Raw genomic sequence first — 56,125 nt, 5'->3', positions numbered from 1 at the left:
AGAACATTCCCGACAGTGATCCGCTGTTCGTGACCCTGAACGCCGCATCAGACATTCCTGCGGACAAAATCTATGACGAGGTCGAATTCGCCCACCCGGTATTCGACAAAGCCGCCTTGCGTGCTCAAGGGCAGATTCGTCAGATGCAGGGACAGAACCGAACCTGGTTTGCTGGTGCCTATAACCGGCATGGCTTTCACGAAGACGGGATCGCCAGTGCCATGCACGTGGTTGAGCGCATAACTGGCACCCCGCAGATAATCGGAGCTGACAATGATATCTCTGAAAAAGAACTCGCCGTTCCTGCCTCAGCCTAAACTCGCCGCGACACTGGTGTCGCTGGTGCTTCTGGCCCCCGGAGCACCGGCAGCGTCACCCGTTTTTGGTGCCCTAAACGATGCTGAGTTACGCGGCTCAGCGACGTTCCGCTATTTGGGTTTCCCAATCTATGATGCGCAGCTGTTCACCCCAGGCGGCACGCCTCTGAATTGGAGCCAGGATTTCGGGCTTGAACTGCGCTATCGCCGAAACCTGTCCAAAAAGGCTCTGGTGAACTCCACATTGGACGAGATGAAGCGGATCGGACGTGCCGCCCCCGTGCGCAGCCAACTTGATGTCTGTTTCGACGCCGTCAGCAAAGGCGATCGCTATCTTGCGATCTCGCAAGGGCCAAACAAGGTTGGGTTCTGGCTGAACGGGCGCAAAGTTTGCACCATATCCTATCCGGGCATCAAACGCAGCTTCATGTCGATCTTTTTGGGCGACAACACCCGGTCGGCATCATTCACCCGGACATTGCGAGGCAACTGATGCTGTATCCGCGGGTCAGTCTCTATGCGTTGATGCTGGCTGCGGCGGGTATCCCGCTATACATCCATTTGCCTCGGTTTGCGGCCGTGAACCTCGGTATTGGGCTAGGAGTGATCGGCACCGTTCTGCTGGTCATCCGGCTAGTTGATCTGGTGCAGGATCCACTAATCGGCTGGGCGATTGATCACTGGCCAAGCAGGCAGATCCTGTTCGCCACCGCCGCAGCGCTGGGCCTGGCGGTCGGATTTCCGTTGCTTTTCGGACTGCCGGAAGGGGCCAGTATCCCCGTATTAGTATCTATTTTGATCCTTTTGTTTTCAGCCTACAGCCTCGGAACCATCCTGCTCTACGGACGCAGCGCGACTCTTGCAAAACAGGCCAACCCGAAAGAGTTAATGACGCTGGCTGCCTTCCGAGAGGGCGGGCAACTGACCGGCGTGATAATCGCCGCCGCTGCACCCGCCCTGTTCGTAGCCGTTGGTGCTGGTGCACAAGGATATCCGGCCTTTGGTCTGTTCCTGGGAATTCTGGCGGTCGTGACATTGGCCGTGACATTGCCAATGTGGCGACGCACGCCAATCACTGGGCACGGGCTGTCTTTCGCGGTCCTTGGACGGTCCGGTGCTTTGCGTCTACTCGCTCTTGCGTTGGTGAATAGCCTGCCCGTCGCGATCACCTCAACCCTGTTCCTGTTCTTTGTTGAAGACCGGCTGCAACTGCCTGGCAAAGCGGGGCCTTTGCTGATCTTGTTCTTTCTCAGCGCGGGGCTCAGCGTGCCGTTCTGGGCAAAGCTCAGCAACAGGATTGGCCCGAAACAGACTCTGATGATTGCCATGCCGCTGGCCATTGTCGGTTTTGTCGGGGCTGCGCTTCTGGCCCCCGGTAATCTAGCCGGATTCGCGATCATCTGCCTGGCATCCGGCGCCGCTTTGGGGGCGGACATGGTGGTGCTGCCCGCCATGTTCTCGGTCGTTTTAACCCGCGCTGGGTTGAACGCATCTGCCGCGTTCGGCATCTGGTCCTTCGCAGGCAAGCTTGGACTCGCGCTGGCTGCCTTTTTCACTCTGCCGCTACTGGAACGCAGCGGCTTTACACCCGGACAGGCCAATTCGGCTGAGGCTTTGAACACACTCACCCTCGCCTATGCTGTCCTGCCTTGCATTCTTAAACTTGGAGCGTTTGGCTTGGTCCTGACGCTCCCGACAGAGGTCTCTGCCAAATGAAAACGCTCCTGTTCTGTCTTCTCGCCATATTTGCGGTGTTCGCTGTGAAGAACCGTTTCCTCAGCTTCCGGTCGCAATCACCGTCCGACTACAGCGGGACCGGGCCTGAGTTTTCGCTGAAGAAGAACCTGAATGGAGAGATCCTGTCGGAGGGGCTGATCTATGGCCCGAACGGCAAGATGTCGAACAGCTTTGTCGCGCGAATGGTCGGCGAATGGGAGGGCAACACCGGCACGTTGTCCGAGTATTTCACTTATTCCAATGGCAAACATATGGCCCGCAAATGGCATCTGACGCTGGGCACCGGAAACACCTTCACCGCAACGGCGGATGATATTGTGGGCGAAGGCAAAGGTGTGATCTCGGGCGCGACCGTAAAACTGACCTATCGCATCATCCTGCCCGACGATGCGGGCGGGCACACACTGGATGTGACGGACTGGATGTACCTCACCGAAAATGGGGTGATCATGAACCGTTCCGAGATGCGCAAATTCGGGATCAAAGTTGCCGAGTTGGTCGCCACAATGCGCCCGGCCCCCGAGGTCAAGTCGACCCATCTGCATGGTGCAAATGGGCATGATTCAGACTCTGATATGCGGGTTTTGCAATGATCACTCGCCGCACGCTTGTTGCGATCGTCGCCCTCGCGGGGCTGGCGACGCTCACCGCCTGCTCGGGCAAACCCCGCGTCCCTAACACGTTCCTGTCAGACCGTCAGTTGAACCTTGAGGAATTCTTTGAAGGTAAGACCGTCGCCTACGGCCAGTTTCAGGATTTGCTTGGCAACGTCCCTCGTCGCTTCACGGTCGATATCGACGGCAAGTGGGACGGTGAGACCCTGACGCTTGTTGAGGATTTCGTCTACGACGATGGCGCCACCGAGCAACGGATTTGGACTCTGACCAAAACCGGCGAAGACACTTGGACCGGCACCGCGCCCGGTGTGCTGGGCACTGCCAGCGGGGTTGAGCGAGGCGATACGTTTAACTGGAAATACAAAATCGATCTGCCGGTTAAAGACGGCACCATGCGGGTCAATTTCGATGACTGGATGTGGCTCTTGTCCGATGACCGGCTACTGAACCGAGCCTATGTCTCACGATATGGCGTGAGGTTGGGTGAGGTCATTTTGTTCTTTGAGAAAAAGTAGCCACCCCGCCAGTACAGCCAGCGGGGTGTAATAAGCTCAAACAGTTCCGCCCAAGCTGCCTTCCAACTCGACCATTTCCTGACCACCGGCCATCAGGTCCTGCAGCTCTTCCGGGGTGATCTGGCCACGCTGCGCTGTGCCTAGCGTCTGGCCACGGTTTAGAACCGTGAATCGGTCACCCACTGCCAATGCATGACGAACGTTATGGGTGATGAAGACAACGGCAATGCCCTGCTTGCGCACTTTGTCGATCGTCGCCAGCACGTTGGCCGTTTGGCGCACACCAAGGGCCGAAGTCGGTTCGTCCAAGATCAACACCTTAGCCCCGAAATGCACAGCACGCGCAATGGCAACAGTTTGGCGTTCACCACCCGATAACGTGCCAACCGCTTGATCGGGTCCACGCAGGTTGATGCCCATCTTCTTCATTTCTTCCATCGTGACCTTGTTGGCATAGTCATGATCGAAAAGCTGGATAGGACCGACCTTCTTGACCGGCTCGTTGCCCATGAAGAAGTTGCGAGAAACCGACATCAGAGGGATCATCGCCAGATGCTGGTGGACTGTCGCGATCCCGGCTTCGATCGCATCGCGCGGGTCCGCGAAATGCATGGGATGGCCTTCAAACAGAATCTCGCCATGCGTGGGCTGGTGTACCCCGGACATAGTCTTGATGAAGGTCGACTTACCCGCGCCGTTATCGCCAAGAAGACAATGACATTCACCGGGGAACACATCCACCGAGACACCTGCCAGTGCGATCACGCTGCCAAAGTGCTTTTCGATGTTCTTCATCTGGATGATGGGTGCATGTTCGGGATTCATATCAACGCTCCCCTGTGATGATGCGGCGAATATAGGTGTTAAGGATCACGGCCCCCAGAAGGATCACACCCAGGAACACCCGGAACAGTGAGCTTTCGACCCCGGCAAAGAACAAGCCCTGCTGCACGACGCCAAAGATCAACGCGCCAAGCGCAGCACCCAGAACCGAACCGTAGCCTCCGGTCAGAAGCGCGCCACCGATGACAACGGCAATGATCGCTTCGAACTCTTTCAGCAGACCCCGATCGGCACCAGCGGATCCGAACTCCATGACCTGACAGACGGCGAAGATCGTGGCGCAGAAGGCGGTGAACATGAACATCAGAATTTTGACCCGGTTCACGGGAACACCCGAGTTACGGGCCGCCTCAGCATCACCACCCGACGCGAAAATCCAGTTTCCGAATTTGGTTTTGGTCAGCAACACATGGCCAAAGATGATCAACACGATCGCCCAGACAATCAGCATCGGAACCCCATCCACGACGGGCTGACCTTGACGCGTGCCGCGTTCGAACACGGCGATGATCCCGGCGTCCCCCATCCACTGAAAGAAACCTTGCAGGATTTTGCCGCCAAAGATTGGCGCCAGCCAATCACCCTCGGCCGCGTCCTTTACACCACCAATGATGGTTTTGCGTTCGATCACCTGCGGCAGGAAGATTGTGAAACCACGCAGGATAAACAAGAAGGCCAGGGTGACAATGAAGCTGGGAAGCCCTGTACGGATCACGATCCAACCATTCAGCGCGCCAATTGCCAATGCCATGGCGAAGGTAACGATGATGGCCATCCAGACCGGCCAGGCCAGTGTGACCGAAAAGATTGCGATCATCATCCCTGAAAAGCCGATCATCGAACCGACTGACAGGTCAAACTCACCGGCGATCATCAGAAGACAAGCACCCACGGCAATGATCATGAACTGCGCTGATACAACCGACCAGTTCATCATGCCCTGTGCGTTAAACATCCCGCTGTCGAAAGCAAAGAGCAGGAAAAAGGTGAACACAGCGACCGTGCCGACCATTCCGCCAAGTTCCGGCCGGATCAGCGCCTTGCGCAGCGGAGAAATCTCTTTGATCCGTTCGTCGGTTACAGCCGTATTTTGAGCAGACTCGCTCATAAGAACGCCCCTCCGAGTTATGCAGTGATTTTGCGTCTGAAAGTCAAAACGGGCACCCCATGCTCAGGGTGCCCGCGTTTAAAGAATTAGCGGTACTCGCCAGCGAATTCTTCGATTTTGCTCAGACCGTCTGCAGTTACGAAACCGGGGCCCGAGTTGATGTTGTTGCCTGGTAGAACACCGTAGCGGTGGTAGTTTGCCATAACAACAACCGGCAGATATGCCTGCAGGAAGGGTTGCTGGTCGATACCCCACTGGATCACGCCGGACTTGATGCCTTTGACGATTTCACCACCCAGATCGAAGGTGCCGAAATAGATGTCACCAGCCATGCCGTTTTCTTCCAGGGCCAGGATAGTCGGATCAGCCGAGGTCGGGCCAAGCGTCAGCACGGCATCCGTATCCGGATTCGCCGACAGATAGGCCAGCACACGGTTCTTAATTTCGGCAGGGTCCTGACCGGCGTCAATCATCTGATCGCCCAGTTCGATCCCCAGACCGTCTGCAAAACCCTGGCAGCGTTCCTGGCTGGAGGGTTGCACGATATAGTGGTTCACGCACAGGAACGAGCCGATTCCGTCGCCTTTGGCCCGCTGGCCTGCGGCGAAGCCGGCGTCATATTCGGGCTGACCAACATACATCAGAGCGCCAACTTCACGCGCTTGATCCGGGGTGCCGGTATTCATGATGATCACGTCTACACCCGAATCCACGGCCGATTTGATTGGACCACTCAACACGTCATAGTCCGCCAGCGTGGTAATGATCCCATTCGGTCCCGAGGCCGCGGCCTGATCGATGATCCGCGCCATATCGGCAAGGTCGCCGGTAGGCGGGTTGCGATATTCAACCTCGACACCCATCTGGTCGCCCGCAAGCGCGATACCATTCTTGATGGTATTCCACCAGCTGTCGCTGTCAGGGGCGTGGCTAACCAGAATGTATTTCTCACCCTCAGCCGCAGCGCTCGTGGCTGCGATCAAAGGCGTCGCTGCGACGACAGCGGCCAGTGCCAGCTTCTTCGTCAGTGAAGTCATAATGTCCTCCCAAAACATATCGTTTTCCCGGAATGAGGTTTTTTCTCCGAACCTCTCCGACTCGATTTAGAACATATCTGATATCTTTTTGCAACCGGTTGCAAAACATAATAGAAGTGTTTCATACTGTATCTGCCAGAGAATACGGGTAAAAGGGCTGCTAAAAACTTAGAAAGGTCAGGCGGAATATGGCTGTCACATTGAAAGAGGTTGCAGAACGCGCGGGGGTTTCCCGGTCCGCTGTGTCGCGCACTTTCACCGATGGAGCCTCGGTTTCCGACAAAATGCGTCGCAAGGTTGAGAAGGCCGCGCGAGAGCTGGGATACAGCCCAAACGCCCTGGCGTCCTCGCTGACAACAGGACGTACAAAACTGATCGGGCTGGTCTCGAACAACTTTCACAACCCTATTTTTCTTGAAGTCTTCGACCTTTTTACCCGCGGTCTACAGGACCGCGGCCTGCGCCCGTTGCTGGTGAACCTAACCGATGAGGTAGATCCGGCAAACTCGGTTCGTATGTTACGGCAGTATTCGGTTGATGGCGTCGTGGTGGCATCCTCGACGTTGCCACCTGGTTTTGCCAAAGCGTTTCGCGATGCAGGTGTACCGGTGGTTCACAGTTTCGGCAGGTCCTCTTCGTCACCCCAGGTTCATGTTGTGGGCATCGACAACGTGGAATGCGGGCGCATGGCGGCGCGCGAACTTGTTGCACGCGGATATGGAAAGGTGGCCTTCCTTGGCGGACCCGAAGCCGCAACTTCTACACAAGATCGCCATGCGGGCTTCATGTCAGAAATGGCGCTGCACCCTCAGATCACTGTGACCTGCTCATTTGCCGAGGCCTACTCATTCGACGCAGGTCGTCAGGAAATGCTGAGCCTTTTGAAGTCTGAACGGGCTGATGCCTATTTCTGCGGTGATGACGTATTGTCCATCGGAGTGTTGTCCGCGATTTTGGATAGTGGCCTAAACGTGCCCGAGGATATTGGCATCATTGGCCTGAACGACATGGAAATGGCGCGGTGGGAGAATATCGACCTCACCACGATCCATCAGCCAATCCGCCAGATCGTCAGTTCCTCGATCGAGTTGATGGTGGCGACCCTGAACGAGCCTGACCGATACCCTGAAGCGCGCATCTTTCCCTGCTCGGTGGTGGAACGGGGCACGTTGCGCCCCGTCCCTTAAATTTATCGGAACATCGGTGGGCGCGCATCCATCCACACGCTGCCCTGTTTTGCCGACTCGACCGCAGTATGCACCGCTGCCATCGACCGCACGCCGTCTGCAGCATTCGGCAGACCGTCACGGGTATCTCCGGATATGGCATCCGCCAGATCGCAATAGATATTGGCAACCGCCAACGGGAACCCTTCAGGATGCGCAATCGCCACGCGGCTTAGGCGCTGAGCCTCTTCGTGCAAACCGCCCTCACCTTTTTCGATGATCTGCATGCGACCGCCAACAGGCGTATAGATCAACTGATTTGGCTGCTCGGACGCCCAGCGCAAGCCGCCTGTTTCCCCAAACACCTGAATGTCGAACCCGTGCTGCCGACCGATGGCGACAGACGAAGTCCACAACCTTCCAACTGCGCCTTTCTGTGTCCGGAAGTTGACCATGGCGTCATCTTCCAGCTCGCGGCTACCGATGGTTGAAGCGAAATCCGCCGACAGAGTCTCAACCTCATCATCGGCGATAAAACCAGCCATATGCATTGCATGGATTCCACAATCTGCGAACTGCCCAGACACGCCCGCCATCGCCGGATCATAGCGCCAGCGGACGCGCGGATTGTCGGCATCAGTGGCATCCCCATGATGGCCATGGCTGAAATTGGTGACGACAAGACGGACCTTGCCGATCTCACCGGCGCGCACCATCGCACGGGCCTGACGCACCATCGGATAGGCCGAATAGCAATAGTTTACCGCGCAAATCTTGCCGGATTTCTCGGCAACTTTGACGATCTCTTCGCCCTCCTCCACGGTCATGGTCATGGGTTTTTCGCAAAGCACATTGAACCCGGCCTCAAGGAATGCCTTGGTGATCTCAAAATGCGTGGCATTGGGCGTGGCCACGGTGACCAGATCGATCCGGTCTTCGCGTCCGCGCTCACCTGCCAACATCTCGGTCCAATCGCCATAGGCACGATCTGCCGCGATGCCCAGCCTTTGCGCGTATTCGCGACCAACATCGGGCCGGTGATCCAGCGCCCCAGCAGCGAATTCGAAATGCCCGTCCGCCAGCGCGCCCAAGCGGTGCGCCGGTCCGATCTGGCTGCCTTCGCCGCCGCCAATCATGCCCCATTTCAGCTTGGTCATGGTCTTGGCCTCCTCAATTGAAACCAATGGATTCGAGGTATTCGCGGTTCTTCCGCGCGTCGCCGACTGGATCAGGATCGAGTGTAGGATCGCAGTCCTGTTCAACCGTGCACCACCCGGTGAAGCCTGCATCCAGCAGCACCTGACGGACCGACGGGAAGTCTACGTCGCCTTCACCCAGATTGCAGAAAATCCCCTGCCCGCAGGCATGGTAGAAGCCCGTCCGGTTGGCAATGACATCCGCCTTCACGGTTGGCGAAATATCCTTGAAGTGCATATACGAGATCCGATCAACGTAGCGCTGCATGAAACCAACCGGATCAAACCCGGCATAAGAATGATGCCCGGTGTCGAAGCAGATTTTCAGAAGGTTTTCATCGACTTCATCCAGCAATCGAATGAGTTCCGGCTCAAAGTCCATGAAACCTGCCGCATGGGCGTGCATGCCCACCGTCAGCCCGTATTCTTCCGCGCCAATGCGTGCGCTTTCGGCGATCCGGTCGCGATATGCCGTCCACTCGGCCTTATCCATCTGCTCGGCTTCATCGGCGCGACCTGCGGTTGGTGCGCGACGGGGTGAGATCGCATCGATCAACACCAGATGCTGTGCCCCATGCGCCTTCAACGCGCGGGCGGTACGATGAGTGGCATCCAGCACATCCTCCCACGCGTTGGGGTCATGATAGTTGCGGAACACCACGCCCCCGATCAATTCCAGATCATGCTCGGCAAGCGCATCGGCCAGAACTGCTGGGTCTTCAGGCATAAAGCCCACTGGGCCCAGTTCGATGCCCTTGTACCCAGCCTGGGCACAGTCGCTGAGAACGGTTTTCCAATGCGGATTGCGCGGGTCCAGCGCGAATTCCACGCCCCAGGAACAGGGCGCATTACCAATTCTGATGCTCATCTTGTCTTGTCTCCGATGCTCAGAAATCTTCGATGTTTTTCCAGTTTTCATCCGCCGACGACGCCAGCGCCGCAGCAACGATCCGGTTGACCTCATGCCCGTCACGGAAGGTCGGCCAAACCGGCTTGCCTGTCTCGATCGCGCGCAGGAAATCACGCGCTTCGATGATGATCTGATCCTGATAGCCCGTGCCATGGCCAGGGCCCTGACAGAACGGCTCATAGTCCGGATGGGCGGGTCCGGTCAGGATTTTGCGGAAGCCGCGTTCGGACTCGGGGCCTTCCATGCGGTAGAGCCACAATGCGTTCTGATCCTCCTGATCAAACCGGATCGCACCCTTGGTGCCGCTGATCTCGTAGGCGTATCCCATCTTGCGTCCGGTCGCGATGCGGCTGAAATACATCGATCCCATCGCCCCGTTCGCGAAGCGCACCATCATCTGGGCGTGATCGTCGTTATCCACTTCACCACCCGGGCGGGTTTTATGAACCGTTTCAACCTCGGCCATCACGCGCTCGATTGGCCCAATTAGGGCTAGCGCCGCGTTTATCATGTGTGGCGCTAGATCGCCCATCGTCCCGTTGGACATTCCAGATGTACGCCAGGTCGCCGGTGCCTGCGGGTCGGCATAAAAATCTTCGGTATGCTCGCCGCGAAACCATGTGATGTCACCGATCTCACCATTGGCGATCAACTGACGAGCATGTTGGCTGGCGGGTGTGCGGATATAGTTGAATCCGACCATGTTGGTCAAACCTGAGGCCTCTGCCGCAGCCACCATGGCATCGCCATCTTCCATCGATGCGCCCAGGGGTTTCTCGCATAAAACCGGCTTACCCAGCGCAAAGGCTGCCAGAGCAATCTCGCGATGCGTTTCCTGAGGGGTGGCGATCACAACCGCCTCGACCTTCGGATCGCTCACAAGCTCGCGCCAGCTATCTGTCGAACGCGCGAATCCATAAGACTGACGATAACGCTCGGCGCTTTCTGGCGAGGATGCGCACACCATCTCAAGTCGCGGGCGCAAAGCGGTGTTGAACACTGCCCCGACCGAAGACATGGCGACCGCATGGGCCTTACCCATATACCCGCCGCCCAGAATGCCAATGCCGATATCTGCCATTCCGACGCCCTCCTCCGCTTTTTCTTGAAAACCATTTGCAACCGGTTGCAAAACTTGTATCGTGAGAATAGGACTCTCGCAAGCTGCATTCGGCATTGCACCTCAATTTTCCTAAAGGAGCCCGCAGACATGTCCGCGCAACATGACACTGTTTACCTGACAACGGCGCAGGCGATCATTCGCTGGCTGTCGAACCAATTTATCGAGATCGATGGACAGGAATATCGTTTATGTGGCGGGGGTTTCGGGATTTTCGGCCATGGCAACGTGACCTGCCTGGGAGAGGCCCTGAATACCGTGCGGGATGAGTTGCCACTCTATCGTGGGCAGAATGAACAGAGCATGGGATTCGCGGCCGCAGGATATGCCAAGCAGTGGCTGCGTCAGCGATTCATGTTCTGCACCGCCAGCGCGGGACCCGGTACCGCGAATCTGCTGACTGCCGCCGGGCTTGCCCATGCCAATCGCTTGCCGATGCTGATGCTGTGCGGGGATACATTCATCACCCGCTTGCCTGATCCGGTTCTGCAGCAGATGGAGAACTACTATGACCCGACCTTCGGCGTGAATGACGCCTTCAAGCCGGTCAGCCGCTATTGGGATCGCATCACGCATCCGGCACAGGTCATTCAATCTCTGCCCGCCGCCATTGCGACGATGCTGGACCCGGGCGATTGCGGGCCTGCTTTCCTCGGGTTGCCGCAAGACGTGCAGGGTTGGACCTATGACTACCCGGTGAAGTTCTTTGAAAAGAAAGTCCACCGCATTCGTCGCCAATCGCCTGATGCGGATGAGATCGCTGATGCGGTTGCCGCGCTGGCAGGCGCGAAACGCCCGATGATCATCGCAGGCGGCGGCGTTCAGTATTCCAAAGCTGTCACCGAACTGACTGAGTTTGCCGAGAAGCACCAGATCCCGGTCGTCGAAACCATCGCAGGCCGCGCCAACATGCTGGCAACCCATCCGCTGAATATCGGCCCGATTGGCGTGACGGGTTCAGACAGTGCCAATGCGATTGCAGAAAAGGCCGATGTGATCGTCGCAGTCGGCACGCGGCTACAGGATTTCACAACCGGATCGTGGACCGCCTTTGACAAGGACGCTCAGTTCATCTCGATCAACGCAGCGCGGCATGATGCGGGCAAGCACATGTCCTTGCCGGTTGTGGGGGATGCAAAGTTATCTTTGAAGTCTCTAACACAGGCAGTTGACTATACCGCTCCTGCTGAGTGGGTCTCGTTGGCGCAGGAAGAGCGGCACAAGTGGGATGCCTATGTGGCCGAGAATGTCTCCTACGGAAACCGTCCGAATTCCTACGCTCAAGCCATCGGCGTCGTGAATGAGCTGTGCGACACGCGCGACCGTGTGGTTGCCGCTGCTGGGGGATTGCCCGCCGAGGTTACAGCCAACTGGCGCACTCTGGATATCGGTACCGTCGATGTCGAGTTCGGCTTTTCCTGCATGGGCTATGAGATCGCAGGCGCCTGGGGTGCGCGCATTGCCCAATCCGAGCGCGAGCCTGAGAAAGACACCATCACCTTCTGCGGTGACGGCTCGTACATGATGTTGAATTCAGACATCTATTCCTCGGTCTTGAGCCGCAAGAAGATGATCGTGCTGGTGCTGGACAATGGTGGCTTTGCGGTCATCAACAAACTGCAGAACAACACCGGCAACGAAAGCTTCAACAACCTGCTGGAAGATTGCCCGACCATTCCCGAAGCCTTCGGCGTTGATTTCGTGGCCCACGCGGCTTCGATGGGAGCCACAAGCGAGAAGGTCGCGAACCCGGCAGAACTGACCGAAGCGTTCAAGCGCGCGAAGGCCAGCGACAAAACTTACGTAATTGTGATGGATGTGGATGCCTACGAAGGTTGGACGACCGAAGGACATGCCTGGTGGGAGGTTGGAACCCCTCATACCTCGGCCGATGAAAACGTGCGCAATGCCCATGTTGAATGGGAAACCACTCGTGAAAAGCAGCGTAAGGGTATCTGATGAAACGGTTTACAGCAGAGACAGCCGATCCTGACGTCATCGTTGATGAGTTGCTGAATGGCGGCGGAGCGGTTGCCATCTCAGGCCTGTTCACACCCGAGGAAATCGCCGAGGCCCGCGCGATCGTCATGGAGCATTCCGAGGCGGCGGCCGAGAAAGTGACGCATTTTCAGGGGGCCGCAGAAGAAGATGGCAAGCTGAACCTGCAACGCCGTGTGTGGAACCTTTTGGCGAAGGGTGACGTGTTTTCTCGCCTGGCCGCTCACCCGGTTTTGATGAAGATCCTCCGCAAGTTTCTGGGGACCGAGTTCATCATGGGCTCGATCGCTGCCAACCGCATCCTACCGGGCGGTCCGGGGCAAGAGCCGCATGTCGACTATCCCTATTGGGATTTTCACAGCCCCGAAACGCATCCCATGGGTCTGAATGGGTCATTTCCGATGAACGCGCAGGTCTCGGTTTTGCTGGACCCGTTCACTAAGGAAAGCGGCGCGACCGGCTATGTACCCGGATCGCAGAAAGAGCTGCGGTATCCCACACCTGAAGACAAGTTCTTCGACAAATGCGAGCAGATGACCGGTGAGCCCGGCGATGTTGCTCTTTTCTATGGCGTGACATGGCATTGCGCGATGCCAAACAATGCAGATCACGACCGCAGTGCGATCCTGATCCAGTACCTGCCCAAATGGGTCAAACCGATGGAAGATATGCCTGCTGCGCTACCGCAAGATTTCCTCAATCAAGCAAGCCCCGACATGCGGCAATTGCTGGGTCTGAACTATCCCTACCCCGAGGTGCTTGATGCTGCGCGGGCAGGCAATACCGAGGGGCGCAAGTGACACTAGTCAAAGGCATAAAAGGCAACCGCTTTGCCGTGTTCGGACGCGCGGGTATGGATTTGTTTGCTGGTCCCATCGGCACCAAAAGCGTTGATGCGGATACGTTCCATGCCGATCTGGGCGGCTCAAGCGCCAATATCTGCGCGGGGCTGGTCAAGCTTGGCGGTCAAGCCGCGTTGGTTACATCTGTATCAGATGATGCAGTCGGCCGATTCTGTGTGAACCAGCTGCAGGATTATGGCGTTGAAACGCGATATGTCCGTGCTGTGGGCGGCGAGGCGCGTACGTCCTTGGCTGTCTACGAAAGCTGCATCGAAGACTTTCAGAATGTCATCTACCGCAACGGCGCCGCCGATTTTCAGGTGACCGAAGCTGATATGGATGCGGTGGATTATACCTCGTTTTCTGCCCTGATCACGGCAGGCACAGTGTTTGCGGCAGAGCCTTCACGCTCGGCTACGTTTCGCGCGTTTGAAAACGCGCGCGCCGCTGGTTTACCAGTGATCTTCGACATTGATTATCGTCCCTATAGTTGGCCCTCGGCGCAGGTGGCCTCAGATGTTCTGACCCGCGCTGGGAACGAAAGTGATCTAATCGTCGGCAACGACGAAGAATTCGGCTTTATGGCGGGCGGCATTGAAAAGGGGCTAGACAAAGCCCGTGAACTGGCTGCCAACGGCAAGATGGTGGTCTACAAGATGGGCCATGAAGGGGCCATCACCCTGACCGACGGGCAAGAGATCCGCACCGGCATCTACCCGGTCACCGCTGTGAAACCCAATGGCGCGGGCGACAGCTTCCTGGCCGGTCTGCTGGCCTCAATCGCGGCGGGGCATGACCTGCGCGACGCAGTGCTGCGCGGCTCGGCCTGCGCGTCCATCGTCGTATCGAAACCCGGTTGCGCCGGGGCCATGCCGACCACGCCTGAACTTGACGATTTTCTGGCCCGACACCCGGGCCCCACGGATACCTGAAAGGAGACGCAGATGCATATCGCGCCCCATGACAACCAGAACAAACCTATTGTCGATGCCGACAATGATCTGGTGCCGCTGAACTATTTCAACATCGTCAAGCTAAAAAAGGGCGAAGTGTTCGAATACGCGGTACCTGGCTATGAGACTTGCATTGTGCCTGCCACTGGCACTGTAGATGTGGATGTGGACGGAGCGATTTATACCAACCTCGGCAACCGCACCATCGACGTCTGGGATGGCGACCCCGAAGGTGTCTATGTACCCGTCGGCGCTAAGGTTCGCATTACTTGCGTGACGGACGAGACCGAGACCTTCATAGCGGGCGCTAAGTTCGACCGCGTGCTTGAGCCTTTTGATGTCCGCGTGCCCGAGCTGGATCTGGTTCAATACGGTTCTGACGACACCAAAACGCACCGCAAGATCAAACACATTCTTGGCGCAAACCACCACGACAAGGTGGGCCGCCTGCTGGTGTCTGAACTTTTCACCGTGGGTCAAGGCGGTTGGTCTGGTTTTCCTAGCCACAAACACGACACCGACCGCAAAGGTGACGATGGCGAGATGATCGAAACCCGCCATGACGAGACCTACAATTTCCGCTTCCGGCCCGACTATGGCTCGGGCATCCAGATGCTCCAGCGTGAGGACAACAAGCCGGGCGATGCCTATCACATCATGGATGGTTCAACGATCATGATCGACAAAGGCTATCACCCTTGCGCGGTTCTGCCGGGGTACGAAATGTACTATTTCACCATCCTCGGCGGCCTCAGCCAGCGCTCGCTAAAACAGTACTTCCAACCGACCCATGCAGCCCAACTGCACACCATCCCCGGAATCATGGACATGGTGGCCAAGTTCAAATGAGCCTTGTGACATTATCGGACGCGCTGCAACCCGCGCTGCGTGGCGGCTATGCCGTGGCCGGGCTGGTGACTTTGGGCTGGGAGGATATGCGCGCCTATGTGGCCGCCGCCGAAGCCGAAGGCGTGCCTATCATCCTACAAGCCGGTCCATCCTGCCGCGAACACACGCCGCTGCCGGTTCTGGGCAAGATGTTCCGCCATTTGGCCGAGGGGGCAAGCGTACCTGTCGTGGCCCATCTGGATCACGGCTACACCCATGAAGACTGCCGCATCGCCATCGACAGTGGCTTCACTTCGGTCATGTTCGACGGCTCGCGCAAGCCATTGGAGCAGAACATTGCCGAGACCGCAGCGATTGCCGAAATGGCCCATTCTGCCGGTGTTTCCTGCGAAGGTGAAATCGGTTTTGTTGGCTATTCCGGCGGCGAGGGTTCGGACGGCACTGATCCGGATGAGGCCGCGCAATTCGCCCATGAGACCGGCGTCGACGCGATGGCAATCTCGGTCGGCAACGTCCATCTGCAACAGAATAAAGAAGGTGGCTTGGACGAGGGCCGCATCCGCGCTATCGAAGCCGTGACTGAAGTACCGCTGGTGATCCATGGCGGTTCAGGGGTACCGGTCACACAGCGCTCTGCTCTGGCACGCGGGTCGAAAATCTGCAAATTCAACATCGGGACCGAATTGCGGATGGCATTTGGTAATGCCTTGCGTACTGCCGTAAATGCCGACCCGGACAGGTTCGACCGCGTTCAAATCTTGAAAGAAACACATGAACCGGTGGTCGAGGCGACACGCCGGGTTCTACAAGCCTTCAAAGGGGCATGAGATGCTGAATATCGGCTTACTGGGCTGCGGACGGATCGGGCAGGTTCATGCGCGCTCGATCGGGCAGATTGATGGCGCGCGAGTCAGCGCGGTGGCAGATGCGTTTGCGGAGCCGGCTCAGATGCTGGCCGACAAAACCGGCGCACAGGCCCTGTCGGCGGAAGACCTGATTGGAAGTGCGGATGTTGACGCTGTTGTCATCGGCACCCCGACCGATACCCACTACGATCTGATCCACAAAGCCGCGAATGCTGGCAAAGCGATCTTCTGCGAAAAGCCAGTTGATATGTCCGCAAACCGCATCCGCGACTGCATCAAAGTTGTCGAAGCCACCGGCGTGCCCTTCATGACGGCCTTCAACCGCCGCTTTGATCCCAGCTTTGCCAATATCCAGTCCCGTATCGCCAACGGCGAAATCGGAAACGTCGAGATCGTCACCATCCTGTCCCGCGACCCCTCGCCGCCACCAATCAGTTATATCGAAAGCTCGGGTGGGCTGTTCCGCGATATGATGATCCACGATCTGGATATGGCGCGCTTCCTGCTGGGTGAAGAACCAATCAGCGTCTACGCGGTTGGCTCATCACTAGTCGACCCCGAGATCGGCAAGGCCGGAGATGTCGATACCGCTGCTGTCACCCTGACCACGGCGAGCGGCAAGATTTGCCAGATTTCAAACTCACGCCGGGCAAGCTATGGCTATGACCAACGCATTGAAGTTCATGGTGAGAAGGGCATGTTGCGGGCTGAAAACATGCTGGAAAATGCGGTCGAGATTGCGACACCTGCCGGGTTTCAGAAATCCCCCGCGCGACATTTCTTCCTTGAGCGATATGAAAGCGCCTATCGGGCAGAAATGGGACACTTCGTTGATGCGGTGTCTCGCGCATCCTCTCCCTCTCCAGGTATCGTTGACGGGTTACGGGCGCAGGAACTGGCAGATGCGGCAGACACTTCCTTGAAGCAGGGATCGGTTGTGAAGCTCGCTTAATGCCTCACAAACTGAAATGAGGGATGAGGTACGACGCGCTGCACTCGTACCCCCTCAAGAAATCACCAGACATCCTCCAAGCGCGCCGTAACTGCTTGGTATCCGCATGAGATGTCCGGAATGTGTCTGAAAGATTAAATTTTTCGGGCGTTGTGCAAACCGACATACGTGGTTACTCGCTTCGAGCACGCGGCACGCCGTGGAGCCAGTGTTGCGATCTTTTGCAGATACAGGGCCAAGTTTGGCGGGATGAACGTTCGGGTGCGAAGGATCTGCGAACGCCGCGGGACGAGAACAACTGTCTGCGACGGATGTTGGCGCCTGTCATGCTAGATAACGGGGCAATGAAGGTTCTTTCGACAAAAAAACTTACGGCGATTTTTCGTCCTCCGTTGATCCAGGGACAATAGTCAGGCGTGTGAACTGAACGGCCTGTTTAAGTCAGTCTTCCAATACCAGATACAATATCGGGGTAATGAAGTCCTTCGCGAGCAATAGCGGGAATTGGAGAATGAACGTCGCCAGTCCGACTATCCATTTGCCAATAGGTGATCGCCTGAAATCACCGTAAAGCGTCGTCTGGACATTCTGCCGTCTACGCCAATCTCAACCGTGCCACCCAAACTGCTTCGCCTGAGCTACTCAAGGGCTCCATTCAGCAAGCCTCGACCGGCCCTCTAATCTACAGAAAGAAATGAGGATTGATGCTAAATCCAGACGGCCCGGATCAACGTGCTGGATCACGCCATGGGAGATCCGGCGCGGAACCAAAGCTGATCTCAAACTACCCACAAGACCTTGAAGGGTTGGCCACTTTGGTTCCAATAGATTCAAATAATCGGGTTCGTTGGGCGGCCCTTCTCGTGTTACAAGCTATTAATTCATTGCTGTAATTCCGAAATATCAACTGGGAGATATGGCAAGCCTCACCATTGGAGCTTGCAAATCTAATCGGGCTAACAGCAGCATAATCCATGTTTGCAATTATCTCTCAAAACTTTGGGCGACTACGCTTGAATTTCCTAAGTGCAATCAAACAAAAATGAACGTCTCGTCACAAAATATTTTTAGGCATTTTGGGGATCTGGTACCGGATCAGCGGATGTGCAGGTCGAACGAATTGCCACAGACTCTGGCTGTACGCAGAAAAGCTGTTATGTTTCCACCAAGCCAACGGGGAACGCTGCCAAATATACATCAGTACAAAAACAAGAAGCAGCTGCAATCTCCCCTCGAGCCAACAGGGACAAATAAACATGAATAATCGTTTGCGCAAAATCACCATCGTTGGGGGTGGTACAGCCGGTTGGATGACCGCGCTGATCTTGGACATGGTGTTTTCACGCACTTCGGCGCCTAAGGATCGCCCGCGTATTTGCCTGATCGAGAGCCCCAATATCTCAACCGTGGGCGTTGGGGAAGCAACTGTACCGCGTATGCCGGTCACGCTCCGCCAGGCGGGTATTGCCGAGAGGGATTTTTTCCGCGAAACCAACGCGTCATTCAAGCTGGGTGTGAAGTTCTGTAACTGGAACAACGACGCGAAGGGCAATCGCGTTGATTATGTAAACCCGTTTGCGCATGGTCAATTGCTGGAAGGGTTGGAAGCAGCCGAATATTTCCTACGATTTGGCAATGGCGATCGGGACTTTACGCAATCGATCTCACCGCATGATGATCTTGCTCGCCTGTGCAAAGGGGCGCGGCCCTTAGGTGCACCCGAATTCGAGCAGCGGTTTGGTTATGCCTATCATCTGGATGCCGTGAAATTTGCGGGTATGTTGACCAAAGTCTGCACTAAGCGTGGCGTTGAACATATTCAGGATGAAGTTCAATCGGTCGAGCTGGATGAGCACGGTAACGTCAGTCATTTGATGTTAGAGCGCAAGGGCCGCCATGAAATCGAGATGGTCATTGATTGCACCGGCTTCCGCGGGTTGATCATCAATCAGGCTCTGGGCGAGCCATTTATGGATTATTCCGAATACCTGCCTAACGATCGCGCAATGGCCCTGCAGATCGAACATCCCGATCCGGAGAGGATCGAAAGCGTCACTCGGTCGACAGCTCTTGGTGCAGGTTGGACGTGGCGGGTGCCACTCTACAATCGTGTGGGCACGGGCTATGTGTATTCATCGGCGCATCGTACCGATGATCAAGCGGCGGATGAATATCTGGAGTGGCTGGGTGACAGCGGCAAGGGTCTGACACCCCGCGTGATCCCGATGCGCGTCGGCCGCGTACGCAATGCGTGGGTCAAGAACTGCCTTGCGATAGGTCTGTCCGGTGGGTTCATCGAACCGCTTGAAAGTACCGCAATCCATATGATCGATCATGCAATACGCTGGTTCGCTGAACATTTGCCGACACGCGATATCGAGCCAGCGCTGCGCAATCGGTATAACCGTCAGATGAACAAGCTCTACGACGAAGTTCTAGATTTCATCTGTCTGCACTACCGATTGGGCAACCGCACCGATGATCAATACTGGATCGACGCCCGCACCGAGATGAAGATCCCGGATCGGTTGGCTGAGAACCTAGAGCTGTGGCAGCACCGCCTGCCGATGGAACACGATATCGAGTTTGCAACGCTGTTCAATTTCCGCGTTTATCAGACCGTCCTTTTGGGCAAACAGGTCTATGATACTGGCTATGGCACGGGCATACGCGATCGCATTCGGCCGTTGAAGAAACCGATTTGGTTCCAGTGGTGGAAAGGTGCGAAAATGGACCTCGCGCAAATCCTCAAATCAATGCCAGATCACAAAACGTTGCTGCGCGATATCCGAGGAGAGCTGGAGAAACCCGCCTTTGGTAAAGCGGCTGTTGCGAAACCAACAGTCGCGATGCCGGGCACGGCTCCGGCTCCTGTGGTTGTGCAGAACATGCCGAACTTCGCCGAAATTCAAAGTGGCGCGAAGGACTTGCAGCTATTCTAGGGCAGTATTGCAAACGCAACAGAGCGTCTTCCAATACGTTGTAGCAGCACGCATAGCCCACCAATTGCTGGTCAGGTTCTATTTTTAGCGAATAGGCCACTGACCAGCTCATGGTTTGGTATGTCTTTGCGGTCCTATGGATAGCATTCGATGGGGTTTCGGCCAGTTTCAAGGACGGCTTACGATGATGTCCGGAACGATACCGGCCTTGTCGATTGCTGTTTCAATATCGTGTCCAGCAAAGAAACCGTAACCTGAGACCAAAGCCGATGCGATCCCTGCTGCGTTTGCACCCAAAATATCTGTATGCAAGCTGTCGCCGACCATAAGAACGCGGGACTTGTCGATGGATCCCAGCCGTTTGAATGCCAGATCGAAAATGTTGCCGAACGGCTTTCCGAAGAATTCCGGGACCACACCAGTTCGGTCGGCGAGACGATGTGCGAACAGGCCAGGTTCAATTGAAAAGCCACTTTCTCGGGGGGCAACAATATCCGGGTTGCCGACCAATACAGGTCGCTGCCGCTTTGACAAAGCAGACTCCAACAAAGCCTGCCGCGCTTCGGTCCAGGCCGCAGACCCAATCATCAAAAATCCGTCGACCGCATCATAGGGTGTTGGATCTTCTTCCAGATAGGTCAGGTTCAAACCTTCCAGATCGCGAAGGCCCGTGCTTGGTGTTGCCATCAACCCCCAGTGCAGCTCGCGTTGCAAATCAAGATTTGCAAGCAGCGTTGCGCGGCTGGTGATGACATCCTGCGAAGCAAAATCATAGCCAAGCCGAGTGTATTTCTCGATCAATGCCGCATGAGGGAACCCGGCAGCATTCGAAACCACAAGAACGCGCTTTCCCATGGCCTTTAGATTTGCGACCCGTTCAGGCGTACCGGGGATAGCGGTTTCACCAATGTTAAGAACTCCGAACGCATCCAAAAGGAAGACGTCAAACTCATCGGCTACATCTTCAAGTGTTTCCACCCGACGAAAGGACTGGCCAGTAGCGTCAGCAGAGGGCAGACGATGCCGCGCAGCTTCGTATGCATCGAACGCCTCTTCAATCGAGATTTGGCTCAAATGATCGCCCCCCGCACTTTGGCAGAGACCCATTCGCTGATCATCACGGCAATCAGGATGACAATCAGGATCAGGCTGACCTGCGGCCATGCCAGGACATTGAGCGAAGCCGATAGTTGCAGTCCGATACCCCCCGCTCCGACCAGGCCAAGAACCGTGGATTCGCGGATGTTGATATCCCAGCGAAAAACGGCGATGCCTGCAAAGGCGGGCAGAATTTGTGGGACGATGCCATAAGCCATGATCTGCCAGCGCGATGCGCCGGTGGCCGTTATGGCCTCGACCTGAGTGTGGTCGATTTCTTCTATGGCTTCATAAAGCAGCTTGGCGCAAAACCCGATAGACCGGATCGCGATGGCGATAACGCCTGCGAAAACCCCGGGACCGATGATTGCGATCAGCAGGAGGGCCCAGATCAACGAGTTGATCGAACGGGTTGAAACGATGATCAGAAGAGCAACAGGCCGGATGAAAACGGCCGAGGGCGTGGTATTGCGCGCAGCCAGAAAAGCGACTGGTACGGCAAGAAACAAGGCGATGATCGTGCCGAGCGTGGCAATATTCAGCGTGTCCCAGATCGGACGCCCCAATTGCGTAATATAATCCCATTTTGGTGGTGTCGCACGGGTCCAGATGTCATTTGCGATGCGCGGTGCATCCCAGACAAAGAACCATGTCGTCGACGCCGAGATGATCTGCCAGCAATAGACAAAAACTGCGACGCCCAAAAGCCAGCCAAACCAGCGAACAAGGCTTTGCCCGGTCGTTCGCCTGCGCCAAATCTGCGTACCTTCCTGTTCCAGAACCGGCATTACTGTACCCTCGCGCGAATGATACCCGAGAGGTATTCGAGCGCCATGACGATCCCGATAATAAGGATCAGTATGGCGGCAGCGGTGTCGTATTCGTAGCGATCGAAGGCTGTGTTCAGCGTCGCTCCGATGCCACCCGCACCCACAAGCCCCAAGATGGCGCTTTCGCGGAAATTGATATCGATCCGGTACATTGAAAGACCAACCAGTCGCGGCATGACCTGAGGCTGCACGCCGTAATTGATCCACTGCATCCAGCGTGCGCCCGAGGCTTTGATGGCTTCAGCCTGCACTTTGTCCATGGCCTCGATATCTTCAGCCAGAAGTTTCGACAGAAACCCGATGGTGGCGAATGAGAGAGTTAGGAAACCTGCCAAAGGACCAAAGCCAAAGATCGCAACCAACAGGATCGCTACAATGATCTCTTGCAAGGCACGGCTGATGGCGACAATGCCGCGGCAGATGACGTAGATGGGCAGAGGAGCGATGTTGCGTGCAGCACCCAGCCCGATCGGGATCGAAATCAGGATGCCCACAACAGACGCCGCAACAGTCATGACAATGCTTTCCAGCAAACCGCTCCAGATATCGCTCCAGCGCGATATAAAATCGGGGCTGGTGAAGGCCAGTACAAAGGCCCAGCCGCGATCCAGCCCTTCATAAACCCGACCCCAATCGACCTCGATGGTCAGAAAGGCGGCAATCAGGTAGGCAACAAAACCAACAATCAGAGCCCAGCGGAGCATCGCGTTCTTAACAAACGGCGGTTTGCGCCACCCCTTACCAAGAACGTCATCAAGTTCGGTGTGGCTCATTCTGCGGCCTCGATCTCTTCGTCTTCGTCCACTTTTTCAATCGTGGCTTCCCAGTCTTCTTCACCGTAGATTTCGGTTAGTTTGTCGGGGGTAAGACCGGTGGGGAGGCCGTCATATACTATCTCGCCAAATCGAAGGCCCACGACACGCGGCACGAACATCTGCGCAAGCGCCACGTCGTGAATGTTGATGATCGCTGCCAATCCGCGTTCCTGACAAAGCTCGGTAATCAACCGCATGATCTGACGGCTGGTTTTGGGGTCCAAAGAGGCAGTTGGCTCGTCCACCAGCAAAAGTTTGGGGTTCTGAATCAGAGCGCGGCAGATGCCGACCCTCTGGCGCTGACCGCCCGACAGTTCATCGGCGCGTTTGTCTGCCATATGCAGCAGTCCGACCCGATCTAGCAGACGAAAGGCTTCATCGACATCAGATTGAGGGTATCGCCGCAGGAAGCTGCGCCAAAAGCCGACATATCCCAACCGCCCTGACAGGACGTTTTCCATAACCGTCAGGCGTTCAACGAGCGCATATTCTTGAAAGATCATACCCATTTCGCGTCGCGCTTTGCGCAACCCGCCTGAGCCAAGTTTGGTCAGGTCGGTATCATCCAGCATAACAGCGCCACTTGTCGGCTCAACCAGTCGATTGATGCAGCGGATCATCGTGGATTTGCCTGCGCCGGATGGGCCGATCAAAGCAAGCACCTGTCCCTTGGGCACATCAAGATTGATTGCTTTTAACGCCTGATCCCCGGTTCTGTAAGTTTTGGTAAGCTCTTGAAGCCGCAGCATTTAATACCCCTGTAAGGGTTGAGACGGGCCCGACGGGACCCGTCATTATAGTATCGGATTATTGGCAGGCGTAGGAAACGCCGTTTGCCGCATCAATCTTGCGGATCACGTCCCAGAATTCCTGATAGGTCATTTCGAGGAACTGGCCTTCGTTCGATTTTGAGAACTCAGCCTCAAGTGTCGTGCCGTCCCATTCGAAACTGAAGAAAGCGTTGCGGATTTTCTCCTGCAGTTCCGGAGTCAGGTTGTACACGGTGCCAAAGCCGGTCGTCGGGAAAGTCTGCGATTTGTAGATCGTGATGACGTCGTCTTCGTTGATCACATCTCGCGAGATCATCCGCGATTTGACCGAGTTTGCGATCGAAGCAGCCAGATAGTCCTTGTTGGCCACACCGAGGATCGAGTTGTCATGTTTGCCGGAATAGACTGGTTCGAAATCACGTTCGGGCAACAGATCAAAGTCGCTTTTCAGAATAGCCGACGGTGCCTTGAATCCCGAGTTCGAAGTGGGTGAAGTAAAGGCCAGTTGCTTGCCCTTGATGTCCTCGACCTTTTCGATGCCAGAGCCTGGATAGGTAATGATCTCCATTTCATACCCGAAGTTACCATCTTTTGAGGCCATAATCGTGAAAGGACGGAACCCGGCGCAGTTCACCGCCAGCGGGTTAGAACCGGTGTTGAAACCCGCGATATGCAGGCGTCCAGACCGCATCGCCTCGATCTGGGCAGCGTTGTTCTGAACCGGGAAAAAGACAACATCTTTACCGGTTTCAGCTTTCAAATGGTCAAGAAAGTCCGACCACGCGGTTTTGTAAACGGCTGGGTCCTCGACCGGAGTGTAGGCGAAGATCAATGTGTCGGGATCGATCTGTTCGGAAGGATCGGTGGGGATGTCCGCGATCAGATCACCGTCGGCATCGCAGAACCGTTCATCCAGATCACCGCGCGGACAATCCTGAGCCGACGCAGCCCCGCCCAACGACAAAAGTGCAAATGCTGATGCTCCGATCAGTAATTTCACGTCAATATTCATATTATTCCTCCCAGTTATGCGTGGCCGTCACTGTCCACAGTTAGTCGTTCTTTGAAATGGATTCTCCGATAAGAATGGCAACGCCGGCTGCATTGATAGAGCCCAGCAAATCACCTCTCGGCTTTGTGTCGGTAATGATGGAATCCAGCCCATCAAGATCACCTACCTGCGACAGGCCTTTGCGCCCGAATTTTTCTGAATCAATCAGCAAATGCCGTTTTGCTGATCGCGCCAACATCTTTTGTTTGACCGCAGCAAACCCCTGCACGGTCTCAGACGGGCCCTCGGCCGAAATTCCGGATGCCCCGATCATGCATTGATCGACATTGAAACGGGACAGGTATTCGAGCGTATCAGTGCCGATAATGGCCGATTCCTCGGCAAGATACTCGCCTGGGCACAAGAGAACCTGGGTGGGCGAATGGCCAAGTGTCATCGCAACGGGGATCGAGTTTGTTATCACCGTGCACTCAGTTCCCTGATAAGAAAGCGCGCGCGCCATCTCAACCGTGGTCGAACCGGAATCAATCATCACCGTATCGCCATCTTGAATCAACGCAGCCGCACATCTTCCAATTCGTTCACGCTCCTCCGTACGCGCATTAGTCCGTTCATCAAGACTTGGATATCGTCCCTGTGTGGGCGCAGATGCCCCGCCATGTGCGCGTGCGATCAGCCCGTCTTCTGACAAGGCATCGAAATCCCGGCGCACGGTTTCTGCCGACACATTGAACCGCTGCGCCAGCTCACTGATCCGGACATGCGGGCGCAACTTCAGTTCAAGCAGGATCTCTCGACGGCGATCGGATTTTTTAACCCGAGCCTGACTTTTTTCAGACCTCATCCCGCGTGTTTCTGTTTTGGACATCCGGCAACCCGACTCGGCTTCACATTCACTTTTGTGGTGTTTCGGGCGTTTTGCAACTATTTCTGTTGCAAAACCCTCATATTGTTGTGAGACTTCGGAAAACATTGCCTCTTTCGAAGTCCCGGATCAATGTATGGATTGGCTGGTTGGCATCGCAGGGAACGGTAATTGAACGGACATACAGAATGCGCGATGGCCACGTTCGAGGAACAACGAAAGTCTGAAGGAAAAAGCACATAATACACCGGGAAAACCGGACGCAATGAACCAAACAGGGAGAGAAAATAATGAAGAGATTTACGTCTACCGCATTGGGCTCGCTAATCGCCCTTGCAGCTTCAATGTCAGCAGCCCAAGCAGACAAGCTGACTCTTTATTGCTCTGCTCAAGAGGATTGGTGTCAGCTGATGGCGCGCAGCTTTGAAGATGCGACCGGCATCGACGTCAACATGACACGTAAATCCTCGGGTGAGACATTTGCTCAGATTCGTGCAGAAAGCTCCAACCCTAAGGGTGACGTCTGGTGGGGTGGCACCGGTGATCCGCATCTTCAGGCCGCAGAAGAGGGTCTGACAATGGAATACGTCTCGCCCATGCGCGATCAGCTTCATGACTGGGCGATTTCTCAGGCTGAAAGTGCCGGTAACAGAACCATCGGCATCTATTCCGGTGCGCTTGGTTACGGCTACAATGCCGATCTTGTCGCCGCAAACAACCTGCCCGAACCGGCGTGCTGGAAGGATCTTTTGAAGCCCGAATACAAGGGTCATGTTCAGATGGCGAACCCAAATTCGTCAGGTACGGCCTACACGACACTTGCCTCAATGGTGCAGATTTTTGGCGAGGATGAGGGCTTTGACTTCATGAAAGGCCTGCATTCGAACATCAACCAATACACCAAATCGGGCTCGGCCCCGATCAAGGCTGCGGGGCGCGGCGAAAATACCATCGGTATTGTCTTTATGCATGACGCGGTAAAGCAGGCCGTGTCGGGTTTCCCGATCAAGGTCGTCGCGCCGTGCGAAGGAACTGGGTACGAGATTGGTTCGATGTCGATCATCGACGGAGCTCGCAACGAAGAAGAGGCCAAGAAGTTTTATGACTGGGCGTTGTCGCCCGAAGCACAGAACCTTGCCCTTCAGGTCAACGCATTTCAGGTGCCGTCAAACAAAGGCGCCGAGACGTCCGAAAGCGCTCCGGACATGAGCCAGATCAAGCTGATCGACTATGACTTCAAGAAATACGGCTCGTCGGATGAGCGCAAGCGCTTGCTGCAAAAATGGGACGAAGAGGTTTCGGTACTGCCGCAGTAAATGACTGACGACACGACAAAAACGACCCATCCGGTTCTGATCTTCTGGGTCATCGCCGGGTGGGTCGGATTCTGCCTGCTGCCGTGGTACATGGTTGACGGTGGCCTGTGGTCGTTCGAGTGGCTTCTGGACGGCTACCCTTTCGACGAAGATTATGCTCCAGCAGCCTTTCTGATCGGGCAAGGTGAAAAGCTGTGGCTTGCGCCGCTTCTTATCGCTCTACTGTTGCCGCTTTCGGTACTAAGACGCGCCAAATCAGATCCGCTCTATGCGCGCATTCTGATCCTGTCAGGGGCGCTGGGCTTCGGCTGGCTGATCGCACAAGGCTTTAGCATCGGAATCCGAGGCTACAATTTCGATTGGCTGGAGTCTGTGTTCGGAGAACTCGGGGATCGGCAATTCGGCATGGGCTATGGCGCGATGATCTGCGCGTCGAGTTTTCTGTTCCTTCTAACCCAGGGTGTCGCCGCACGTGGGGCGATTAACGGAGACGTCTTCGTGGTCAGCGCCATCGGTGGTGTGATCACCATCGTCACCGCGTTTGTATTCTTTCCCATCGCCAAGATGTTGTTCGCGGCCTTTGTGACGGAGGATGGCGCGTACTCCATCGCGGTTTTTTTCTCGAAGTTCTTTGACGACCGGCTTTGGGGGCTGGGATGTTTCTGGGGTGCGCGATGTGGGGCGGCCTGGAACTCACTATTCCTCGCCATTTTGGTTGGTTTCATCACCACGGCACTTGGCCTGTGCTTTGCGCTTGTCGTGACCCGCTCGGGCTTTCGCTACAAGCGCGCATTGCGCGCTCTCACGGTTCTGCCGATCATCACGCCACCCTTTGTGATCGGACTAGCGCTGATCCTGCTGTTTGGCCTTTCGGGCTCGGTCACGCAGTTCTTTGCAGAGCTATTCGGCACACAACCCACGCGCTGGCTGTATGGCATGCCAGGTGTTCTGATTGCACAGACTTTGGCATTTACACCCATCGCCTTCCTTGTGCTCATTGGCGTCGTTGAAGGGGTGTCTCCTTCGATGGAAGAAGCGGCCCAGACATTGCGTGCGAACAGATGGCAGACATTCAAAACTGTTTCCCTGCCGCTGATGCGCCCGGGCCTTGCCAATGCCTTCCTTCTCGGCTTCATCGAAAGCATGGCTGATTTTGGCAACCCACTTGTGCTGGGTGGCAATTTTGATGTGCTGTCGACCGAGATCTTCTTTGCAATTGTTGGTGCGCAATACGATCAGGGCCGCGCTGCGGTTCTGGCTATGGTGTTGTTGTTCTTTACGCTTTCTGCATTTTACGCGCAGCGGGCTTGGCTGGGTAAAAAGAGCTACACCACTGTCACTGGCAAAGGGGACGCTGGCGTACATCCATTGATGCCAACCGGCCTTTCCATCCCGGTGCTGACAGTCGCCCTTGGCTGGGCGGTATTCACCATCGTCGTTTATGCCATGATCGTATACGGCAGCGTGGTTGAATTGTGGGGGGTCAATAATTCCCTGACGTTCAAACACTACGTCACTGCCTTCTCGGTTCGATTTGAGGCTGAAGGCATTCGCTGGACTGGCGCTGCGTGGGATAGTTTCTGGACCACCATAACGATCGCCGCAATCGCTGCGCCGTTAACCGCTGCTGTGGGCCTGGTGACAGCTTATCTTCTGACCCGACAGAGTTTCGCGGGTAAAGACGCCTTTGAGTTCGGCACCATGCTATCCTTTGCCATCCCCGGCACCGTGATTGGCGTCAGCTACATTCTGGCCTTCAACGTACCACCGATCGAGATCACGGGCACGGGTGTTATCCTTGTTGTCAGCTTCATATTCCGCAACATGCCGGTCGGTGTCCGAGCCGGTATCGCCAGCATGTCGCAATTGGATCGCAGTCTGGACGAGTCCTCGCTGACCCTTGGCGCAAATTCCTGGCAGACTTTCCGCCGGATCATCCTGCCACTACTTCGACCGGCGATCCTTGCAGCACTGGTCTACAGTTTCGTGCGGGCCATGACGGCGATATCCGCTGTAATCTTTCTGGTCAGCGCGGAATATGACATGGCGACAAGCTACATCATCGGGCGGGTCGAAAATAACGACTATGGTCTCGCCATTGCCTATTCCACCACACTGATCTTTGTAATGCTGTCAGTGGTTGCCTTGATGCAGTTGATCGTGGGCCGGACCAAGATCGGGCGACGAATGACGCAGTCGCGGACCAATGTTTAGGAGAGTTTGACATGAGCCTGCAGTCCAAAGCCGCGCCGGTTCGGTTCGAGTCCGTGACAAAGATGTTCGGCAAGGATGTCGTTGCCGTCGACAATATCAACTTGCATGTCGAAGCTGGAAAGCTGGTTACGCTGCTGGGCCCTTCAGGCTGTGGCAAGACAACGACGCTGAGGATGATCGCAGGGCTTGAGATGGCAACCTCGGGCAAGATCACCATCGGGGATCGCGACGTAACCAAGCTGCCCGCGACGGATCGGGACGTGTCGATGGTGTTCCAGTCATACGCTCTGTTTCCCCATATGAGTGTGCTTGAGAATGTTATGTATGGCCTCACGTTCTCGGGCTTTGCCAAAGACGAGGCCCGCAGCCGCGCTCTGGACGGTTTGGAGCTGGTTGGCCTGAAAGGTTTTGATGGCCGTTTGCCATCAGAGTTGTCTGGCGGACAGCAGCAGCGCGTCGCCGTTGCGCGGGCTTTGGTATTGGAGCCACAGGTGCTGCTATTTGACGAACCTCTGTCTAATCTCGACGCGAAACTGCGCCGCCAGGTGCGCGAGGATATCAGGGCCATCCAACAGGATCTTGGCCTGACGGTCGTCTATGTGACACATGATCAGGAAGAGGCCTTGGCGGTATCAGACGAAATTGTCGTGATGCGGAATGCCGCCATCGCGCAGATCGGTACGCCACGCCAGCTCTACGATGCACCCAATGATCGCTTCGTTGCGGATTTTATTGGCGAAGCCAACTTGCTGGCTTGTCAGATCATCTCTGTCGAAGGAGATATGGCAACGATCGAGATCGAGGGCTACCGCCACACGCTGTCATCTCGCGATATGCCTCAGGGGCCCGCAACTGTCGCCATCCGACCCTCGCGTCTGGTGATCGGCGCCGAGCAGGGCATCGCCGCCACCGTCGCCAAGGCAACCTATGTTGGAGTTCGCATGGAGTACACTCTGACCGGAGCGTTCGGTCAGGTCTTCGCGGTGCACGACGATGTGGATGCACCGCTTGAACCCGGTGCAGAAATTCGGATGGGTTTTGCCGAGAAAGGACCCGTGCTTTTGCCCGAATAAATGCCCAAGCTTCTGATCATCACGCATCCCGAGGTCGTAATCGACCCCAACATTCCTGTAACGGATTGGGGGCTTAGTGAAACAGGTCGTCGCCGCGCTTCCGCGTTTGCGAACGCCGAGATCTTCTCGGAGGTCTCTCAAATCTGGACCAGCACCGAGCAAAAGGCCCGCGATACGGCTGAGTTTCTAGCGACGCCCCGAGACCTGCCGGTAAATCTAAATGCGGATCTTGGCGAAAATGACCGCAGCACCACCGGTTTTCTGCCGCGCGATGCTTTTGAAGCCGCTGCTGATGCTTTCTTTGACCACCCGGCTACCAGTTTTCACGGTTGGGAAACGGCAATAGAGGCTCAACAACGCATTCATCGGGCAACGATTTCGATTGTTGAAAAACACGATGGCAACGACCTTGCCATTGTTACGCACGGGGCTGTCGGCACTCTGCTATGGTGCATCTTATCGGGCCGTCCCATTGACCGGAGATACGATCAACCCGCGCAAGGCCACTATTGGCAGGCCGATCTAAAGACGCTTGAACCGTTGAGCGGGTGGTGCTCGCTCGACTAGTCGCTCAGGTCTTCCATGCACGCTCGGCTATCTCGCGCAAAGTGTCGAACACATCCGGTGTACCTGCGATCACCCGGCCGCCATTGCGGATCATGGCATCGGCATCCTGATCCTCAATCCTGCCGCCAGCTTCTGCGATCATCAACTGACCGGCCAAGCAGTCCCATGCATTCATATGCTCTTCGACATAGCCCAGCAGCCGACCCGCAGCCACATAGGCCAATGACAGAGCACCGCTGGCGTTTCGGTGAAACATCGCTCCATGTTCGATCAGATCTGCGATAATCGGAACAACGTGGCGGGCTTCGATGCGGTTTGAATATCCGACAGCTACGGTTCCTTCCTCCAGCGCGACGCCTGAAGCGACCCGCATCGGGGCGTTATTCAGCGTTGCGCCTCCACCCCGGACGGCGACATAGCTTTCGTCGACATTTGGATCATGGATGACGCCAATCTGGGTCTGCGCATTTGACACACCGGCCAGAACGATGGTCCAGGCTGGAATCCCGTTAACAAAATTGGTTGTCCCATCGATTGGGTCGATCACCCAATCAAACCCGCTTGTCCCTTTGCTTGCACCATGCTCCTCACCAAAGACTCCATCTTCGGGCCAAGCATCCCTGATCTTGTCGCGAATAAAGGTTTCAACGTTCCGATCTGCCTCACTCACCCAATCCTGAGCGCCCTTTTGGTCGACCAGCAGCGCATCCCGATTTGCAAAATACTCGGCCGCGACTTTTCCCGCTTCCTGGCAAGTCATAACCGCAAATTCTTTTCGCTCAGAAAGTTGCAACATGGGTGCCCCTGCATTTGATGAGTAGAATGTGCACCTTGGCGGATGTGGTATCGGCTGACAACAACCTTGGGTGTAAATTTCTCAATTCACCGAAACACGTATTGATCAGCTCAGAGGAGCAAGTGTCGCATGTAGATCGGTCACATTTGTGAACATCGGTGAATGACTGAATTCTGCCTTATCCAACCGAATGCGCGGAAAGGTTTGGGTCATATATCGGACAACTTCTTCAACCTCGATTGTGATCGCGTAACGCCCCAGGCAAGAGAATACACCACCCCCGAAATTCAGATGAGCTGGCTGCCCAGCACGTTCGAGAGAAAATTTTTCAGGCTCCGGGTAATAGCGCTCATCCCAATGGGCTGCCCCGATATTTGCAAAGACCGGTGTGCCCTTGGCGATATGCACGCCACCGATTTCTACGTCCTCCAGTGCTTCGCGAGAGGTTGAGATTGATCGTGGGTGGATACGCATAACTTCGTTCACGGCAATCGGAATTGCGTCAGGATCTTCGCGCAGCCTTTGCCAGATAGCGGGGCGTGAGGCCAGTTCGATAATGGTGCTTGCGATTTGATGAGAGGAGTTGTCGGTATTCGCCTCTGCCAGTTTGATAACCCAATTCCGAAGATCGTCATCCGTAAACTCATCATTGTTCGCTGCCCGGACCAAATCCGAAATCAGATTGTCAGAAGGGGCTTCGCGCGCGGCAGCAATCCGTGCGTCCGCATAATCAAGCAGGCTTTCAAACGCCTCGACAATTTCCGGCGTCTTTTCCGGATCTCGCGTATGAACTTGCTGAACCGTGTGCGACGTCCTGGCGATATAGGACGCGTCGCCTTTGTCCGCACCGACCCAATAACAATAGACCCGCGACGGCGTGGGATCACAAAGTGCTTCGATCAGGTCGACTCTGGTATGCGTCGGGATGTCAGAAATGATGTCAGCGACAACATCCTTAATGTCTTGCCGGAACGCCTCAGAGGCGTGCGGGCTCATCAGGCGCGCTATCGGCTGTCGTAATTTGCGCCGTTTATCACCGCGGTTGTAAAAGGATATAGACTCACGTTTGTAATTTAGCGCACGTCCTTCCGGCAGGCCCAACAGATGCATCAACTTTGGATGTCCTGTGCCAAATCGACGATCCAGGATCATGTTCCTGCAAATGTCATAGTCCAAAATTTCCACGCCGCGTTTACTACGGGCGATGCGCCATTTCCGTGCATGCTCAGCAAGGGTTTGAAACGGTCGCTTCTGATACGCTTCCGATGAAAAGTCTATCTCGGGTAGTTCGGAGATTGATAGCATATCGATTGCCCCAGAGTGGTCGACTTACTAGTGCGTGTCCTTCTTCAGACTGACGTATCGCTACGATGGACCACAGAAAGGCTCTCGGGCAAACTTCGTAACGATTACGGAAGGGTTCTGCACGCAGCCAATTCGTTTCTTTGGCGATTATCCCCGTTAAAGCTAGCAATCAGCTCGTTAAAAACGTGCCTTCACTTTGGGTCATACAAATATCCGATGCCTCGCACAGTTCTGATGATCTCGGGCTTTTCCGGGTTGGATTCAAGTTTTCGGCGAAGACGGGAAATCCTGATATCGATACTGCGATCAAATGGATCCCAGGATCGATCATGGGCCTGTTCAAGCAGCTGGTCGCGGTTCAGAACGCGTCCCTTGTTTTCGGCGAATACCTTGATCAGGTTGTATTCCATAGCGGTCAGCTGAACTTCGGAACCATCAGCGGCCAGAAGTTTGGCCGCGTCTTTATCCAATGTAAAATCGCCAAATGGTGCTCCGTTGATGTCGGGGGCTTCCTTGGTCGCCGTTTCATGTATTGCTTCGCGCCGGAGTATCGCCTTGATCCGAGCTTCAAGTTCCCGAAGGTCAACAGGTTTGCCCAGATAATCATCTGCCCCCATCTCCAATCCGACGATGCGATCGATAACGTCGCCTGCTGCAGTCAACATGATAACCGGTGTTGTGTTCTCAGGGCGCAAGGATCGAAGTATTGAAAGGCCATCTTCCTTTGGCATGTTGATATCCATGACAATGACGTCGACCCCGTTCGCAGACAGTATCTGCCTCAGCTCATCTCCGCCGGATGCTGCCGAAACCTCATATCCACGCTTGCCCAGATATTCCTGAAGCATTTCACGCACATCGACTTCGTCATCGCACACCAGGATATGCGTTCTCTTTTCATCCATCGGTTGCTTCCTTCCCTTCGGCAAGCAAATTGCCCACGAGGGTTCTGAGTTCCAAAGGCGAAACGGGTTTCTCGAGATGAGGCAAGCCGGATTCACCAAGCAATGCTTGCGAAGCCTGCCCCATCGTATCCCCGGTCACATAGGCCGTTCTGTTCAGCATGTGCGGAAATTCGGCAACCAGAGCCTGATAGATCTTTCGTCCATCAACACCCGGCATATTCAAGTCACTCAGGAATACGTCATAGTTTTCTGAGCGAAGATTGCGCAATGCTTCCTCACCGGATGAGACGAAATCGACGTCAAAACCTTCTTTTCTCAGAATCTCTGCGTGCAGCTCACCAACTTCAACTTCATCATCCACCACCAATGCCTTCAAAGACAGTGAAGAAGAAATTGAATCTTTCGGCTCATCTTCCATAAACTCGCTCTGTGCCCCGATAGGCAGCAAGATCCGCATACAGGTGCCAGTACTGTCGCTCTGATCAAGCCGAATCTGACCGCCATGAGACAGTATGATCCTGTGGCAAAACGCGAGACCAATACCGGTGCCTTCTCCAACTTCCTTGGTGGTGAAGAACGGTTCAAAGATTCGGGCGCGAATGGCCTTGGGGATTCCCGGGCCATTGTCCTTTACCGTCAACTCGACCATGCCTGAATCAAACCTCGGCCGCGCTGAAAGCTCGATCAGGTCACCGCGCTCAGATGACCTCATGGCCTGTTCCGCATTAATGATCAGATTGATGATAACTTGGGTGATCTGATCGGCATCCGCGGCAACCGGTGGCAAATCAGCAGGAATTTTCTGCACAACGCGGATTCCATCTGATGGCGTACCATACCCAACGACATCCGCCGCAGTCGCGATCAGCCCGGCAACATCGACATCCTCGATATTGCTGGGTTGCTGGCGCGCCATTGCCAGGAATGTTTTAACGATTTTCGCGCAGCGCTCGGCCGCATTGCTGATCTTCTCGATTCTGGCGGTCAGATCGGGGTCGGTAATTTCGTCCTTGAGCATGAGAGAATGCCCAACAACCACGGAAAGCGGATTGTTTAGCTCATGGGCCACGCCAGCAAGAAGTTCGCCAAGCGCTGACATCTTCTCATTCTGGAAAAGCATCTCGCGTTGCTTTGCGAGCTCTTCTTCAATCGCCAGTTCATCTGTCAGATCTCGTGTGTTCGAGACGATGACTTCTTCGCCGTTGAATTCGATCAGGCGGGAAGAATCTGCAGCCCAAAACTTTCTTCCATTTGCATCAACAAACTCCATCCGCCGATCTTTGAGAGATCCCGCTTCGCGAAGGTCTTTCAGGTATCGCTGACGTTCTGTCGGATCAGCATAGTAAGATTTGGAACTGCGGGCAGGACCAAACAGAGCCTTTATTTCCGGCGTTGCAAACAGGACCTCACCTGTCTCTGCATGCGTCATGTTGATCGCGGCGGGATACGCTTCCATCACCTGCCTGATCAAAGCATCGGCTTCCAGCTGAACCGTAAGATCAATAATACTGGTAACGATTACTTCTTCGCCTTTGTAATCGATCAGCTGCGAAGAAATTGAGGCCGGAAAAATCTTTCCATTGGCATTGCACAAATCGAGCTTGAAGTTTTCGACATGACCATCCGCCAACAGCAAGGTCACAAAATCCGCGCGCTCCTCAGGCTTGGCGTAATGCTCCCGCGCGAACTTGGAGGCGCCAAACATCTGAAGGGCGGCGGGTGTGCGATAAAGGATCTGGCCATCGCCAATGCGCGCCATCGTCACGACTGCAGAACTGGCATCCAGCACCTTCCTGATCAGAAGGTCTCCGTCGCGTTCTTCAGCCTCGGCCTGCTTGCGATCTGTAATATCCTCGCGCGTAACAACAAAGCCGCCAAGATTGGTGGGATGGACCGACACCAGATAAGTTCGACCGTCCGTTTCGGCCAGTTCATAATCCTGAATGAACTCGATCCCGTTGGCCAATCGGTCCGAGACCCACTGTTCTTCATTGCCGATGGCGTCAGCATAAATCCCGCGCCGCGCTGTTTCGCGCATCAGGATTTCCCAGTCTAGTCCGGGCTTTAACAGGTCCGCGACACCCTTGTTCATCTCGGCATAGCGCTGGTTGAACATGAGCAGGCGACGGTCGTCATCATAAAGGGCGAACCCTTCCTTAAGAGACTCGATTGCATCGCGCAGAAGGTCCCTTGCCTTCTCGATTTCCTGAAAATCGTTCGCCATGTCCATCGTCATCCTATTTTTCTACGGTATCATTGTTTCAGCGCCATTTCAAAATCAGCATCTAATGTTTCAATTGTTTCAAACCGGTCGGGGTGGCGCAAATTCCGGCCGTAATTTCCCATGTTTCAGAGACAGATAGCGCGTTGTGTGACCTGCTTCACAGAGCAACAACTGAAACACTTTGCGCTTATTTCGGAAATTTCAATGAAACAATGAACCGTCAGTTATTGCTCATCTCAAACGCAAGTGAGTAAGTACGATGACAATTTCATTTAGGTCTACCGAAGCAAGCAATGCACCGATTGTCGCATTGCATTCCTCCGCATCCAGCAGCGCTCAGTGGAGCCAACTGGAAGCCGATCTTGACGGTCGCTTTGATGTTCATGCCTTTGATCTGCCCGGCTATGGTCGTGCACCTTTGGCGAGCGATCACAGCCAAAAGGGGGCGGCAATTTCGGCGGCCTCCGTAATCAGAGAAATCGAAAAGCTGGGCAGCGCGGTTCATTTGGTCGGTCACTCGAACGGTGGCGGCATCGCAATCAAAATCGCCCTGATGCGCCCTGATCTGGTCAAAAGCCTGACTGTCTATGAACCGGCTGCGTTTCACTTTCTGGCTCATGGGAACAACAAAGGACGTCGCTTGTTCCAACAGATCAAGCTTTTGTCTGGGTTGGTATCTGGCGCTGCTGCCGAGGGTGATGCGGCCGCAGGAATGCAGCATTTCCTTGATTTCTGGAACGGAGACGGTTTTTGGGACAACCTGCCCGACAAGGCCAAAAAGAAATTTGCGGGCCAGATTTCGTCAGTCATGACGGATTTTGCCAACGGGTTTGCCGAGAGCTGGACGTTAAAGGATCTGGCCAATCTCGAGATGCCAGCCCTGGTGATGACCGGTCTGGAATCCCCTGAGATCGCTCAGAATGTCGCCGTGGCCATCGCCAAGACGTTGCCCAATGCACGTATCGCATTGTTGCCCGAGCTTGGACACATGGCGCCAATCTTCCAGCCGGAATGGGTCAATTCAAGAATCTTCGAGCATGTTGCCAATGCCGAGCGGCCGATCGCCGATTTCAGCTGGCCTGATCTCGAAGCTGCATAACTCAAACGCATTCAGAAGATGCGGCTATTTTGAAACCGCTGATCTAGGGTCAGCACAACACCCGGAGGACATCAATCATGGGTATTCAATCAACCATCGAACCCACAGCGGATTACACGGCAATCAAAGCCAAACAGAACGCAGCGTGGGGTGCCGGAGATTACAGCAAGGTCGGGGTCACGCTGCAGATAACCGGTGAAGAGCTTGCCGAAGCTATGGACATGCGCGCCGACTCAACGATCCTTGATGTGGCAGCGGGAAACGGCAACGCAACACTGGCCTTTGCCAGACGCTTTTGCGACGTAACCTCAACCGATTATGTCGAAAGCCTGCTGGAAGCCAGCGGCAAGCGTGCCCAAGCCGAGGGTCTGTTCGTAAACTACAAGGTCGCAGACGCCGAGAACCTGCCCTTTGATGATCAGTCATTCGACGCGGTAGTGTCCACATTCGGGGTAATGTTTACACCTAATCAAAAACAATCCGCTGCCGAACTTCAGCGGGTCGTTAAGGCGGGTGGAAAAATCGGCATGGCCAATTGGACCCCAGAAAGCTTTATCGGGCAACTGTTTAAAACGATTGGCAAGCATGTGCCGCCGCCTGCGGGCGTGAACTCTCCGGCGATGTGGGGAAGCCGGGATTGGATCGATCAGAATTTCGGCACTCGGTGCGCGGTAAAATCGTTTCGGCGCAAGAACTTCATGTTCCGCTACCGGTCAGCCGAGCATTTCATGGAATATTTCCGCACGTTCTACGGCCCGATGCAAAAAGCATTCGAAGCGTTGGATGCCGAAGGTCAGACATCATTGCGCAATGACATGATGGCGCTGATCAAAAGGTTCGACATCTCGACCAACGATTCACTGTGCATTTCTTCCGAGTATGCCGAGATTATCGTCGAACGCCGCTGACATAGTTTTTAGAACCATGACGCCCTTCGGCAAAGCTCCGAATGGCGTCAGAATGCAGCGACGGCAGCAGACTTGAATTGAACTGTGTAGAATTTGTAGTCTTTGACAATGGGAGCGCTTCCCTATTCGTACTATTTTGAAAGGGTTTTGGTATGGCTGAACGCACGCTCTATGAGAAGTACGGGGGATTTTCGCAGGTTAGCAAGATCGTCCTCTCTTTCTACGATACCCTTCTTGATAACGATGACATCGGGCCATTCTTCGACGAGGTCGATATGTCCCGGATGGTTGATCACCAGACTAAATTCATTGCTTCCCTGCTTGGCGGACCAGCGTCTTATACGGACAAACAGCTGAAACAGCTGCACTCACATCTCGATATCAACGACGCTCATTTTGATGAGCTTGAAGTGGTGCTGCGTGCGACCTTGATTGATCACGGTGTGGCCGACGAGGATGTCGAGGCAGTTGTCGCAGAGTTCGCCAAACGCCGCCCATTGATTGTCGGGTGACCCATGAAGATAGAAGCCATTAATGAACAGCTCCTGCGCGCAATCGGCGTCGGGGTCGCGCTACTGGATCGTAAATCATTGCGTTTCAGTTTTCGCAATGACACGTTTGACGACTGGTTCAGCAACGAAGCTGAGCCAAATCAGTTGCAGGAACTTTTTCCTGATCTGGATGCCGATGCCATGCAGACTGCCCTTGCGGATAACGGGCGATACGCATCGGAAATCAGGTTCAAAAAGAAACGCAGGACGCTGATCATCGCACTCGATTTCACTTCCACCAAAGACGACGTCCTGGTTCTGGTCTGTCAGAACATCACGCGGATCAAGGAGTTGGAATCCATGATCGATTCCTATTCGATGATGGTCGAGCGCAATACAAGAGAGATCAAACGCGAAAAAGAGCAGGTGGAGAAACTGCTTCTCAACATCATGCCTCGTTCGGTCTATGAAGAATACAAAACCTTTGGTGTGGTGACGCCACAGCTGTACAATCCTGTCTCTGTTCTGATGCTGGATTTTGTGGGCTTCACGGAAATGGTCGCCTCGCAGGACCCCAGCGTGACCGTCACTGAACTGAACGACATATATAGCGCGTTTGATCGTATCGGTGAGCAATTCGGTTGCGAGCGCATCAAAACGATCGGAGACGCGTATATCACTGTGGCGGGATTGCCTGATCCGACACCGGATCACGCCAAGGCTATCGCCAACACAGCCATCCGATTTGTGCGCTATCTGAACCGGCGCAATCTGAGCCATCCGCATCAATGGCATTGCCGGGTTGGTCTGTCTTCGGGTTCGGTTGTGGGCTCGGTCGTCGGAATTCAGAAGTATGTTTACGACATATTTGGACCTGCCGTGAACCTCGCTTCACGGTTGCAGGAATTCTCCGAGCCGATGGAAATCAGTGTTCAGGGCGAAGTCGCACATGTCCTGAAGGACCAATTCGATCTTGAAAATATTGGGGTCAGAACAATCCGAGGATTTGGTGAACAGGAAGTCTGGCGGCTTTCGGACAGCAGTTGAATGCAGCACCCTTGCCATCTTGGCTAACGGTAGATCAACTGAGTTGCACCTTCACAAAGTAAGAAACGGTATTTCAACGCGCGTTTTGGTCACTCGAACTACATGAAGTTCATCATATCGCAGCGTTGCTTGGCAAGTACGATCAAATGGGAGAACGCATCGTTTACAGTCGGCGTGAGCTTTGAAGTTTGATCGCTACAAATCGCAATAAAAATCGTCACTCCTGTGCGATTTTTCCAACGGATTGGTTTGTCGCAATCAACGTCGATCTATTGATTCCAAAGAATGGTAGTGGCGGCGCAAAAGTCCCACTTCGATGGTCCAGAGCTAGTCAATGTCGCAGAGCCTAGCAGTAAACATAAACACCGTCGCAACGGTTTTCTCTCATCATCTTAGCAGAACCGAAGGTACACTACACCAGGGTGGAGCCGGGATAGACGGAAGAGCAACTGGATGCCCATGTCGAAGAGGTTCGGCATGAAAATGGATTGTCGGATGATACCAAAGTTATTGCGTTTCATTGGAAGTCATCAGAGGATTGAAGCTGGTGGCGTTTTGCGGCGTCGAGAATGGCGCAAATCTACCTGCAGGGTGCGGCTAAAACCATAACCCAAGTACGATCCGCCGCTTCATAAAGCGCGAACTCCTTGGCTTTGCGAGAAAGCAGGTTTGCTCGATGTCCCGGTGATTTCGACCATGCTGCCATCACAGCGTCCAAACCGTTTTGTCCCTTGGCAATGTTTTCAGCCACGAAACACCAGTTGTAGCCTGTTTTGCGCACCCGTTCGCCCACGTCTGACCCGTTAGAGCCGGTATGCGAAAAGAACCCCCTCTTCACCATGTCATCGGCATGCGACTTGGCGGCTTGCTCCAACTTTGGGTTGTAACTTAGTGCTGGAACACCTTGACCGCCGCGAAACGCATTCAGCTCGTTTGTAGCCAATTTGTCGGCCATGAGAGCCGAGGGGAGCAGGAGTGCCATGGATAACAACAGGCGTAGCATCTTATGTTTGCCCGTAACTTTACTCAGTAATTTGAGTACCTGAAATTGACCACGGCATCGTTTTGAATTGCGCAGTGAGCTTTTATGTAGGAGCGGGCATCGGTACTATCGCTGGATCTCGCGACTTCCAAATCAATTAAATCAATCCCGTCTGCATTTGTCGTGTACGAGAGTGTGCGTTGGAAATCCACGGCGTAGTAGCCCTGATTAGTCATTGCGGCATGCGTTCGGTGCATACAAAGCCCGATTGCGTTTTCCTCTGGAGAAAGACTTGGGTGCTTCTGATAATGCGACCCATGATGGTGGTGATGCCGCGCAATGGATGCCCCTAAAACCCCGAGTGCGACACCTGCGATAACGTCTCCAGCATCACTGGCATTCGCGGTTGTTGGCTTTAGACCGGTCGTAGCGAACAAGGCAAAGGTGATCCCCATGCAGAGAGTTCTGTTAAACATTGGGCCGCTTCCTCGAAATTGGCATGGTATGCGTTGTCAGATATCCGTACCTGTAAGGCTAAGCTAGATTGCACGTTTCGGACCAGCTTTTTTGACTAAATTCGTGTCGATGGCTGGTTTGCACAAACAGTTTTATCTTCGTTTCAAAAGGTACGGCGCGCCGAACGCGTACCCCCTCATAGAAATCGCCAATCTCCATCAAGGCACGCCGCTCCTGCTTGGTATCGGTACAGCGTGTTTGAATTGTGTCTGGGATAAGAAAATAAGGGGTCTACGGGAATCCCCCAATTTCGGACAAGGCACTAACAGGGTAGATTGAATTCAACGGAACAACACTACCACTCCGTATACCCCCTCAAGAGAGAGGGGCTGGCTAAGACCCCCTCATCCAGCCCCTCACCACCTTCACTCTCAATCATTTGTGAGACGGTGGGTTCTTCCCCTACTCCCAATTTGGGAGGCCAGCGCAGTATACCACATGTGGCCCGCCATATTCAGCCCACTATAAATGGGGGGTTGGCAGGCCAACTGTCAGAAGCTGACGAATTCTAAGTCATCACTCCGGTTTAGTCGGATGTCGGCTCTGAGCCCAAAGTGGTAGTAGCTATTTCGTTGCAAACACCTGTTGCGCAACTTCGGCATCAGGTTCCAATGATTTTAAGGACTATTCAAAAAAATGGAAATTTGGGCGGTGGGAATCGCTGGGAACTCTGCCCTCAATTTTATGGCCAGCACATGCTCGCGTCTCGCTCAAATACGATATTCTCGACGGGAACCGTCTGATCTGCAATGATGCTCGTACTGCTTATGTTTTGCAGAGGGGGGAATTATGTTTGATTTTTCGTTGAAATTCGCCGCCCTGACAGCAAGCAACACTGCGCTTATTGTTGGTGTGTTGACGGCGAGTTCTCAGGCTCAGGTCCGTGAAGAAAGTCGCGCAATGGTGTTGTTGCGCTCACTACCGACGCTCAGCGCAAGCCACAGCGTGGCTATAGTCGAGTTGGATCCAGAGTCCGAAGATTTTGGCAAAATTATCAGTGAAGTAGAGCAGCCGGAACTCGAGCATCCGCTTCACCATCTTTACTACAGCCCTAACGGACGGCTTTATTCCACTGGCCTAGATCCCAAATGTAGTCTTGCGGAGATCGGATTGGCGCGTGACTCAACCGGCGCGCCCGAAGTGACCGGCATTCAGTGCCTCGACACTGCCGGCCAGATGGTGGGCGAAGACATCATGTGGACCCGGTCAAACGGAACTGAGTACATGTTTGTCACTTTCATGGGCGGCCTTGGCCAAGCCGATGGCGGTACGGTTGGCGTGTTCGACGCGCAGACCAATGAGGTCATCAAGGTGATAGAGGCGCGGAAAAGTGAAGTTGGGGAAAACGCGCCTTACATCCTGTATCCACATGGCATCTCGGCCTTTGACGACAGGATGGTTGTAACTTCCACTGTCCACCCAGATCTCGCCACCGGTGTTGGCAATACGGTAACGATCATCGACCTCAACACGCTCGAACCGGTCCAGACGATTGAGGTGCAAGGTGAGATGCCAGTCGGTTTCCCGTCTTCGCCCGTCGAAGTGTTGTTTGCGCGACCGTCGATCCACGAAGACATCGAACCGGCAGTGCTTGTAAATACCATGTTCGGCTTTGAAACATGGTCAATTCCGTATGACGCCGAAGCTAAAACTTTCGGGCCAGCTGAAGTGGTCTACAGCGGTGTCCAAAACGGAACTGCGGTGCCACTCGAATTCTACGGCAACGACACTGAGTTGTTTATCAGTCACGCGCTTCCGGGCGTGGTGAAACGATATGATCTTTCAAAGCTGCCCAAGCTGGTTTCGTCAGGACCAGACATCGTCGCCGATGCAGGTGCGCACCACATGATCTTTTTCACCACTAAGTCAGGACGTGAGGTGATCGCCATCCAGAACAATCTTCTCAATCTTGGCGACGCGAAAGCAAACGACCCGACAGATGTGGACTTTATCGCCGGACTCAACGCACACACGATAACCGTCCACGACCTTGCCACCGGCGAACGGCTAGCCACGGTGAATTTCCGTGAGCGCTACAAAAAAGGTGTCGACAATGTCGAAGGGCTTTTTGGCGCAGGGTTCGTTCACCACCACTGAAAAGCGCCAAAACATCAAAATGAAACTCGGGATCGCCGGGCTTTGCCTGGCGATCTTTATTGCATTACTGTCTGCGTTTTGGATCTCACGATCTCCTCCTGTGCCGACAGCCATCGCAGATTTCAAAGCACCATTTGTGTTTGGCCGTTTTTCGATCCCGGAAGATAACCCTCTGACAGAAGAAGCTTTTCAGCTTGGCAGGCGGTTGTTTTATGATCCCATGTTATCCGGCGACAACAGCATGTCTTGTGCAACATGCCATCAACAGGAGCGCGCCTTTACGGATGGCCAACCAGTCGCCTTGGGGCATGGCGGAAAGGAGCTTGCCTTCAACAGCATGAGCCTTGCCAATCTTCTTTGGGGACCGCGCCGGTTTTTCTGGGACGGTCGAAGTCCGACGCTGGAACACCAAGCACTGCAGCCATTGATAAATCCGGATGAAATGCAGCAACCGCTGGACGAACTTGTCCGCGAGCTAAAAAGCGCGCCTGAATATCCCGAGATGTTCTGGAAAGCCTACGGCGAGGTGTCGGAAGAGAACGTCGCCCGCGCGCTGGCAACCTTTATGCGAATGTTGATTTCCGCGAATTCCAAATACGATCGATATTTGCGTGGCGAACTGCGTCTTTCGCCGCAAGAAGAGCACGGGCGCAAACTGTTCATGGCGCATCCAGACGTTAAGGTCTCTTTGCGTGGCGGAAACTGCATCGACTGTCACAGTCAGTTCGTGACAGCTGGATTTTCGGATGGCTGGGATGGCTTTATCAACAACGGCCTTGATGCAGAACAGAACCTGGGCCGCGGACTTGAGGCGGTGACCGGTGACATCTTAGACCGGGGAAAGTTCAAGACGCCGACACTTCGAAACATAGCGGTTACAGGGCCTTACATGCACGATGGCCGGTTCGCGACCCTTAGCGAAGTGCTCACGCATTACAATTCCGGCATTCAGTTTAGCGATACACTTAGCCCTTTGATCCTTGAAGCGGATAATACCGTCGTAGATCCCATTGCTGCACACGGCCTCGGCCTCGCGCCCAAAGAAGTCGATGCAATTATCGCGTTTCTCCACACTTTGACGGATGAGGCATTTCTGACGGAGCCAAAGTTTTCAAGCCCATTTGAGGAAGAGACACAATGAAACGCCTAAACAGACTCAGCATCGTCGCCGTTTCCACTTTGGTCCTAGCAGCCATAATAGTTTTTGCCTTTGATTTTCGAACGAAACCCAGGCCGCTGAAACTGATTTTTGTAGCCGAAGCAAATGGCGAGCCGATTGAATTCGATACCTTCGCTTACACCAATCCCGGCGGAACAGAGATGTTCCGCCTTCGTGATTTCCGTGTCTACATCTCCAACATCAAACTGGCTGACGGTGACAAGGTACATGTCGTAGAAAACAGCTACCATTTGTTAAGGTTTGACCGCAGCACGCCGCAATTCAATGTGGTACTACCGAAAGTGCCTTTGCGACAGATATCAAGGATCTCGATGTCCATTGGGATTGATGAAGCCGCAAACGGGTCTATCGAAGTACGTGGCGACCTTGATCCCAATAACCGCATGGCTTGGAACTGGAACATCGGCTACAAATTTGTTCTGGTCGAGGGGGCTATCCAAATGGACGGGGCTGTAATGCCATTGGTCTACCATGTCGGCTTTAACGAAAATCGCCGGGATCTCGACTTTGTGGCGTCAACTTCCGTTGAACGGGATGAAAACAGACCGCTGACATTTTCCGTGGACGTCATGAAACTCTTTTCCGGAGAGGAGGTCATCAACATGACCGAACTACAGACCGTAAAGATGGACAGGTCCGACGCGGCACTCTTGGCAACGAATTACGCCCAGATGATTAATCCCATCTGGGGTGATTAATGGTGAACTTTGAGGAAAACTCACCAACAAGCGTCCGTCGAGTGGCTAGGTGACTCATTTATTCAGAAGTAGCGGGTCCATCCTGTAAAACGACATGCCCTATGATGTCTGCTTTGTCCGCACAACTGCCGTTAGTCTCGTCGCCAACCCTTTAAAAGCTCCCCAACCCGGTATTGTTCAACTTCGCGGTGTGCCATTGCGGTACGATAATAGGTCACCAAATCCTCCCATGACGACACAACATCCCGCCTCATTATCTGTGCCTGCGCATTCTATGACCGAAGGCTTCAACAACGCGCAGATGATAGAAAACCTAGTCGTTAGCCCCATCTACCTTGAGAATTAGGTGCTTTGAGGCTGCAATGACCCCATTCAGGTCACCAAACTCGGCCAGAAGATGCTTTGCTAATGGCTTTACGTCGATCCTTGGGATTGCGTTGAACAACAGCAACTCCAGTAGTTCATACTCCGGCATCGGCTCATGAATGCCGTCAACCTCGGTGCTAAGGGCGCAAAGCCCCACGTATCAGTAGATTATGCCCGCGGCGCAGATAAAGCCGCTGTAGCCCACCCCGACGAAGTCGCGCAGGGCTATGCCAGCGGCAAGATCGACGCCCTACAGAACTGCAGAGACACACCCGGCGCGGTTGCGGCCCACGACGCCAGCAAGACGCCATGCAAGCCGCTCTGGGGCCTGAGGGAGCAAATACGGTTCGCAACCAGATTGCTAACGAACGCACCTTTGCAGACACACAAAGGGCGCTTACAGGAAATTCCACGACTGCGCGCCAGTTGATTGAGCAGGGCATAGTTGGCGGCGCTGGTGGTGATGCAGGATTTGCCGCTACAGGTGACCTGACCGGGGCCGGTGGTGGCGTAGCTGCTGCGCTGATTGCTCGGAAAGGCGGCGCAGCGGCTCTGCGGCATATGTCGGCATGTAAAGAGACCAAGGTTGGCCCTGTCATTGCCGAAATGCTGATGCGGGCGGGTGTGCCTGCCAATCTTCAAGGAGCGGTTCAAAAGGCCCCCGACAAGGTAAAACAGATGATTATCCGCGCCCTGATGACGAACATAACTGGGCCTCAATAAACGCGGAATAAAGGATATAGGCTCCGTATAGCGAGGGGTCTGTTACACCGCCCAAAGAGGCGAGACCAAGAGCGCCTCAGCCAAGCGGAGAAAGCTGTCTATCGGTATCTGTTGCCACACCCCATAACGCCCAGCAAATAGAGGTAAATAGCAACCCAGACGCAGCAATCACGCAATAGAGCTCTAGGATAGTCAGGTCTGCAACAGTCATGCCCCACAACATGGACACCAGCACCCGGCCTGTAAAATCCGTAGGGGGGGAGTTAAGCCGGATTATCCAATGATATCAGCGCCTATTCACGCTTAAAGTGCACACAAATGACTGACCGAGAAAACGCCACAATCTGGATAAGCGTCAACTCTTCTTCCACTCCTAACAAGGTTGGATACCGCATCCTGTTCAATATATTAGCTACACAGCATCGGGGCATCTGCTCAGATAGCTGTAATCAGGGCGTTTGCCGCTCCTAAAAAACCCGCTACTGCCGCTGCACTCGCCAATAGTATGCAGACGACTTCAATCGCACTTAGTTTCATGTTTTGCCCCCAAGCAAGTCTCACATTGGACTTAGGGCAACCGTCGATGACCGAAAAGAACGTCATGATTTACGTGGCGGAAGCCTGCCTTGTTCAAGGCGTCAATCCGCTCAACTATCTATGCATATTACTTATGGTTGAGGGCATGAACGGTACTTGAAGCTTGACCTGTTGCACCACTGCACCGCTTCTATCGCTTGAGCCCTTTCTCTCGCCCACACGCCACCATTTCGCGTCTGAGCGTCACAATCCCTGCAACACTGGTTCTGTGGTGTTCAGCCGCTCGTATTGCTCTACCGCTGACAAGTACTCCGCAAGCTGCTTGCCTTCCTCGGTATCTGGTTCCGATCCCCATAGATACTCAATCTCTCGCAAGGCGGCGCGGTATTCAGTCGGGGTGCGCACAGTGGTCATGGAAACACCTCAAAGCTTTAATCTATACGACGTGCATACCTGTAAGTGCGTGATTCTGATAGGCGGCTGTTTTGGCCTCGATACGGTTCCGCTCAATGTTGTAAGACCCGTCGGACTGGATAGCATACAATTGCGCTACAAAGGATTAACGCACATTAAGCAAAATTAACTTTGGCTTTTTCAAACCATAACGCGACTTCATCTATAACACTTCCCGAGTCCATAAAGTTCATGGAGTGCGGCAATGTTTGACTTTAGTGACGTCACATTTGACATGGAAAATTCATATGTGCTTGAAGCAAGATCACAGGATTATGCAATTAACACCAATGATTTGAGTTCGAACTTGGATGCCAATGATTTGGATCTCGAATTTGAAGAATGGGCAGACTCGTCGGATCATTCACCAAATGCGGAATGGACATCTGATTTTCTCAACGAGTACCAAGACCCGCAAAATTTGCGCGACATGCAAGAACTGATGGAGAGTGGCGTGCTTAGCCCTACGGCTGAAGAACTGAACCAACATAATCAAATATTGCGAGTGCTAATGACGACTTACGGGAACACCATAGTTGACTTGTCGCGAGCGACTGCATTTAGCCTTACTCGCTAGTGCACTGGCCCTGCACCGATTGCGTCCGGTGTGGGGCTTTCAATTGGGTGTCATCTAATCTGGAAGCACCCCGCTCCGGACCGCTTCAAAGAAATTGAGGAAAGGCCTGCCTTCTGGCGGTTATTCGCAATCGTGTTGATATGCTCAACCTGTGGGTGCAATAATAATTCCAGTATAAGCGGAGACGGTTCTTGGGTCAGATTGGAAAGGGCGAGGTTTGGCTCGCGCTCTTGTTTATTGCGATTTTTTCGTTTGCTTTGCTTCACTACGTGCAACCGGTTTGGGTGCAGGACGCCGACGCAAAAGTGGCTAACGCACTTGAGTTGAGCTACGCGGGATCGAGGTTCGACCAATTCGAGGTCTCTGTGGAGCAATGCGAAATCAGAATGTACCGTAAAGATACCAAAGCATATGAAAACGGTTCAACACTACAGGCATTCAGCACATACATAGACCTTCGCCATCACGAAGCGGAAATTGGCGACATCAGCAAATCCGATGGCGATACGTGGTCAATTTTTGTGAACTGGAAGCCGGTTGGCGAGTGGGAAACTCAGACGGAAGAAATTAAGAAAGAGGCTGAAGCACACCTTCAGGCTGCCAGGACGAAGTATGGGCGCGGACAGGCGGCTGCGATTGCGGCCAGCGAAAACCTTTCTCAGTCGTACGACACCAGTGACTTTCATTCACTAGGGACGACTGAGTATTGTCCCGCCGGACTGAGTGTAGGGCCGTTCACAAGAGCCTATAAGCTTGTTGGGCGTGACGCTAAGGAGCTAATGCAATCAATCCAAGCGCTGATGATTGAATGTCGAGCACGCTAATTCCTGGCCGGACAGAACCGTTCAAACGGCACCGTTTAGCAGGTTTAACGGTTTTTGCAGGGGTTGGCGTCGAAACAGGGTTTTCTGCGCAATACGCGCGCCTAGTCTGTTATCGGTTGACGGTGTCAATTGCAGAATCGAGGGTGAGGCGCATTGCAGGCCCCTGTGGCAATGCTATCTACGCACCAGAAAGCGGCCGAATTTATTTAGGAAAAATCAATTGAGTGCTCATAGATGGAAATCGATAGCTACTGTATTCCTGACGTTTTCGGCCTCAACCGCACAGTCATCAGATAGTTGCAGCACGTGGGTGGGAAGCGCGAATAGAGACATGGTGGTCGAGATTTCCGAGACGTTCTTTCTCAATGAGGTTCGCAATCTTGGTGAAGATCACCGAAAAACAATTGAAAACCACTTACGGGAGAATACTCAGCTAATTAATGAACCGATATTCAGGGCACTCTGGGCTTATGTTTATGCTCTCAAAGGTGATTATCTGAGTGTTGTTGCACAAGCTGAAGCAGCCGAGCGCTTGGCTCTTAGAAGGCAGGACTGCTATTTATTGGAAATCATTGACATGTCACAAGCGCTGAGAATTGCGTCCATCAGAGCGCATGGAATTTCCGAACAGCGTGACGAAGTGCTCTTTGACGGGTTCACTACGGTGTTGCCAGATTCCAGAGGGAACAGATTGGTCGATCGCGCAGTTGTTGTTTGCGAAGCACTGGCGGCAATCATTTATGCGGAAACCGGGCGTCAGCTTGACGTAGGCGAAGACTGCCAAATCAAGAGCGTTACCCAGTTACAGTGAAAGCCCTCTTTGGCGTTTATGTTGCTTAGCACAGGAAGTTTGTTTTTCCTTCTCAAGGGTATCGTTAAGCTCGGTCAAATCGAGGTAAGAAAAGGGGCGCACCCACCACAAGCGCGCCCCACCAAATGAATTACCAAATCCTAGCGTTCTCAAATACACCAACGCTTACTAGTTAATGCAGGCAGTGTGTCCGATTCTGAGTGGGCGGTCAGTGATGCGGGTTACACAGGTTAGATATTAAGTGGACCTCAGAGTCTTCGACCAAAGTTTGTTAGTTGCAGGCTGATTGCCCTGCATACATACCAACGCCTGCACCCGCTGCGGTCGCCAGAGTCTTGCCTGTTCCGCCACCGAACCGGTTTCCAACTACTCCCCCAAGGGCAGCACCACCTAAGATACCTGCCGCACAGCGTGCGTCATGCTGTACTTGGGCTTGAGTTGGCGTCGTCGGTGCTCCACATGCGGCCACGAGCAGTGAAATCCCAAGTACACAGGTTAACAGTGCTTTGTTCATCTCGATTGCCTCTCAATTTACCGAATTAGCTGTCTGAGTAGGTGGCTCTTGGTCGTCTATAGTACAAGGCATCAGCGTCTGTGCGATTTAATGTTAACCAAATTTTAATAAAGGGAACTCTGGGTCCAGCCCCTAGCCCGCAACCCAATCTCCTTGAGTTTTCTAAGTCTCAGTTCGCTAGTCTTCCGAAGCGCAGGCCGCCGTTACCCACCAATGGCTCATTCTTGCATTACGGGTTTGGCGTCAGTAGCAACTCGCTACAATTTCGCGAGCGACTTGAGTGTCTTCTCCAAATGAAGTGTACAATTCCAGATATGGGCTGACAGCCCTATTGTCCGATACATAAGCTCGGAAATCGGGCAAGTCGGGATGTTCATTTATTGAGCCTTGCAGAGCCTCAAATTGCGCCTGAGAAACAGCGTTTGCCGGGTCGGCTTCGAGCCATTGAGACATATCGTCGTCGCGCCAATCGAGCACCCAAAAGTCATTGGGTGAAGCTAAGCGGCTTGGATCATGTTCCCAAAGCCAGACTATTCGAGAAAGCCGCATTGCGAAGTTTGTTTTCGTAGCTTCCGCTCCTAGTTGGACAAGCTCGCCAAACTCGGGACGCTCGGTGGATACCAATTCGGCAAAGTCGTCCTGAAACTTGAACTTAAGCTCCAGCTCGTCTCTCAACGCTGGCTCTATGCAAGTCCAATCAGGTGAAGCCACCGTTGTGCTTGGCAGCAAAAAGGCACAAAGCATTGCAGTTCGGGTGAGGGCGCTTGATAGCTTCATTCCGAACCTTTCTTTGAAAGCACTTCCCCGATCCTGAACGCGGCTTGGCTGAAGCGGCAAGGGTATTGAGACCAGAAGGGCGTATCGCGTTTTCAATCTGGAAAGGGAAAGGATCAGATGGTGCATTCGGTTGGTTGTTCGATGCGGTTGGACGACTGGGCGACCCCTCTGTAACACTACCTTTTGGACCAGATGCTCATATGCTTGCCAACCGTTCTTCTGCTGAACCTATGGTCACCAATGCGGGATTTGCAGAGGTTCAGTTGTTCGATGTGCCGTCTGAATTGTATGTACAGCAACCTGAAGATTTGTTTGATGCATTTGACCAAGGTGCCGTTCGCGCGGCATCACTGTTGGGATCGCAGCCAGCTATGAAGCGAGATTCAATTCGCTCTGATTTGGCAGAACGTACTCGCACTCTAGGCACCATGCACAATGGCGGTTTTCTTGTTCCGGCTCCGTCTGTCATCATTTCAGCCGTTCGCCGCTGATTTTTTCAAACCTTTGGTGATTACGCACGCTCTCCGAACGGCAGCTTTGTCCGCGATCTAGACCTTTGACAGCGAATCGATCTGCGCCTGCAGCGAATGAAGGCTTTGCGGGCTGCAGCCACGGCAATTTGAATACTCAGAGAAGGTCCGGATTGGACCGATACCAGTCCAAGCCTTCCAAATTTGGCAAATACCGTTTCGCATCCGAGGTCAGGAACGAGCCCAAAGCGGCCCTGAGAAATGACGCAACTCATCTCCCGCGGTGAATGTAGGTAACACGCTTTAGGTTGGATCGGGGTAGATGCCTGCCGTTCGGCTATCAGCCCACGATCTCGTAACCCATCTAGGCCTCTATGCTTGGATCGGATCACCTGGCAACCCTATATCCTCTCTGATGGGGTCAGGCAGATGAAGGTTTTGTGCCAGGATATCCGCTTTTTCTGACAGCGTTTCCGCGCGTTCTGCAGCAGTTTCCGCTTTGGAGTGCATTCGCGACTTTCTGAGTATCCACGCCTTCACCAACCAGAAGTGTCGACAGTAGGGACGCATTTCAGTCGCGTCCGAAATTGCTTCAAGCGCGAGTTGCTGATCACCTGCCATCATGTGTGCAATCGAAAGGGGATAAAGCCGGTATGGCAGAAACGGATCTTCGGTGGAACGATCCACAGCCTCTACCAAACTCTTCCGAGCAGCTTCCCAGTTGCCGGCAATAAATTCGGTATAACCGCTCGCCTCCATGCCCAAAACATAGCTGGGATTCAGCCGGAAAATTCTATCGATGTCCTTCCTTGCACCATTCAGATCACCCGCGAGGCGCGCGCGCACCTGGGCCCGCGTGTACCAGCAATAATCGGAACGAGGCGCAGTCTGAACGGCTTTATTCGCAGACTCGATGATCCGCGTGCGTAAATCAGGATCAGCCTCGCGATAGCATGCCTCCAAGGGGTACAGTTTGGCTTCGCACCACATCGCAAGCCCGGACCCATTCTCGGGATCAAGTCGAAGCGCTCGCTCCAGCAATTTACCCGCATGATTATAGCCCTCGACGGTGGCACGGTAAAACAGCATTGCCGCTCGGGATCTCAACTCACTTGGGCTCAATTGATCGTCTGGAATATCATTAAGTCGGTCACCGTCAAACGCATTGATCTGCAGACGTAAATCGTCTGACAGCTGTTCTGCAGCCCGGTCGCTTAATTCAAACAAATCCTCTGAATCTCCGTTTAAGAAGCGCGACCAGGTTACCTGTCCATCTCCCAACCGGGTAAGGCTGGCCGAGATCCTTGCTTCGGTTTCTCGGCAACGCAATCGGCATCTCAGGCTATACGTTGCATTAGTCTCAGACATTGAATCTGTTGCGATTACACGCACACCAGTGCGGCGCGAAAGACTGTAAACCAGTTGCTCCTGCAGATCAGCGCAAACCTCGAGCGTTTCTCTTGTTTCGGGGGCACTTGTGACCGGCTCCACTGCAATAGAAGGCAATTCTGTGTGTTCTTTCTCTCGCTGCGTTGCGGGCCGCCATTGAAACCCATTCACAGGATTAGCAAGATTCTTTAAGTCGTACGTACCCGCATCGCTGAAACCCGCTGAAAGCTTTTCGTCCAACTGCCGCTTGAGGTCTTCGGAGATCATCACACCACCGGGTGGCGCTTCAGTCTGCAGGCGCGCAGTGATGTTGATGCCGGTACCATAAATGTCGGTCTCGTCTTGAATGATCTCCCCGAGATGAGCGGCCATCCTCAGCCTGATTTTTTCATGGTCGACCAACGCAATTTGCACAAATTGAGCGGTTTCGATTGCCGCTGATATCGACGGAAAGGCAATTATCCATCCATCGCCCATACGCTTCAGTATCTCGCCGCCTCTTCGGACGGCCTCAGGTTCTAGAAGTTTATCACGAAGTTCGCGGACCAACTCGATCGCGAGCGACTGATCCGCCTCCATTGCGGACGTATAGCCGACCAGGTCAGCCATCAAGATCACGGCAAGGCGAGCTCTCATAAAACGACGTTAAGACAACGTTAAGGCATTGTCATCTTTTGAAAGCGGGCGATGCGACCTCGGGGCATCAACAAAGCAATGCAGTGACTGGCGGCATTGTACCAAACTGGCCCTTGGCGCAGATCGCGCCGAAGGTGCCAGGAGAGCCCCAAAGGCGACTTTCACAGCGATGACCACGTCTCACAAACAGTCTATCTAACTGCCGGATTCGGTGAATAATGCCCAATCTGCTATCCTTGGTTCAAACAAAGGGGAGAAACTAGATGGCGAACGCGTTTTCATATGCTTGTCGGGATTGTGAAGGGATGGCGGCCTGTCCCGCAAGCGTGGTCGCCGAGACCAAGGATGAAGTTTGGAAACTTATGGAACTCCATGCGCAAGTTGCTCATAACGAAAATCCTGCTGATTGGGATGGTGAAACACGGGCCTATCTGGCGACCTTGATTAAACCCGTGAACGTCTGAAACGTGCTCTGGCACAGACGACTGGAGGTCGACATGGCGCGCACATTTGCTCAAATGGAAGAAGAGGGAATTTCGGCTGCTGAAGGCATCTCCGCTGCCGAAGCACTCGCAACATTGGAGAATGACCAAAAAGTACTCTTGGTCGATGTAAGGGACACCGCGGAAATGGACGCCACCGGTGTGAACCCAAATGTCGTAGCTGTGCCCGGCCGCGCTCCTAGCTATCGTGGCGCTGCCGCAGCAAACGTCCTGACCTCAATGGGGTTCCAACATGTTCGCTTCGTCGATGGGGGCATGGCAACTTTGATCAATGCTAGGGCCACCACTCAACGACTTTGACGGTGCTATCTCGTCTTACCAGCCCATCATTTGAAAGGGCTTGGTTACCGCTCCGAGCCCTTACGGACGCGCAAAATAGATGGTGCTACGATACGCCCGATTTAGGCAGACAAGTATCCAGGCATCGCCGTTGTTGGAGGATGCATACATGATAATGCGGATTTTCAGGTGCTTGTGAGACCAGGTAAGGAGAAAGAGTTCAGCAAATTCTTTCACGAAACTGCCATTCCATTGATGAAACGGACAAAGGGCGTCGTCCAAGTCTTGCCGGGCGCCGCAAGATCAGGTTCCCCGAGAGAGTTCAGCATTGTGATGATTTGGGACAGTCTGGAGTCTCTAAAGGCGTTTGTAGGGGAGGACTATGAAAGCCCCCACATCGATCCGGCAGAAGCTGAACTGGTCGAAGCTCGGTCAATCAAACACTACGACCTGGTGGAGTTGTAAAGCAGACCACCTGCTATCGGCCTCGCGCCCTGGCGGATGTTGCTGTGCGCGTGGGTCAGCACTTTCTGAACGACCAACCAGATAGAGCCTGTCATAGATATGGCGTCCTTTGGGGGCGCACTGTGAGTTCCGTGACGCAGGCGTTGTTGGACAGCATTACAGCAGTCGAGATTAGCGTTGAAATTTCTTCAAGCTGAATCATTTTGGAGCGGTCTTTGCCTGCGTCGGACACGTCTGGAGTGTTGACAAACCCCGGGTGCACAAGGGTGACCCGAACACCGTCTTCGCGGACATTTTCGAACAGAGCCTTGGCAAAACCAGCCTGCGCATGCCGCAGGGCACAATGAATGGCGTGATTTTTCCAGCTCAGCCAGGATGTAGGCCCGCAGATATAGACAAATGCTCCCTCTGTTTCACGGATCGCAGGCAAGACATGCGCGGTCAGTCTGATGGTTGACCGCAGCACTTGGTCGATGGATGTGTCCCAATCTAAAAAGCGGTCAATCGAAACAGCGCCGTAGGTGAACTTGGCGGCGCAGTGAACCATCGCGTCCAACCGCTCGCTTTGCAGCGCCCAGTCTGCGAGAGCGGCCACAGAAGTCATGTCGCCCATTTCTGCGGCAAACCATTCGCCCGTGCCACCTGCGGCCTCAACCATGGCAATTGTTTCTTGCAGCGCTTGCTCGCGGCGTCCATGCGCGAGTATGTTCCACCCTTTCGAAGCCAGGTCGATGGCCGTTGCCCGGCCTATTCCACTTGAGGCACCCGTAATCAGAGCTGTTTCAGCCATGAGCATTCCCCGATTTGCTTATGGAAGATTACCACAAACCGCCACCCCACTTAAGAAAGGCCAAACCTGACCTTTTAGTCAAAGCAGCTAAACTGGAAGGCGCGCGTGGATTTCAATTGGGGCAATCAAACCACGTTCGATATTCCTGACCATATGTTGCACCTTAAGCGCGGTGTCATCGCCCATTATAAGATGAAGACCCAAAGGTGGAGGGCCATCTGAACGGCTTTGTGCAGTTGCCAGATCTGCAAAGAACTGTTTGGCGAATGCAGTGCGGTCGATCCGCTCACTCACCTCGAAACCGACAGATTTCAAAGCAGCTTCATATGTCTCCGGAGAAGTCAGTGCGCTTTGATCTGCAGATGACGCCCAGGGTGCGGGATAGTCCATTTGCCCCTCTCCGACTTGCATAACATCGTAAATCGCAAAAATTCCGCCTGGCCTGAGCACTCGCTTCGCCTCACGGGCGATGCCGACTTTGTCCGCGATGTTCATGCCGACATGGATCATGTAAGCGGCGTCCATGGAGTCAGTGTCCAGCGGCAATTCCAACACGCTGCCTTCGATGAGTTGAACTCGGTGTAACAAGCCCGTCCATTCTGTAAGAGCGCGACCGGTTTCCACAAACTCGGCGGTTAAATCGACACCGGTCACATACGCCCCGGTGGCCGCCGCCACATAGCGTGCCGGACCCCCGAGCCCACAGCCAAAATCGACAACCCGGCTTTCAGGTGAAAGGCCGAGAGCTTTCACAAAAGGTTCGGTCGCGAGACGCCCGCCAATGTGAAACTCGTCAACCGGCGCCAAAGCGTCGTGGGAAATTGGCGGGGTCAGGCCCAGTGCTGCGCAACCATCGGAAATCCGTTTGAGCAAGTGACCGGAATGGTAATGGTGCGCGACTTCGTTGGGATTGGTCATATTGAAGCTTCCCTAATCGATGCCGTCAGGATACACAGGGTGAGCCAGAATGTCAGCTTCGTCCGCTCTTCGGACCTGCGTCTGTCTTCCATCTTCGCCCGTGCAGCGAATGTCTCCTTTGACGGGCCGCATCGCGGCGACGGTGATCAAGGCCGAACGGCTGCATTGGGCCGTTGTCACACATCCCAACAAACTGACTTATCGGCAGCTTTGTCCACGTAGCAGTCGTTCACGCCTAGTGCAGCGAAGGTTTGCTCTGAGCCCAAATCGACGGATGCTGCGCTGGGGTTAAATGTCCGCTTTCAGCGAGCTAAATC

At 54.2% G+C, this 56,125-nt stretch carries 57 protein-coding genes (1 of these 57 cut by a window edge); 32 read left to right on the top strand and 25 right to left on the bottom strand.

Annotated elements, in window-relative coordinates; translation table 11 throughout:
• The 5 genes in view from AC2FI7_RS15655 to AC2FI7_RS15635 are tightly spaced (each overlapping or abutting the next) and all read left to right on the top strand, a layout consistent with a single transcriptional unit that may run on beyond the window.
• On the top strand, window positions 1-317 hold the end of the coding sequence (locus tag AC2FI7_RS15655) for an NAD(P)/FAD-dependent oxidoreductase (RefSeq protein ID WP_010438369.1). The gene continues 1,012 nt to the left of window position 1, outside the view; 317 of the gene's 1,329 nt are visible here — the last part of the coding sequence; the start codon falls outside the window, past its left edge; the stop codon is at window positions 315-317.
• Complete coding sequence (locus tag AC2FI7_RS15650) at window positions 274-810, top strand: hypothetical protein (protein WP_010438367.1); 537 nt, start codon at window positions 274-276, stop codon at window positions 808-810. The genes AC2FI7_RS15655 and AC2FI7_RS15650 overlap by 44 nt, the downstream gene beginning before the upstream one ends.
• The gene (locus AC2FI7_RS15645; RefSeq protein ID WP_496815735.1) at window positions 810-2,033 is read left to right on the top strand and encodes an MFS transporter; all 1,224 of its coding nucleotides are present in this window, start codon (window positions 810-812) and stop codon (window positions 2,031-2,033) included. The genes AC2FI7_RS15650 and AC2FI7_RS15645 overlap by 1 nt, the downstream gene beginning before the upstream one ends.
• Window positions 2,030-2,647 carry a DUF3833 domain-containing protein gene (locus tag AC2FI7_RS15640; protein ID WP_010438361.1) on the top strand — a complete coding sequence of 206 codons (618 nt, stop codon included), beginning with the start codon at window positions 2,030-2,032 and terminating at the stop codon, window positions 2,645-2,647. Before AC2FI7_RS15645 ends, AC2FI7_RS15640 begins: the two co-directional genes overlap by 4 nt.
• Window positions 2,644-3,186, top strand: a complete 543-nt coding sequence (locus tag AC2FI7_RS15635; RefSeq protein WP_010438359.1) for a DUF3833 domain-containing protein — start codon at window positions 2,644-2,646, stop codon at window positions 3,184-3,186. Before AC2FI7_RS15640 ends, AC2FI7_RS15635 begins: the two co-directional genes overlap by 4 nt.
• A 36-nt stretch (window positions 3,187-3,222) precedes the next feature.
• On the opposite strand, the gene AC2FI7_RS15630 is transcribed toward AC2FI7_RS15635, so the two are convergent.
• The 3 genes from AC2FI7_RS15630 to AC2FI7_RS15620 all read right to left on the bottom strand — a co-directional run bounded on the left by AC2FI7_RS15630 (window position 3,223) and on the right by AC2FI7_RS15620 (window position 6,174).
• On the bottom strand, window positions 3,223-4,011 hold the full coding sequence (locus AC2FI7_RS15630; RefSeq protein WP_010438358.1) for an ATP-binding cassette domain-containing protein: 789 nt from the start codon (window positions 4,009-4,011) through the stop codon (window positions 3,223-3,225).
• A 1-nt stretch (window position 4,012) separates the two neighbouring features.
• On the bottom strand, window positions 4,013-5,137 hold the full coding sequence (locus AC2FI7_RS15625) for an ABC transporter permease (RefSeq protein ID WP_010438354.1): 1,125 nt from the start codon (window positions 5,135-5,137) through the stop codon (window positions 4,013-4,015).
• Window positions 5,138-5,223: 86 nt separating this feature from the next.
• Window positions 5,224-6,174: a sugar ABC transporter substrate-binding protein gene (locus tag AC2FI7_RS15620; protein WP_029621694.1), complete on the bottom strand. Its 951-nt coding sequence runs from the start codon at window positions 6,172-6,174 to the stop codon at window positions 5,224-5,226.
• A gap of 188 nt (window positions 6,175-6,362) precedes the next feature.
• Between AC2FI7_RS15620 and AC2FI7_RS15615 the strand changes: the two genes are divergently transcribed.
• Window positions 6,363-7,361, top strand: coding sequence for a LacI family DNA-binding transcriptional regulator (locus tag AC2FI7_RS15615; RefSeq protein ID WP_010438347.1), 999 nt, complete (start codon window positions 6,363-6,365; stop codon window positions 7,359-7,361).
• A 2-nt stretch (window positions 7,362-7,363) separates the two neighbouring features.
• Here AC2FI7_RS15615 and AC2FI7_RS15610 read toward each other — a convergent pair whose 3' ends face one another.
• Genes AC2FI7_RS15610 through AC2FI7_RS15600 form a run of 3 tightly spaced genes read right to left on the bottom strand, consistent with a single transcriptional unit; the run spans window position 7,364 to window position 10,527 of the window.
• Entirely contained in the window at window positions 7,364-8,497 is a 1,134-nt protein-coding gene (locus tag AC2FI7_RS15610) for a Gfo/Idh/MocA family protein (RefSeq protein ID WP_010438344.1), read from the bottom strand.
• Between the two features lie 13 nt (window positions 8,498-8,510).
• Window positions 8,511-9,404, bottom strand: a complete 894-nt coding sequence (locus AC2FI7_RS15605) for a TIM barrel protein (RefSeq protein ID WP_010438341.1) — start codon at window positions 9,402-9,404, stop codon at window positions 8,511-8,513.
• 19 nt (window positions 9,405-9,423) lie between these two features.
• Complete coding sequence (locus AC2FI7_RS15600) at window positions 9,424-10,527, bottom strand: Gfo/Idh/MocA family protein (protein WP_029621693.1); 1,104 nt, start codon at window positions 10,525-10,527, stop codon at window positions 9,424-9,426.
• Window positions 10,528-10,656: 129 nt separating this feature from the next.
• On the opposite strand from AC2FI7_RS15600, the gene iolD reads away from it, so the two are divergent.
• The 7 genes from iolD (at window position 10,657) to AC2FI7_RS15565 (ending at window position 19,968) form a co-directional block, all read left to right on the top strand.
• Window positions 10,657-12,525: a 3D-(3,5/4)-trihydroxycyclohexane-1,2-dione acylhydrolase (decyclizing) gene (gene iolD, locus AC2FI7_RS15595; protein ID WP_010438335.1), complete on the top strand. Its 1,869-nt coding sequence runs from the start codon at window positions 10,657-10,659 to the stop codon at window positions 12,523-12,525.
• Entirely contained in the window at window positions 12,525-13,364 is an 840-nt protein-coding gene (locus tag AC2FI7_RS15590; protein ID WP_010438332.1) for a phytanoyl-CoA dioxygenase family protein, read from the top strand. Before iolD ends, AC2FI7_RS15590 begins: the two co-directional genes overlap by 1 nt.
• A complete protein-coding gene (gene iolC, locus AC2FI7_RS15585; protein WP_010438330.1) occupies window positions 13,361-14,338 on the top strand; it encodes a 5-dehydro-2-deoxygluconokinase in 978 nt (325 codons plus the stop codon). The genes AC2FI7_RS15590 and iolC overlap by 4 nt, the downstream gene beginning before the upstream one ends.
• A gap of 12 nt (window positions 14,339-14,350) precedes the next feature.
• Window positions 14,351-15,208, top strand: coding sequence for a 5-deoxy-glucuronate isomerase (locus tag AC2FI7_RS15580; protein WP_010438328.1), 858 nt, complete (start codon window positions 14,351-14,353; stop codon window positions 15,206-15,208).
• Window positions 15,205-16,035 (top strand): class II fructose-bisphosphate aldolase, encoded by an 831-nt coding sequence (locus tag AC2FI7_RS15575; protein WP_010438324.1) that lies wholly within the window; start codon window positions 15,205-15,207, stop codon window positions 16,033-16,035. The genes AC2FI7_RS15580 and AC2FI7_RS15575 overlap by 4 nt, the downstream gene beginning before the upstream one ends.
• A 1-nt stretch (window position 16,036) precedes the next feature.
• Window positions 16,037-17,026: an inositol 2-dehydrogenase gene (gene iolG, locus AC2FI7_RS15570; RefSeq protein WP_010438321.1), complete on the top strand. Its 990-nt coding sequence runs from the start codon at window positions 16,037-16,039 to the stop codon at window positions 17,024-17,026.
• A gap of 1,256 nt (window positions 17,027-18,282) precedes the next feature.
• Window positions 18,283-19,968 carry a tryptophan halogenase family protein gene (locus AC2FI7_RS15565; protein ID WP_010438318.1) on the top strand — a complete coding sequence of 562 codons (1,686 nt, stop codon included), beginning with the start codon at window positions 18,283-18,285 and terminating at the stop codon, window positions 19,966-19,968.
• Between the two features lie 168 nt (window positions 19,969-20,136).
• On the opposite strand, the gene AC2FI7_RS15560 is transcribed toward AC2FI7_RS15565, so the two are convergent.
• From AC2FI7_RS15560 to AC2FI7_RS15535, 6 genes are read right to left on the bottom strand one after another with little or no spacing between them, the layout of a single operon-like run.
• Window positions 20,137-21,075: a TIGR01459 family HAD-type hydrolase gene (locus AC2FI7_RS15560; RefSeq protein ID WP_496815734.1), complete on the bottom strand. Its 939-nt coding sequence runs from the start codon at window positions 21,073-21,075 to the stop codon at window positions 20,137-20,139.
• The gene (gene phnE / locus AC2FI7_RS15555; protein WP_010438311.1) at window positions 21,039-21,854 is read right to left on the bottom strand and encodes a phosphonate ABC transporter, permease protein PhnE; all 816 of its coding nucleotides are present in this window, start codon (window positions 21,852-21,854) and stop codon (window positions 21,039-21,041) included. Before phnE (AC2FI7_RS15555) ends, AC2FI7_RS15560 begins: the two co-directional genes overlap by 37 nt.
• Entirely contained in the window at window positions 21,854-22,669 is an 816-nt protein-coding gene (gene phnE / locus AC2FI7_RS15550) for a phosphonate ABC transporter, permease protein PhnE (protein ID WP_010438308.1), read from the bottom strand. Before phnE (AC2FI7_RS15550) ends, phnE (AC2FI7_RS15555) begins: the two co-directional genes overlap by 1 nt.
• Window positions 22,666-23,460: a phosphonate ABC transporter ATP-binding protein gene (phnC, locus tag AC2FI7_RS15545; protein ID WP_496815733.1), complete on the bottom strand. Its 795-nt coding sequence runs from the start codon at window positions 23,458-23,460 to the stop codon at window positions 22,666-22,668. The genes phnE (AC2FI7_RS15550) and phnC overlap by 4 nt, the downstream gene beginning before the upstream one ends.
• 58 nt (window positions 23,461-23,518) lie before the next feature.
• On the bottom strand, window positions 23,519-24,493 hold the full coding sequence (phnD, locus tag AC2FI7_RS15540; RefSeq protein ID WP_170471462.1) for a phosphate/phosphite/phosphonate ABC transporter substrate-binding protein: 975 nt from the start codon (window positions 24,491-24,493) through the stop codon (window positions 23,519-23,521).
• A 40-nt stretch (window positions 24,494-24,533) separates the two neighbouring features.
• On the bottom strand, window positions 24,534-25,361 hold the full coding sequence (locus AC2FI7_RS15535) for a DeoR/GlpR family DNA-binding transcription regulator (RefSeq protein WP_480654600.1): 828 nt from the start codon (window positions 25,359-25,361) through the stop codon (window positions 24,534-24,536).
• A gap of 287 nt (window positions 25,362-25,648) precedes the next feature.
• Here AC2FI7_RS15535 and AC2FI7_RS15530 point away from each other — a divergent pair, with 287 nt between their 5' ends.
• The 4 genes from AC2FI7_RS15530 to AC2FI7_RS15515 are packed head-to-tail and all read left to right on the top strand — an operon-like array spanning window position 25,649 to window position 30,528.
• Window positions 25,649-26,674, top strand: coding sequence for an ABC transporter substrate-binding protein (locus tag AC2FI7_RS15530; RefSeq protein ID WP_010438296.1), 1,026 nt, complete (start codon window positions 25,649-25,651; stop codon window positions 26,672-26,674).
• Complete coding sequence (locus AC2FI7_RS15525) at window positions 26,675-28,888, top strand: ABC transporter permease (protein WP_010438293.1); 2,214 nt, start codon at window positions 26,675-26,677, stop codon at window positions 28,886-28,888.
• Between the two features lie 11 nt (window positions 28,889-28,899).
• Window positions 28,900-29,961: an ABC transporter ATP-binding protein gene (locus AC2FI7_RS15520; protein WP_010438291.1), complete on the top strand. Its 1,062-nt coding sequence runs from the start codon at window positions 28,900-28,902 to the stop codon at window positions 29,959-29,961.
• Window positions 29,962-30,528 carry a histidine phosphatase family protein gene (locus tag AC2FI7_RS15515; RefSeq protein WP_010438289.1) on the top strand — a complete coding sequence of 189 codons (567 nt, stop codon included), beginning with the start codon at window positions 29,962-29,964 and terminating at the stop codon, window positions 30,526-30,528. It begins immediately after the preceding gene.
• A 4-nt stretch (window positions 30,529-30,532) separates the two neighbouring features.
• Here AC2FI7_RS15515 and AC2FI7_RS15510 read toward each other — a convergent pair whose 3' ends face one another.
• From AC2FI7_RS15510 to AC2FI7_RS15495, 4 genes are all read right to left on the bottom strand, one after another.
• Window positions 30,533-31,324, bottom strand: coding sequence for an inositol monophosphatase family protein (locus AC2FI7_RS15510; RefSeq protein ID WP_010438286.1), 792 nt, complete (start codon window positions 31,322-31,324; stop codon window positions 30,533-30,535).
• 105 nt (window positions 31,325-31,429) lie between these two features.
• Complete coding sequence (locus tag AC2FI7_RS15505; protein ID WP_158005267.1) at window positions 31,430-32,476, bottom strand: cytochrome P450; 1,047 nt, start codon at window positions 32,474-32,476, stop codon at window positions 31,430-31,432.
• Window positions 32,477-32,820: 344 nt separating this feature from the next.
• Window positions 32,821-33,534 carry a response regulator gene (locus AC2FI7_RS15500; RefSeq protein ID WP_010438283.1) on the bottom strand — a complete coding sequence of 238 codons (714 nt, stop codon included), beginning with the start codon at window positions 33,532-33,534 and terminating at the stop codon, window positions 32,821-32,823.
• Entirely contained in the window at window positions 33,527-35,758 is a 2,232-nt protein-coding gene (locus AC2FI7_RS15495; RefSeq protein ID WP_238528759.1) for an ATP-binding protein, read from the bottom strand. Before AC2FI7_RS15495 ends, AC2FI7_RS15500 begins: the two co-directional genes overlap by 8 nt.
• 259 nt (window positions 35,759-36,017) lie before the next feature.
• Between AC2FI7_RS15495 and AC2FI7_RS15490 the strand changes: the two genes are divergently transcribed.
• The 4 genes from AC2FI7_RS15490 to AC2FI7_RS15475 all read left to right on the top strand — a co-directional run bounded on the left by AC2FI7_RS15490 (window position 36,018) and on the right by AC2FI7_RS15475 (window position 39,303).
• Complete coding sequence (locus tag AC2FI7_RS15490) at window positions 36,018-36,857, top strand: alpha/beta fold hydrolase (protein WP_010438279.1); 840 nt, start codon at window positions 36,018-36,020, stop codon at window positions 36,855-36,857.
• A gap of 77 nt (window positions 36,858-36,934) precedes the next feature.
• The gene (locus AC2FI7_RS15485) at window positions 36,935-37,765 is read left to right on the top strand and encodes a class I SAM-dependent methyltransferase (RefSeq protein ID WP_010438278.1); all 831 of its coding nucleotides are present in this window, start codon (window positions 36,935-36,937) and stop codon (window positions 37,763-37,765) included.
• Window positions 37,766-37,917: 152 nt separating this feature from the next.
• A complete protein-coding gene (locus AC2FI7_RS15480; protein WP_010438274.1) occupies window positions 37,918-38,277 on the top strand; it encodes a group I truncated hemoglobin in 360 nt (119 codons plus the stop codon).
• 3 nt (window positions 38,278-38,280) lie between these two features.
• Window positions 38,281-39,303, top strand: coding sequence for an adenylate/guanylate cyclase domain-containing protein (locus AC2FI7_RS15475; protein WP_010438270.1), 1,023 nt, complete (start codon window positions 38,281-38,283; stop codon window positions 39,301-39,303).
• A 580-nt stretch (window positions 39,304-39,883) separates the two neighbouring features.
• Here the strand turns inward: AC2FI7_RS15475 and AC2FI7_RS15470 are convergent.
• Together AC2FI7_RS15470 and AC2FI7_RS15465 are read right to left on the bottom strand one after the other, a co-directional pair.
• Window positions 39,884-40,258, bottom strand: coding sequence for a CAP domain-containing protein (locus AC2FI7_RS15470; protein ID WP_238528758.1), 375 nt, complete (start codon window positions 40,256-40,258; stop codon window positions 39,884-39,886).
• Window positions 40,259-40,329: 71 nt separating this feature from the next.
• Complete coding sequence (locus AC2FI7_RS15465) at window positions 40,330-40,761, bottom strand: hypothetical protein (RefSeq protein ID WP_010438266.1); 432 nt, start codon at window positions 40,759-40,761, stop codon at window positions 40,330-40,332.
• 829 nt (window positions 40,762-41,590) lie between these two features.
• Here AC2FI7_RS15465 and AC2FI7_RS15460 point away from each other — a divergent pair.
• Genes AC2FI7_RS15460 through AC2FI7_RS15450 form a run of 3 tightly spaced genes read left to right on the top strand, consistent with a single transcriptional unit; the run spans window position 41,591 to window position 44,776 of the window.
• Window positions 41,591-42,898, top strand: a complete 1,308-nt coding sequence (locus AC2FI7_RS15460; protein ID WP_010438263.1) for a hypothetical protein — start codon at window positions 41,591-41,593, stop codon at window positions 42,896-42,898.
• A complete protein-coding gene (locus AC2FI7_RS15455) occupies window positions 42,855-44,039 on the top strand; it encodes a cytochrome-c peroxidase (RefSeq protein WP_010438260.1) in 1,185 nt (394 codons plus the stop codon). The genes AC2FI7_RS15460 and AC2FI7_RS15455 overlap by 44 nt, the downstream gene beginning before the upstream one ends.
• The gene (locus AC2FI7_RS15450; protein WP_496815731.1) at window positions 44,036-44,776 is read left to right on the top strand and encodes an MbnP family protein; all 741 of its coding nucleotides are present in this window, start codon (window positions 44,036-44,038) and stop codon (window positions 44,774-44,776) included. The genes AC2FI7_RS15455 and AC2FI7_RS15450 overlap by 4 nt, the downstream gene beginning before the upstream one ends.
• Window positions 44,777-45,089: 313 nt before the next feature.
• Here the strand turns inward: AC2FI7_RS15450 and AC2FI7_RS15445 are convergent, their stop codons facing one another.
• Window positions 45,090-45,251 carry a hypothetical protein gene (locus AC2FI7_RS15445; protein ID WP_496815730.1) on the bottom strand — a complete coding sequence of 54 codons (162 nt, stop codon included), beginning with the start codon at window positions 45,249-45,251 and terminating at the stop codon, window positions 45,090-45,092.
• Between the two features lie 200 nt (window positions 45,252-45,451).
• Between AC2FI7_RS15445 and AC2FI7_RS15440 the strand changes: the two genes are divergently transcribed.
• The gene (locus tag AC2FI7_RS15440; protein WP_010438250.1) at window positions 45,452-45,865 is read left to right on the top strand and encodes a hypothetical protein; all 414 of its coding nucleotides are present in this window, start codon (window positions 45,452-45,454) and stop codon (window positions 45,863-45,865) included.
• Between the two features lie 780 nt (window positions 45,866-46,645).
• Here the strand turns inward: AC2FI7_RS15440 and AC2FI7_RS15435 are convergent.
• A complete protein-coding gene (locus tag AC2FI7_RS15435) occupies window positions 46,646-46,816 on the bottom strand; it encodes a hypothetical protein (RefSeq protein ID WP_010438245.1) in 171 nt (56 codons plus the stop codon).
• A 244-nt stretch (window positions 46,817-47,060) separates the two neighbouring features.
• Between AC2FI7_RS15435 and AC2FI7_RS15430 the strand changes: the two genes are divergently transcribed.
• The 3 genes from AC2FI7_RS15430 to AC2FI7_RS15420 all read left to right on the top strand — a co-directional run bounded on the left by AC2FI7_RS15430 (window position 47,061) and on the right by AC2FI7_RS15420 (window position 49,067).
• Window positions 47,061-47,432, top strand: a complete 372-nt coding sequence (locus AC2FI7_RS15430; RefSeq protein WP_010438242.1) for a hypothetical protein — start codon at window positions 47,061-47,063, stop codon at window positions 47,430-47,432.
• Between the two features lie 191 nt (window positions 47,433-47,623).
• Window positions 47,624-48,256: a hypothetical protein gene (locus AC2FI7_RS15425; RefSeq protein ID WP_496815728.1), complete on the top strand. Its 633-nt coding sequence runs from the start codon at window positions 47,624-47,626 to the stop codon at window positions 48,254-48,256.
• Between the two features lie 331 nt (window positions 48,257-48,587).
• Window positions 48,588-49,067 carry a hypothetical protein gene (locus tag AC2FI7_RS15420; RefSeq protein ID WP_010438234.1) on the top strand — a complete coding sequence of 160 codons (480 nt, stop codon included), beginning with the start codon at window positions 48,588-48,590 and terminating at the stop codon, window positions 49,065-49,067.
• Window positions 49,068-49,338: 271 nt separating this feature from the next.
• Here AC2FI7_RS15420 and AC2FI7_RS15415 read toward each other — a convergent pair whose 3' ends face one another.
• Window positions 49,339-49,581 (bottom strand): glycine zipper 2TM domain-containing protein, encoded by a 243-nt coding sequence (locus AC2FI7_RS15415; protein ID WP_010438231.1) that lies wholly within the window; start codon window positions 49,579-49,581, stop codon window positions 49,339-49,341.
• 243 nt (window positions 49,582-49,824) lie between these two features.
• Window positions 49,825-50,256 (bottom strand): hypothetical protein, encoded by a 432-nt coding sequence (locus tag AC2FI7_RS15410; RefSeq protein WP_139056591.1) that lies wholly within the window; start codon window positions 50,254-50,256, stop codon window positions 49,825-49,827.
• Window positions 50,257-50,402: 146 nt separating this feature from the next.
• On the opposite strand from AC2FI7_RS15410, the gene AC2FI7_RS15405 reads away from it, so the two are divergent.
• Entirely contained in the window at window positions 50,403-50,849 is a 447-nt protein-coding gene (locus AC2FI7_RS15405; RefSeq protein WP_496815727.1) for a hypothetical protein, read from the top strand.
• A 351-nt stretch (window positions 50,850-51,200) separates the two neighbouring features.
• On the opposite strand, the gene AC2FI7_RS15400 is transcribed toward AC2FI7_RS15405, so the two are convergent.
• On the bottom strand, window positions 51,201-52,853 hold the full coding sequence (locus AC2FI7_RS15400) for a hypothetical protein (RefSeq protein ID WP_120981277.1): 1,653 nt from the start codon (window positions 52,851-52,853) through the stop codon (window positions 51,201-51,203).
• Window positions 52,854-53,116: 263 nt separating this feature from the next.
• Between AC2FI7_RS15400 and AC2FI7_RS15395 the strand changes: the two genes are divergently transcribed.
• From AC2FI7_RS15395 to AC2FI7_RS15385, 3 genes are all read left to right on the top strand, one after another.
• Window positions 53,117-53,317 (top strand): DUF1059 domain-containing protein, encoded by a 201-nt coding sequence (locus AC2FI7_RS15395; RefSeq protein WP_010438221.1) that lies wholly within the window; start codon window positions 53,117-53,119, stop codon window positions 53,315-53,317.
• A 33-nt stretch (window positions 53,318-53,350) separates the two neighbouring features.
• The gene (locus AC2FI7_RS15390; protein ID WP_010438219.1) at window positions 53,351-53,656 is read left to right on the top strand and encodes a rhodanese-like domain-containing protein; all 306 of its coding nucleotides are present in this window, start codon (window positions 53,351-53,353) and stop codon (window positions 53,654-53,656) included.
• A gap of 234 nt (window positions 53,657-53,890) precedes the next feature.
• Window positions 53,891-54,100 carry a hypothetical protein gene (locus tag AC2FI7_RS15385; RefSeq protein WP_375154076.1) on the top strand — a complete coding sequence of 70 codons (210 nt, stop codon included), beginning with the start codon at window positions 53,891-53,893 and terminating at the stop codon, window positions 54,098-54,100.
• Window positions 54,101-54,191: 91 nt separating this feature from the next.
• On the opposite strand, the gene AC2FI7_RS15380 is transcribed toward AC2FI7_RS15385, so the two are convergent.
• Entirely contained in the window at window positions 54,192-54,890 is a 699-nt protein-coding gene (locus AC2FI7_RS15380; RefSeq protein ID WP_496815725.1) for an SDR family NAD(P)-dependent oxidoreductase, read from the bottom strand.
• Between the two features lie 87 nt (window positions 54,891-54,977).
• The gene (locus tag AC2FI7_RS15375) at window positions 54,978-55,808 is read right to left on the bottom strand and encodes a class I SAM-dependent methyltransferase (RefSeq protein ID WP_010438210.1); all 831 of its coding nucleotides are present in this window, start codon (window positions 55,806-55,808) and stop codon (window positions 54,978-54,980) included.
• Window positions 55,809-56,125: the final 317 nt, after the last annotated feature.

It is taken from the genome of Ruegeria sp. YTSA064, assembly GCF_059610325.1.
This window is presented reverse-complemented; position numbering and strand designations above follow the sequence as displayed.

Coding starts and splice junctions, on each gene's coding strand:
- AC2FI7_RS15650 (WP_010438367.1), top strand. CDS start 274: ATGATATCTCTGAAAAAGAACTCGCCGTTCCTGCCTCAGCCTAAACTC.
- AC2FI7_RS15645 (WP_496815735.1), top strand. CDS start 810: ATGCTGTATCCGCGGGTCAGTCTCTATGCGTTGATGCTGGCTGCGGCG.
- AC2FI7_RS15640 (WP_010438361.1), top strand. CDS start 2,030: ATGAAAACGCTCCTGTTCTGTCTTCTCGCCATATTTGCGGTGTTCGCT.
- AC2FI7_RS15635 (WP_010438359.1), top strand. CDS start 2,644: ATGATCACTCGCCGCACGCTTGTTGCGATCGTCGCCCTCGCGGGGCTG.
- AC2FI7_RS15630 (WP_010438358.1), bottom strand. CDS start 4,011: ATGAATCCCGAACATGCACCCATCATCCAGATGAAGAACATCGAAAAG.
- AC2FI7_RS15625 (WP_010438354.1), bottom strand. CDS start 5,137: ATGAGCGAGTCTGCTCAAAATACGGCTGTAACCGACGAACGGATCAAA.
- AC2FI7_RS15620 (WP_029621694.1), bottom strand. CDS start 6,174: ATGACTTCACTGACGAAGAAGCTGGCACTGGCCGCTGTCGTCGCAGCG.
- AC2FI7_RS15615 (WP_010438347.1), top strand. CDS start 6,363: ATGGCTGTCACATTGAAAGAGGTTGCAGAACGCGCGGGGGTTTCCCGG.
- AC2FI7_RS15610 (WP_010438344.1), bottom strand. CDS start 8,497: ATGACCAAGCTGAAATGGGGCATGATTGGCGGCGGCGAAGGCAGCCAG.
- AC2FI7_RS15605 (WP_010438341.1), bottom strand. CDS start 9,404: ATGAGCATCAGAATTGGTAATGCGCCCTGTTCCTGGGGCGTGGAATTC.
- AC2FI7_RS15600 (WP_029621693.1), bottom strand. CDS start 10,527: ATGGCAGATATCGGCATTGGCATTCTGGGCGGCGGGTATATGGGTAAG.
- iolD (WP_010438335.1), top strand. CDS start 10,657: ATGTCCGCGCAACATGACACTGTTTACCTGACAACGGCGCAGGCGATC.
- AC2FI7_RS15590 (WP_010438332.1), top strand. CDS start 12,525: ATGAAACGGTTTACAGCAGAGACAGCCGATCCTGACGTCATCGTTGAT.
- AC2FI7_RS15580 (WP_010438328.1), top strand. CDS start 14,351: ATGCATATCGCGCCCCATGACAACCAGAACAAACCTATTGTCGATGCC.
- AC2FI7_RS15575 (WP_010438324.1), top strand. CDS start 15,205: ATGAGCCTTGTGACATTATCGGACGCGCTGCAACCCGCGCTGCGTGGC.
- iolG (WP_010438321.1), top strand. CDS start 16,037: ATGCTGAATATCGGCTTACTGGGCTGCGGACGGATCGGGCAGGTTCAT.
- AC2FI7_RS15565 (WP_010438318.1), top strand. CDS start 18,283: ATGAATAATCGTTTGCGCAAAATCACCATCGTTGGGGGTGGTACAGCC.
- AC2FI7_RS15560 (WP_496815734.1), bottom strand. CDS start 21,075: ATGGGTCTCTGCCAAAGTGCGGGGGGCGATCATTTGAGCCAAATCTCG.
- phnE (WP_010438311.1), bottom strand. CDS start 21,854: ATGCCGGTTCTGGAACAGGAAGGTACGCAGATTTGGCGCAGGCGAACG.
- phnE (WP_010438308.1), bottom strand. CDS start 22,669: ATGAGCCACACCGAACTTGATGACGTTCTTGGTAAGGGGTGGCGCAAA.
- phnC (WP_496815733.1), bottom strand. CDS start 23,460: ATGCTGCGGCTTCAAGAGCTTACCAAAACTTACAGAACCGGGGATCAG.
- phnD (WP_170471462.1), bottom strand. CDS start 24,493: ATGAATATTGACGTGAAATTACTGATCGGAGCATCAGCATTTGCACTT.
- AC2FI7_RS15535 (WP_480654600.1), bottom strand. CDS start 25,361: ATGTCCAAAACAGAAACACGCGGGATGAGGTCTGAAAAAAGTCAGGCT.
- AC2FI7_RS15530 (WP_010438296.1), top strand. CDS start 25,649: ATGAAGAGATTTACGTCTACCGCATTGGGCTCGCTAATCGCCCTTGCA.
- AC2FI7_RS15525 (WP_010438293.1), top strand. CDS start 26,675: ATGACTGACGACACGACAAAAACGACCCATCCGGTTCTGATCTTCTGG.
- AC2FI7_RS15520 (WP_010438291.1), top strand. CDS start 28,900: ATGAGCCTGCAGTCCAAAGCCGCGCCGGTTCGGTTCGAGTCCGTGACA.
- AC2FI7_RS15515 (WP_010438289.1), top strand. CDS start 29,962: ATGCCCAAGCTTCTGATCATCACGCATCCCGAGGTCGTAATCGACCCC.
- AC2FI7_RS15510 (WP_010438286.1), bottom strand. CDS start 31,324: ATGTTGCAACTTTCTGAGCGAAAAGAATTTGCGGTTATGACTTGCCAG.
- AC2FI7_RS15505 (WP_158005267.1), bottom strand. CDS start 32,476: ATGATCCTGGATCGTCGATTTGGCACAGGACATCCAAAGTTGATGCAT.
- AC2FI7_RS15500 (WP_010438283.1), bottom strand. CDS start 33,534: ATGGATGAAAAGAGAACGCATATCCTGGTGTGCGATGACGAAGTCGAT.
- AC2FI7_RS15495 (WP_238528759.1), bottom strand. CDS start 35,758: ATGGCGAACGATTTTCAGGAAATCGAGAAGGCAAGGGACCTTCTGCGC.
- AC2FI7_RS15490 (WP_010438279.1), top strand. CDS start 36,018: ATGACAATTTCATTTAGGTCTACCGAAGCAAGCAATGCACCGATTGTC.
- AC2FI7_RS15485 (WP_010438278.1), top strand. CDS start 36,935: ATGGGTATTCAATCAACCATCGAACCCACAGCGGATTACACGGCAATC.
- AC2FI7_RS15480 (WP_010438274.1), top strand. CDS start 37,918: ATGGCTGAACGCACGCTCTATGAGAAGTACGGGGGATTTTCGCAGGTT.
- AC2FI7_RS15475 (WP_010438270.1), top strand. CDS start 38,281: ATGAAGATAGAAGCCATTAATGAACAGCTCCTGCGCGCAATCGGCGTC.
- AC2FI7_RS15470 (WP_238528758.1), bottom strand. CDS start 40,258: ATGGCCGACAAATTGGCTACAAACGAGCTGAATGCGTTTCGCGGCGGT.
- AC2FI7_RS15465 (WP_010438266.1), bottom strand. CDS start 40,761: ATGTTTAACAGAACTCTCTGCATGGGGATCACCTTTGCCTTGTTCGCT.
- AC2FI7_RS15460 (WP_010438263.1), top strand. CDS start 41,591: ATGTTTGATTTTTCGTTGAAATTCGCCGCCCTGACAGCAAGCAACACT.
- AC2FI7_RS15455 (WP_010438260.1), top strand. CDS start 42,855: ATGTCGAAGGGCTTTTTGGCGCAGGGTTCGTTCACCACCACTGAAAAG.
- AC2FI7_RS15450 (WP_496815731.1), top strand. CDS start 44,036: ATGAAACGCCTAAACAGACTCAGCATCGTCGCCGTTTCCACTTTGGTC.
- AC2FI7_RS15445 (WP_496815730.1), bottom strand. CDS start 45,251: ATGCCGGAGTATGAACTACTGGAGTTGCTGTTGTTCAACGCAATCCCA.
- AC2FI7_RS15440 (WP_010438250.1), top strand. CDS start 45,452: ATGCAAGCCGCTCTGGGGCCTGAGGGAGCAAATACGGTTCGCAACCAG.
- AC2FI7_RS15435 (WP_010438245.1), bottom strand. CDS start 46,816: ATGACCACTGTGCGCACCCCGACTGAATACCGCGCCGCCTTGCGAGAG.
- AC2FI7_RS15430 (WP_010438242.1), top strand. CDS start 47,061: ATGTTTGACTTTAGTGACGTCACATTTGACATGGAAAATTCATATGTG.
- AC2FI7_RS15420 (WP_010438234.1), top strand. CDS start 48,588: ATGGTGGTCGAGATTTCCGAGACGTTCTTTCTCAATGAGGTTCGCAAT.
- AC2FI7_RS15415 (WP_010438231.1), bottom strand. CDS start 49,581: ATGAACAAAGCACTGTTAACCTGTGTACTTGGGATTTCACTGCTCGTG.
- AC2FI7_RS15400 (WP_120981277.1), bottom strand. CDS start 52,853: ATGAGAGCTCGCCTTGCCGTGATCTTGATGGCTGACCTGGTCGGCTAT.
- AC2FI7_RS15395 (WP_010438221.1), top strand. CDS start 53,117: ATGGCGAACGCGTTTTCATATGCTTGTCGGGATTGTGAAGGGATGGCG.
- AC2FI7_RS15390 (WP_010438219.1), top strand. CDS start 53,351: ATGGCGCGCACATTTGCTCAAATGGAAGAAGAGGGAATTTCGGCTGCT.
- AC2FI7_RS15385 (WP_375154076.1), top strand. CDS start 53,891: ATGAAACGGACAAAGGGCGTCGTCCAAGTCTTGCCGGGCGCCGCAAGA.
- AC2FI7_RS15380 (WP_496815725.1), bottom strand. CDS start 54,890: ATGGCTGAAACAGCTCTGATTACGGGTGCCTCAAGTGGAATAGGCCGG.
- AC2FI7_RS15375 (WP_010438210.1), bottom strand. CDS start 55,808: ATGACCAATCCCAACGAAGTCGCGCACCATTACCATTCCGGTCACTTG.